This is a genomic window from Streptomyces sp. NPDC005962 (assembly GCF_040629205.1).
GTDB lineage: Bacteria > Actinomycetota > Actinomycetes > Streptomycetales > Streptomycetaceae > Streptomyces.
The window spans coordinates 57672-114949 of sequence record NZ_JBEXVE010000021.1; the positions used below are offsets into that span (position 1 = coordinate 57672).

49 protein-coding genes and 1 pseudogene (2 of these 50 cut by a window edge) are annotated in these 57278 nt (G+C 71.4%); 17 read left to right on the forward strand and 33 right to left on the reverse strand.

From position 1 onward, the window contains the following. Positions 1-927, forward strand: partial view of an extracellular solute-binding protein gene (locus tag ABZ370_RS29355; protein ID WP_358626537.1) — the 3' portion only. 363 nt of this gene lie to the left of the window's left edge; the window shows 927 of its 1290 coding nt (coding positions 364-1290); its start codon lies beyond the left edge, outside the window; it ends in the stop codon at positions 925-927. A gap of 18 nt (positions 928-945) precedes the next feature. Here the strand turns inward: ABZ370_RS29355 and ABZ370_RS29360 are convergent, their stop codons facing one another. Further along, positions 946-3252 carry an MMPL family transporter gene (locus ABZ370_RS29360; RefSeq protein ID WP_358626539.1) on the reverse strand — a complete coding sequence of 769 codons (2307 nt, stop codon included), beginning with the start codon at positions 3250-3252 and terminating at the stop codon, positions 946-948. Between the two features lie 361 nt (positions 3253-3613). Between ABZ370_RS29360 and ABZ370_RS29365 the strand changes: the two genes are divergently transcribed. Together ABZ370_RS29365 and ABZ370_RS29370 are read left to right on the forward strand one after the other, a co-directional pair. Beyond that, the gene (locus ABZ370_RS29365; RefSeq protein ID WP_358626541.1) at positions 3614-4831 is read left to right on the forward strand and encodes a S8 family peptidase; all 1218 of its coding nucleotides are present in this window, start codon (positions 3614-3616) and stop codon (positions 4829-4831) included. Positions 4832-4964: 133 nt separating this feature from the next. After that, on the forward strand, positions 4965-5288 hold the full coding sequence (locus tag ABZ370_RS29370; RefSeq protein ID WP_358626543.1) for a cupin domain-containing protein: 324 nt from the start codon (positions 4965-4967) through the stop codon (positions 5286-5288). 17 nt (positions 5289-5305) lie between these two features. On the opposite strand, the gene ABZ370_RS29375 is transcribed toward ABZ370_RS29370, so the two are convergent. Continuing rightward, a complete protein-coding gene (locus tag ABZ370_RS29375; protein ID WP_358626700.1) occupies positions 5306-5893 on the reverse strand; it encodes a Uma2 family endonuclease in 588 nt (195 codons plus the stop codon). Positions 5894-6223: 330 nt separating this feature from the next. Continuing rightward, entirely contained in the window at positions 6224-7171 is a 948-nt protein-coding gene (locus tag ABZ370_RS29380) for an amidohydrolase family protein (protein ID WP_358626545.1), read from the reverse strand. 57 nt (positions 7172-7228) lie between these two features. Between ABZ370_RS29380 and ABZ370_RS29385 the strand changes: the two genes are divergently transcribed. Then, on the forward strand, positions 7229-7726 hold the full coding sequence (locus tag ABZ370_RS29385; protein ID WP_358626547.1) for a MarR family transcriptional regulator: 498 nt from the start codon (positions 7229-7231) through the stop codon (positions 7724-7726). A 57-nt stretch (positions 7727-7783) separates the two neighbouring features. Here ABZ370_RS29385 and ABZ370_RS29390 read toward each other — a convergent pair. The 3 genes and pseudogenes from ABZ370_RS29390 to ABZ370_RS29400 all read right to left on the reverse strand — a co-directional run. Further along, positions 7784-7930: pseudogene (locus ABZ370_RS29390) on the reverse strand (sirohydrochlorin chelatase); the annotation flags it as partial. A gap of 114 nt (positions 7931-8044) precedes the next feature. Beyond that, positions 8045-8248 (reverse strand): DUF397 domain-containing protein, encoded by a 204-nt coding sequence (locus ABZ370_RS29395; RefSeq protein WP_358626702.1) that lies wholly within the window; start codon positions 8246-8248, stop codon positions 8045-8047. Between the two features lie 11 nt (positions 8249-8259). Continuing rightward, positions 8260-9111: a helix-turn-helix transcriptional regulator gene (locus tag ABZ370_RS29400; RefSeq protein WP_358626549.1), complete on the reverse strand. Its 852-nt coding sequence runs from the start codon at positions 9109-9111 to the stop codon at positions 8260-8262. Between the two features lie 229 nt (positions 9112-9340). Here ABZ370_RS29400 and ABZ370_RS29405 point away from each other — a divergent pair, with 229 nt between their 5' ends. Continuing rightward, positions 9341-9667, forward strand: coding sequence for a hypothetical protein (locus tag ABZ370_RS29405; RefSeq protein WP_358626551.1), 327 nt, complete (start codon positions 9341-9343; stop codon positions 9665-9667). Positions 9668-9966: 299 nt separating this feature from the next. Here the strand turns inward: ABZ370_RS29405 and ABZ370_RS29410 are convergent, their stop codons facing one another. From ABZ370_RS29410 to ABZ370_RS29470, 13 genes are all read right to left on the reverse strand, one after another. Next, positions 9967-10908 carry a hypothetical protein gene (locus ABZ370_RS29410; RefSeq protein ID WP_358626704.1) on the reverse strand — a complete coding sequence of 314 codons (942 nt, stop codon included), beginning with the start codon at positions 10906-10908 and terminating at the stop codon, positions 9967-9969. A 186-nt stretch (positions 10909-11094) separates the two neighbouring features. After that, a complete protein-coding gene (locus ABZ370_RS29415) occupies positions 11095-11613 on the reverse strand; it encodes a transposase family protein (RefSeq protein WP_358626706.1) in 519 nt (172 codons plus the stop codon). Positions 11614-11724: 111 nt separating this feature from the next. Then, positions 11725-12477 carry a sirohydrochlorin chelatase gene (locus tag ABZ370_RS29420; RefSeq protein ID WP_358626553.1) on the reverse strand — a complete coding sequence of 251 codons (753 nt, stop codon included), beginning with the start codon at positions 12475-12477 and terminating at the stop codon, positions 11725-11727. Positions 12478-12488: 11 nt separating this feature from the next. Beyond that, positions 12489-13412 carry an ABC transporter permease gene (locus tag ABZ370_RS29425; RefSeq protein ID WP_358626555.1) on the reverse strand — a complete coding sequence of 308 codons (924 nt, stop codon included), beginning with the start codon at positions 13410-13412 and terminating at the stop codon, positions 12489-12491. Beyond that, the gene (locus ABZ370_RS29430; protein WP_358626557.1) at positions 13399-14193 is read right to left on the reverse strand and encodes an ABC transporter ATP-binding protein; all 795 of its coding nucleotides are present in this window, start codon (positions 14191-14193) and stop codon (positions 13399-13401) included. Before ABZ370_RS29430 ends, ABZ370_RS29425 begins: the two co-directional genes overlap by 14 nt. 57 nt (positions 14194-14250) lie before the next feature. After that, positions 14251-15387, reverse strand: a complete 1137-nt coding sequence (locus ABZ370_RS29435) for an aliphatic sulfonate ABC transporter substrate-binding protein (protein WP_358626559.1) — start codon at positions 15385-15387, stop codon at positions 14251-14253. A gap of 209 nt (positions 15388-15596) precedes the next feature. Beyond that, on the reverse strand, positions 15597-16970 hold the full coding sequence (locus tag ABZ370_RS29440; RefSeq protein WP_358626561.1) for a GTP-binding protein: 1374 nt from the start codon (positions 16968-16970) through the stop codon (positions 15597-15599). A 2-nt stretch (positions 16971-16972) separates the two neighbouring features. Beyond that, entirely contained in the window at positions 16973-17923 is a 951-nt protein-coding gene (cysD, locus tag ABZ370_RS29445; protein WP_358626563.1) for a sulfate adenylyltransferase subunit CysD, read from the reverse strand. After that, positions 17920-18492 carry an adenylyl-sulfate kinase gene (gene cysC / locus ABZ370_RS29450; RefSeq protein ID WP_358626565.1) on the reverse strand — a complete coding sequence of 191 codons (573 nt, stop codon included), beginning with the start codon at positions 18490-18492 and terminating at the stop codon, positions 17920-17922. The genes cysD and cysC overlap by 4 nt, the downstream gene beginning before the upstream one ends. Further along, positions 18492-19193, reverse strand: coding sequence for a phosphoadenylyl-sulfate reductase (locus ABZ370_RS29455; RefSeq protein WP_358626567.1), 702 nt, complete (start codon positions 19191-19193; stop codon positions 18492-18494). The genes cysC and ABZ370_RS29455 overlap by 1 nt, the downstream gene beginning before the upstream one ends. Beyond that, complete coding sequence (locus tag ABZ370_RS29460) at positions 19190-19390, reverse strand: hypothetical protein (RefSeq protein WP_358626569.1); 201 nt, start codon at positions 19388-19390, stop codon at positions 19190-19192. Before ABZ370_RS29460 ends, ABZ370_RS29455 begins: the two co-directional genes overlap by 4 nt. Continuing rightward, entirely contained in the window at positions 19387-21081 is a 1695-nt protein-coding gene (locus ABZ370_RS29465; protein ID WP_358626571.1) for a nitrite/sulfite reductase, read from the reverse strand. The genes ABZ370_RS29460 and ABZ370_RS29465 overlap by 4 nt, the downstream gene beginning before the upstream one ends. 395 nt (positions 21082-21476) lie before the next feature. Beyond that, complete coding sequence (locus ABZ370_RS29470; protein ID WP_358626573.1) at positions 21477-22010, reverse strand: GNAT family N-acetyltransferase; 534 nt, start codon at positions 22008-22010, stop codon at positions 21477-21479. Between the two features lie 298 nt (positions 22011-22308). On the opposite strand from ABZ370_RS29470, the gene ABZ370_RS29475 reads away from it, so the two are divergent. Both ABZ370_RS29475 and ABZ370_RS29480 read left to right on the forward strand, forming a co-directional pair. Next, positions 22309-23562 (forward strand): YihY/virulence factor BrkB family protein, encoded by a 1254-nt coding sequence (locus ABZ370_RS29475; protein ID WP_358626575.1) that lies wholly within the window; start codon positions 22309-22311, stop codon positions 23560-23562. 43 nt (positions 23563-23605) lie between these two features. Continuing rightward, positions 23606-24310: a class I SAM-dependent methyltransferase gene (locus ABZ370_RS29480; RefSeq protein WP_358626577.1), complete on the forward strand. Its 705-nt coding sequence runs from the start codon at positions 23606-23608 to the stop codon at positions 24308-24310. 272 nt (positions 24311-24582) lie between these two features. On the opposite strand, the gene ABZ370_RS29485 is transcribed toward ABZ370_RS29480, so the two are convergent. Next, positions 24583-27759 (reverse strand): tetratricopeptide repeat protein, encoded by a 3177-nt coding sequence (locus ABZ370_RS29485; protein ID WP_358626579.1) that lies wholly within the window; start codon positions 27757-27759, stop codon positions 24583-24585. Between the two features lie 362 nt (positions 27760-28121). On the opposite strand from ABZ370_RS29485, the gene ABZ370_RS29490 reads away from it, so the two are divergent. Continuing rightward, entirely contained in the window at positions 28122-29420 is a 1299-nt protein-coding gene (locus tag ABZ370_RS29490; RefSeq protein ID WP_358626581.1) for a hypothetical protein, read from the forward strand. Positions 29421-29946: 526 nt separating this feature from the next. Here the strand turns inward: ABZ370_RS29490 and ABZ370_RS29495 are convergent. Together ABZ370_RS29495 and ABZ370_RS29500 are read right to left on the reverse strand one after the other, a co-directional pair. Further along, positions 29947-32037, reverse strand: coding sequence for a tetratricopeptide repeat protein (locus ABZ370_RS29495; protein WP_358626583.1), 2091 nt, complete (start codon positions 32035-32037; stop codon positions 29947-29949). A 474-nt stretch (positions 32038-32511) separates the two neighbouring features. Next, complete coding sequence (locus tag ABZ370_RS29500) at positions 32512-32976, reverse strand: MarR family transcriptional regulator (RefSeq protein ID WP_358626585.1); 465 nt, start codon at positions 32974-32976, stop codon at positions 32512-32514. A 333-nt stretch (positions 32977-33309) separates the two neighbouring features. On the opposite strand from ABZ370_RS29500, the gene rsgA reads away from it, so the two are divergent. After that, the gene (rsgA, locus tag ABZ370_RS29505; protein WP_358626587.1) at positions 33310-34401 is read left to right on the forward strand and encodes a ribosome small subunit-dependent GTPase A; all 1092 of its coding nucleotides are present in this window, start codon (positions 33310-33312) and stop codon (positions 34399-34401) included. Positions 34402-34482: 81 nt separating this feature from the next. Here rsgA and alaS read toward each other — a convergent pair whose 3' ends face one another. The 6 genes from alaS to ABZ370_RS29535 form a co-directional block, all read right to left on the reverse strand. Next, a complete protein-coding gene (alaS, locus tag ABZ370_RS29510) occupies positions 34483-37143 on the reverse strand; it encodes an alanine--tRNA ligase (protein WP_358626589.1) in 2661 nt (886 codons plus the stop codon). A 238-nt stretch (positions 37144-37381) separates the two neighbouring features. Continuing rightward, positions 37382-38047, reverse strand: coding sequence for an HAD hydrolase-like protein (locus ABZ370_RS29515; RefSeq protein ID WP_358626591.1), 666 nt, complete (start codon positions 38045-38047; stop codon positions 37382-37384). An 8-nt stretch (positions 38048-38055) separates the two neighbouring features. Next, complete coding sequence (locus tag ABZ370_RS29520; RefSeq protein WP_358626593.1) at positions 38056-38598, reverse strand: phosphoribosyltransferase family protein; 543 nt, start codon at positions 38596-38598, stop codon at positions 38056-38058. Further along, the gene (locus ABZ370_RS29525) at positions 38595-39209 is read right to left on the reverse strand and encodes an LOG family protein (protein ID WP_358626595.1); all 615 of its coding nucleotides are present in this window, start codon (positions 39207-39209) and stop codon (positions 38595-38597) included. The genes ABZ370_RS29520 and ABZ370_RS29525 overlap by 4 nt, the downstream gene beginning before the upstream one ends. Then, positions 39206-40102, reverse strand: a complete 897-nt coding sequence (locus ABZ370_RS29530; protein ID WP_358626597.1) for a hypothetical protein — start codon at positions 40100-40102, stop codon at positions 39206-39208. The genes ABZ370_RS29525 and ABZ370_RS29530 overlap by 4 nt, the downstream gene beginning before the upstream one ends. A 58-nt stretch (positions 40103-40160) precedes the next feature. Further along, a complete protein-coding gene (locus tag ABZ370_RS29535) occupies positions 40161-40997 on the reverse strand; it encodes an aspartyl/asparaginyl beta-hydroxylase domain-containing protein (RefSeq protein WP_358626599.1) in 837 nt (278 codons plus the stop codon). A gap of 601 nt (positions 40998-41598) precedes the next feature. Between ABZ370_RS29535 and ABZ370_RS29540 the strand changes: the two genes are divergently transcribed. From ABZ370_RS29540 to ABZ370_RS29560, 5 genes are all read left to right on the forward strand, one after another. Beyond that, positions 41599-42933 (forward strand): tetratricopeptide repeat protein, encoded by a 1335-nt coding sequence (locus tag ABZ370_RS29540; protein WP_358626601.1) that lies wholly within the window; start codon positions 41599-41601, stop codon positions 42931-42933. Further along, positions 42930-43292 carry an ASCH domain-containing protein gene (locus tag ABZ370_RS29545; protein WP_358626603.1) on the forward strand — a complete coding sequence of 121 codons (363 nt, stop codon included), beginning with the start codon at positions 42930-42932 and terminating at the stop codon, positions 43290-43292. The genes ABZ370_RS29540 and ABZ370_RS29545 overlap by 4 nt, the downstream gene beginning before the upstream one ends. 222 nt (positions 43293-43514) lie before the next feature. Further along, positions 43515-44954: an NAD(P)/FAD-dependent oxidoreductase gene (locus tag ABZ370_RS29550; protein WP_358626605.1), complete on the forward strand. Its 1440-nt coding sequence runs from the start codon at positions 43515-43517 to the stop codon at positions 44952-44954. 244 nt (positions 44955-45198) lie between these two features. Then, positions 45199-46590: a protein phosphatase 2C domain-containing protein gene (locus ABZ370_RS29555; protein WP_358626607.1), complete on the forward strand. Its 1392-nt coding sequence runs from the start codon at positions 45199-45201 to the stop codon at positions 46588-46590. A 107-nt stretch (positions 46591-46697) separates the two neighbouring features. Continuing rightward, positions 46698-48440: a pyruvate dehydrogenase gene (locus tag ABZ370_RS29560; protein WP_358626609.1), complete on the forward strand. Its 1743-nt coding sequence runs from the start codon at positions 46698-46700 to the stop codon at positions 48438-48440. Positions 48441-48453: 13 nt separating this feature from the next. Here the strand turns inward: ABZ370_RS29560 and ABZ370_RS29565 are convergent, their stop codons facing one another. From ABZ370_RS29565 to ABZ370_RS29575, 3 genes are all read right to left on the reverse strand, one after another. Then, positions 48454-49560: an alpha/beta hydrolase gene (locus ABZ370_RS29565; RefSeq protein ID WP_358626611.1), complete on the reverse strand. Its 1107-nt coding sequence runs from the start codon at positions 49558-49560 to the stop codon at positions 48454-48456. A gap of 96 nt (positions 49561-49656) precedes the next feature. Beyond that, on the reverse strand, positions 49657-50409 hold the full coding sequence (locus tag ABZ370_RS29570) for an ABC transporter permease (RefSeq protein WP_358626613.1): 753 nt from the start codon (positions 50407-50409) through the stop codon (positions 49657-49659). A gap of 67 nt (positions 50410-50476) precedes the next feature. Continuing rightward, the gene (locus ABZ370_RS29575) at positions 50477-51274 is read right to left on the reverse strand and encodes an ATP-binding cassette domain-containing protein (protein WP_358626615.1); all 798 of its coding nucleotides are present in this window, start codon (positions 51272-51274) and stop codon (positions 50477-50479) included. 74 nt (positions 51275-51348) lie between these two features. Between ABZ370_RS29575 and ABZ370_RS29580 the strand changes: the two genes are divergently transcribed. Both ABZ370_RS29580 and ABZ370_RS29585 read left to right on the forward strand, forming a co-directional pair. Then, complete coding sequence (locus ABZ370_RS29580; protein ID WP_358626617.1) at positions 51349-52008, forward strand: TetR/AcrR family transcriptional regulator; 660 nt, start codon at positions 51349-51351, stop codon at positions 52006-52008. After that, a complete protein-coding gene (locus tag ABZ370_RS29585; protein ID WP_358626619.1) occupies positions 51996-52304 on the forward strand; it encodes a DUF6204 family protein in 309 nt (102 codons plus the stop codon). Before ABZ370_RS29580 ends, ABZ370_RS29585 begins: the two co-directional genes overlap by 13 nt. 72 nt (positions 52305-52376) lie before the next feature. Here ABZ370_RS29585 and ABZ370_RS29590 read toward each other — a convergent pair whose 3' ends face one another. Then, complete coding sequence (locus ABZ370_RS29590; protein WP_358626621.1) at positions 52377-55544, reverse strand: glycoside hydrolase family 38 C-terminal domain-containing protein; 3168 nt, start codon at positions 55542-55544, stop codon at positions 52377-52379. A 215-nt stretch (positions 55545-55759) separates the two neighbouring features. Here ABZ370_RS29590 and ABZ370_RS29595 point away from each other — a divergent pair, with 215 nt between their 5' ends. Beyond that, entirely contained in the window at positions 55760-56185 is a 426-nt protein-coding gene (locus ABZ370_RS29595; RefSeq protein ID WP_358626623.1) for an ATP-binding protein, read from the forward strand. A gap of 48 nt (positions 56186-56233) precedes the next feature. Here ABZ370_RS29595 and ABZ370_RS29600 read toward each other — a convergent pair whose 3' ends face one another. Next, positions 56234-57278, reverse strand: partial view of a DUF2637 domain-containing protein gene (locus tag ABZ370_RS29600; RefSeq protein WP_358626625.1) — the 3' portion only. It continues 167 nt past the right edge of the window; 1045 of the gene's 1212 nt are visible here — the last part of the coding sequence; its start codon lies off the right edge, out of view; it ends in the stop codon at positions 56234-56236.

Consider the following 57278-nt stretch of genomic DNA (forward strand, 5'->3'; position numbering starts at 1 on the left):
AAGGACGCCATCCCGGCCCACAGCTGGGCGACCACCACCTTCGGCGACGGCGACGGCGGCGGCGTTTACGGGGTGCCGTTCCTCCAGGAGCCGCGCGTCATCATCGCCAACCGGACGCTGCTGGAGCGTGCCCGGGTGCGTATCCCGAGCGTGCGCGCCCCCTGGAGCTGGGCGGAGTTCGAGGACGCGGCGCGGGCGCTCACCCGGGGCGGGACGTACGGGGTCGCCTGGCCGCTCAAGGACCCCGTCGCCGCGACGCTCGGCCTCGCCCTCTCCACCGGCGGCCGGGTCTTCCACCGGGGCGCCGACGGCAAGGTCACCGTCCGCTTCGACGCCGCCGACCGGCGCGTCCCGCGCGCCATCGCCCGTACGGCGGCCAAGTCCACGCTCGGCATGGGCGGTTCGGACACCCTCCCCGGCTTCTTCGGCGGCAAGTACGCCATGCTGCCGCTCGGGTTCTCGTACCGTCAGCAGCTCGTCCAGCAGGCCCCCGAGGGCTTCGCCTGGACGGTGCTGCCCGCGCCCGCCGGGCCCGGCGGCGACCAGCGCCAGGGCGTCAGCCCGCAGACCCTGTCCATCGCCCAGGACAGCCCGTACAAGCGGGAGGCCGCCCGCTTCCTCGACTTCTTCCTGCGCCCGCGCAACATGGTGCGGCTCGCACGGGGCGACTGGATGCTGCCCACGGGCACCGGGGCGCTGCGCGACCGGGCGCTGCACACCGCCGAGCACGGCTGGGCGACCGGCACCGCACTGGCCGCCCAACTGCGCCCGGCCCCCGCCCTGTCGGTGCGCGGCTATCCGGAATGGAAGGACAAGGTGGCCACCCCGGCGTTCCAGGAGTACTACAGCGGAGCCATCGGAATGGACGGACTGAGAGAACGGCTGATCGAGGATGGCGGGCTGGTGCTCGCCCGATACCAGCGCTGAGGAGCGCGACCCGGGGTGTCAGACCCGGGCGTGCCGGGGGCGGTCGTCCAGGTCCGGGTCGTCCAGGTCCGGAGCGTCCAGGCCCGGGGCGGGGAGTGTGCCCGCGGGGACGGGCGGCGGGGTGGGGGCCGTCTCGTCGTGGGTCAGGTCGGGCAGCCACCGCAGCCACGTCGGCAGGTACCAGTTCCGCTCGCCCAGCAGCGACATCACGGCGGGCAGCAGCACTCCGCGGATCACGGTGGCGTCGATGAGGACGGCGGCCGCGAGGCCTACGCCCATCTGCTTCATGGACTGCATCGACAGCGTTCCGAAGATGCCGAACACCGCGACCATGATGACGGCGGCGCTGGTGACCACGCCCGCCGTGGTGACCACACCGTGCACCACCGCGTCCTGGGTGGTGCGCCCGGCCAGCCGCGCCTCGCGGATGCGGGAGACCACGAACACGTGGTAGTCCATGCTCAGCCCGAACAGGATCACGAAGAGGAACAGCGGCAGCCACGACACGATCGCGCCGACGCCCTCCGCCCCGACCAGCCCCGCGCCCCAGCCGTGCTGGAAGACGGCGGTGAGGATGCCGTACGCGGCGCCCACCGACAGCAGGTTGAGCGCGATGGAGGTGACGGCGACCGTCAGCGAACGGAACGACATCAGCATCAGCAGGAACGCGAACACGACGACGAACGCGAAGACCGGCGCGATCGCCGAGCCGAGCTTGTCGTTGAAGTCCTTGTTGGCGGCGACGGAGCCACCGATCGGCGCGTCGACGCCGTCCACCGTGCCGAGCGTCGCCGGGCGCACCTCGTCCCGCAGGATGTTCAGGCTCTTCTCGGCCTTGTCCTCGTCCGAGCCGCCGGTCAGCGGGACCGACACGATCGCCAGGTTCTGCTTCTCGTGGAAGGCCACCGTGACCGGGCCCGTGGAGGCGCCCTTCGCGACGGCCTCCGTACGGAAGCGGGCGATGGCGTCCCGTACCGGCGCTGCGTCGATGTCCTTCGCCTTGACCACGACCTGGGCCGGGTCCGGTCCGCCGGGGAACGCCTGGTCCATGTGCTCGTAGGCCTGGACGATCGGCATGGAGTCGCTGAACTCCTGGTCCAGCGTCAGGTTCGCGGTGTTCATGCTGACCGCCGGTGCGGCGATGGCGATCAGCGCGCCGCCGGCCAGCGCGAGCGACAGCTTCGGCCTGCGCAGCACCCGGCCGAGAACCGCGCGCCACACCCGGCTCTCGCCGTTGCCCTTCCGCTTGGCGCGGGACACGAACGGTACCCGGCCCTTCTCGACCCGCTCGCCGAGCAGCGACAGCAGCGCGGGCAGCACCGTCACCGAGCCGACCATCGCCACGGCCACCACCATCAGGGTGGCAAGACCCATCGCCTGGAACTCGGTGAGGCCGGTGAAGAGCATGCCCGACATCGCCACGATGACCGTGACACCGGAGACCAGGATGGCCCGGCCGGAGGTCGCCGCCGCGATGCGCAGCGCGGTGTCCGCGTCCCGGCCCGCCGCCCGCTCCTCGCGCTCCCGGCGCAGGTAGAACAGGCAGTAGTCGACGCCGACGGCCAGGCCCACCAGCAGCATCACCGAGTTGGCGGTGTCGTTCATGGGCATCCAGTGGCTGACCACCGCCACCAGACCGGTGGTGGCCAGGAACGCGGTCATCGCGAGCGCCACCGGCAGCAGCGCGGCCACCAGCGCGCCGAAGGCGATCAGCAGGATGCCGAGGGCCACCGGCACCGCCGAGTACTCGGCCTGCGCGAAGTCGGAGCCGAACGCGTCGTTGAACGCCTTGTCCCCGCTCGCGTCGCCGAACTCCTCGATCCGCAGGGCCTGGTGGCCCTGGCGCGCCTTCTCCACCGCGTCCAGCACGGGCTGGATCCGGTCCGGGGCGGACTCCGCGTCGCCGCGCAGGTCGAACCGCACCAGCGCGGACCGCCGGTCGGCCGAGATCGCCTTCGTCCCGTACGGGGACTTCACCGCGGTGGCCTCGCCAGTGCCGCGCACCGCGGCGAGCACCCCGTCGACCGCGCTCCGGAACGCGGGGTCGTCCGCGGTCACTCCGTCGTCCTTCGCCTGGATCAGGACGGTTTCCCCGGCCGGTTCGACAATGCCCGCATCGTCGAGAATCTTCACGACACGCCCGGACTCGCCGGGAAGCTCCTCACTGTCCGTCGAATCGACCCGGCCCGTCATCGACCCCACGGCCAGCGCGAGGACGACCAGCAGCAGCCAGCCCCCGACGGCGGTCCAGCGGTGCCGGGCGCTCCAGCCGCCCGCGCGGGCGGCCAGCCCCCGCGGCCTGTCCAGTCCTGCTGTGTCCCCCACGACGTCCCCTTTTCCCAAGGTGGCGACCCCCTGCCGCCATCCCTCGACGACGCTAGGGCGCGGGTACACCCGGGCCCATCCTGCTGACCGCCGATACGGGGGACGGGGCTCTCCACCCCGAGGAGGGGGGCCAGCCCTACCCCACCGCTCCAAGGCCCTTACACGTAAAGGGACTTGTCATGATCGTCCCGCGATGAAGTTGCATATGTCACACATCGATCAGGATCTTGAATTGCCCGGTTCCATCCGTCAGGGTTTCGTTTCAGCCCGGAGTGACTGACCACGCTCCGGCGCTATCGCACCGTGTGTGCGAGCACCGTGTGCGAAATCCCCCCACATCTCGCACGAGGAGTACCTCGTCATGGCAGTACACAAGCAGCGCAACGCGCGTCGACTCACCCTGGCGATAGCCGCGGCGGGTGCCATCACCGCCGGTGCTTTCGTGGCCGTCCCGGCCGGCGCCGCCACCGCGCCCGCCGAAGGCACCGTCTACGGCACCCAGTCCAAGAACGCCGTCGACGGCAGCTACATCGTCATGCTCAAGGGCGGAAAGTCCGTCAAGGCCGCCGAAGAGGGCAAGGACCTGGCCGAGACCTACGGCGGCAAGCTGAGCCGCAGCTACGACTCGGCCATCAACGGCTTCTCCGCCACCAGCCTCAACGAGACCGAGGCCAAGCGGCTGGCCGCCGACCCGTCGGTGGCCAAGGTCGTCCAGAACCACCGCTACTCCATCAAGACCACCCAGGCGGACCCGCCGTCCTGGGGCCTGGACCGGATCGACCAGGACGACACCAAGGGCGACAAGAAGTACACCTACCCCGACAGCGCGGGTGAGGGTGTCACCGCGTACGTCATCGACACCGGTGTCCGCGCCTCGCACAAGGACTTCGACGGCCGCGTCACCTCCGGCTTCGACGCCATCGACAACGACGACGACGCCGACGACGGCAACGGCCACGGCACCCACGTGGCGGGCACCATCGCCGGTACCGAGCACGGCGTGGCCAAGAAGGCCAAGGTCGTGGCCGTCAGAGTCCTGGACGACCAGGGCTCGGGCACGACCGAGCAGGTCGTCTCCGGCATCGACTGGGTCACCAAGAACCACAAGGGCCCCTCGGTCGCCAACATGAGCCTCGGCGGCACCCCCGACGAGGCCCTGGACGCGGCCGTGCAGAAGGCCATCGACTCCGGTGTCACCTTCGGCGTCGCGGCGGGCAACGAGTCCGCCGACGCGAGCGAGAGCTCACCCGCCCGGGTCGAGGACGCGATCACCGTCGCGTCCAGCACCGACGCCGACGAGCAGTCCGACTTCTCCAACTTCGGCAAGGTCGTCGACCTCTACGCCCCCGGCTCGGACATCACCTCCGACTGGAACACCGGCGACGACGCCACCAACACCATCTCCGGTACGTCGATGGCCACCCCGCACGTCGTGGGCGCCGCCGCCGTCTACCTGAGCGGCCACCAGGACGCCAAACCGGCCGACGTGGCGAAGGCGCTCACCGACGGCGCCACCGCCGACAAGATCTCCAACCCGAGCGAAGGCACCCCGAACAAGCTCCTGAAGGTCGTCGAGTAACTCAACCCAGACGCACCTGAAACCGGCCGCCGCCTCCACCCCACTGGACGCGGCGGCCGGTCGCGCAGCGGGGTACCGGGAGCAACTGGCTGACACCTTGGGCCCGTTGCCCCGCCGTGCCAGCCTGAGCGGCATGAACATCACCAGCGGATACGCATGGGCGGCGGTCGAGGACGCGCCGGTGAAGGAACTCTTCCCGGGCATCCGGCTGCGCCCGCTGTGGACCGGTGAGAACGGTGCGAAGGCGCACGTCCTGGAAATGGACCCGGGCAGCGCCTGGGAGGGCCTGGACGTCCACGAACCCGGCCCCGAGGAGGTCTTCGTCGTCTCCGGCACCTTCAACGACGGCCACCGCGACTACCCCGCGGGCACCTTCCTCCACGCCCCGGCGGGCTCCTCGCACATCCCGCAGACCACCACCGGCTGCACGCTCTTCGTCTTCTATCCCGAGGGCTGAAGGCCGAGGTCGCCGACTCAGTCGGCCAGGCTGCCGAGCAGCGCGGCAACGTCCAGGTCGACGGTGAATTCATCGGCGACCTGGACCGACTCCTTGCCGGTGACCGTGGCGACTTCGCGGTAGGTGTCGGCCTCCAGCTCATGCACGACCACACGCACCTCGGGCTCCAGCTCCACCCGCCAGAAAGCGGGCACCTTGGCCTGGGCGTAAAGCGTCGGATTGAGGATGCGGTCGGTGGACTGGTTGAACGGAGACCCGATCTCCACCAGCAGCAGCACCGCCTCCAGCGGCACGGCCAGGGTGCCACGGGGGACGGCGGAGCTGTCGGCAACGGCGATGTCCGGGATGAACAACCGGGAATCGCCCGTTACGTTCACCGCCCCGGCGGAGAGAAACGGGGCACCTGACCGGTCCATGGTGGCGTTGATCTGCCTGTGCAGTTCCGAAGACACGATCTGATGGTCCCAGCCGGGAGTGGGGGACATCATGAGGACGCCGTCCACAAGTTCAAAGCGGACGCGTGCCGGGTGCTCCGGGAGCGCGAGGACGTCCTCGACCGTCCAGGGGCCCTCGTGATCGTCGATGCGCATCTCGGGGACGCTCATGCTCGCCACCACCGCCTCCTCGTGTTTCTCGGCTTCACCATGGCACGCAGCTCGGACAACCGTGGGGCCCGCTGTCCGAGGCGGCTGACCCGCCGTCGCGGACCCGGAGGACATCCGGCTGCTGGAGACGGTCGACCGCTCGTACCTGGACGGCGTCCATCTGGAACATGTCCTGCACAGCGCGAGCCCGACCGGACGGAGCCCGGCCGATGTCGCGTCGCGGCTGACAGCCCTGGGCTACCGGCTGCCCGACGAGGTGGACTATCCGGAGGTCCGCGGCGCCCTGAACCGGTGATGCCGGTGGCCACGGCTGCTGTGCCCGCGCGGTGGTCAGCGGGCGAGGCGGGGGAAGAGGGCTTCGGCGCCGGCGTGGTTGATCGCCTCGGCTTGGCCGGGGGTGAAGTCGGGGTAGGTCTCCAGGAAGTGGTTGTAGTAGCTGCCGGCGTTCTGCGGGGCGAAGGGCCAGTCGCTGCCGTAGAGGACGTGGCCGGGCTCGGCGAAGGCGAGCAGTGAGGGCAGGGCGCTGGGGCTGGCGGACAGGGCGGTGTCGAAGTAGAACCGCTTGAGGTCGCGGAGGATGTCCTCGGCCTTGCGGTCGGTGTCGACCACGGTCGAGGTCAGGCCGGAGAACCGGTAGGCGGCGTAGGGCAGGAAGCCGCCGCCGTGCGACAGGATGACCTTCACCTTCGGGTACCGGCTCATGACACCGCCCAGCACCATGTCCAGGGCGGTGCGGGTGGTGTCGAAGATGTAGTCGGCCAGCGGGGCCGGGGTTCCGGGGAGCAGTGCCATCGGGGGCTGTGCCGGGTGGATGAACACGATCGCCTCGCGCCGGTCCAACTCGGCCCAGAGCGGCTCGAAGTCCGGGTCGCCGAGGTAGCGGCCCTGGGCGTTGGACATGAGCACCACACCATCGGCACCCAGGGTGTCCAGTGCGTAGGCGGTCTCCTCCAGCGCGCCGTCCACGTCCGGCAGCGGGACGGAGGCGAAGGAGCCGATCCGGTCGGGGTGGTCCCTGACCATCTCCGCTCCGTACTCGTTGACGGCACGGGCCAGAGCGCGGGCCCCGGCCGCGTCGTTGTCGAGGCGGACACCGGGCGCGGTGACGGAGAGGATGCCGGTGGCGATGCCCTGCTCGTCCATCATCGTGATCGCGTCCGCCGCGCTCCAGGCCGGGATGGCCCAGCCGCCGGAGTCCAGGCCCCGGGATTCCAGGGCCTGCGCCCAGACCGGCGGAACGATGTGCTGGTGGACGTCGATGCGTGCCGGGAAACTCACTTCTCTGCCCTCCTAAAAGTTAGCGTGCTAACAAACTTATTTAGTAAGCTAACGGTCATGGATGAAGGAAGCAATGGCCTACTGAACAAGGGCACCGGGCCGGACGCACCCGCTGCATCGGAAGCCGGAGTGGAAGAGCTGGCGCAGGCCGCGGACGCGCTCTTCTACGCGATGCGCCGTGCCCGCTCGGCGGCCGGTCAGGCCAGCTCCGGGCTGACCCTCGCCCAGCTGGCCCTCCTCGACCCGCTGGCGGCGGCGGGAGAGCTCCCGGTCGGGCGGCTGGCCGCCGCGGCCGACGTCAGCGTCCCCACCGCCACCCGGATGCTCCAACAACTGGAGAGCAAGGGCAGCGTGACCCGACGGCGCTCGGCGACCGACGAGCGTCGGGTCCTGGTCGGCCTCACCGATGAGGGCGCCCACCAGCTCGCCGCTGTACGCACGCGGCTGCGTGAACGCCAGGCCCGTATCCTCACCCGGTTCCTGCCCGCCGAACGCACGCAGCTTGCCCGCCAGTTGCACCGCCTGGCCGGAGCTATCGCCGCCCTGGACACCTGAGCAGTACCTGGCCCGAAGGCGCTGCCGGGGCAGCGCCGGCCGACGAGAAGCGGCAGCGGGGCGGACGGCGTACGGGGCCACAGTCACTCGGGCGACGCCGTCGGCGCGCAGTTCGCGGGCGGCGTCCTCGGTGCGGGGGAGAGAGGCCGAGGCGAACGCGGGTCGCGCGGCGCACCATCCAGTCCGGCAGACGTCGCGTCTCAGATGACCGCTCTGGGCCACCGGCTGCCCGCCGAGGTGGACTACCGGAGGTCCGCGGCGCCCTGAACCGGTGATGCCGGACGCCCTCCCGCGCCCGATAGGCACCGGCCCTCGCGGCTAGCGTGAGAGGTGGTCGAGCGCGCCTGCCTTGACAGCACGTACGAAGGTTCCGAGTCGGTCCGGGGTGGTGGTGAGGATGTCGCCGGGGTTGTCGCTCTCCCGAAGCCGTATCTCACCGTCCGCTGCGGCAAGTTCAACGCAGTCGTTGGTCTCGCCATGCCCGGAGAACGATGACTTCCGCCAGGTCATCGGTTTTTCCATGATCTCGCCCTTCACAATTGCCGCATGATGGTGTGGATGAAGTCCTGAGACTTTTTCGCCGACAGGGCGAACGTCAGGGCCTTGTCGAGAAGTGCGCGATACCGCGCGAGCTGTGACTCCGCATCCAGCAGGATAGGGCCGTGCGGCACATCGATGTGTACGGTGTCCAGCCTCGGTACAGGGCCGTTTGCGTACAGCACGGGGGTCCCGGCGCCGCCGAACCCTGTTACGTCGAACGGGACCACCCGGACGGTGACACCCGGTCGTTCGCCTTGTTCCAGGATGAAGCCGAGCTGTTGGCGTGCGACGTCCCGGTCGGCGACGAGTGTCCGCAGAGCGGCTTCATGAACGACTGCTTCATACGCGGGAGGCGATTCGCCGTCGAGCACCTCCTGTCGTCGCATACGGAACGCGACCAGTGCCTCCAACTGGAGTGGAGACGGCTGGGGAACCCCGTAAGCCATGAGGGCGCGCGTGTAGCTTTCGACCTGTAGGAGCCCAGGGATGTAGACACCCTGGAAGGTGCGCAAACGGGGAGATCGATACTCCAGTTCGGCGAGATCCAGGGCTCCGTGTGCGAGGGTTCCCCGGTGCTCTTCCCACCACCCCTTGTCACGTTCCGTGGCCATGGCGACCAACTCGTCGGTCAGCGCGCCGTCGAGGCAGACGTAATGAGTCGCCATCCCGCGCAGCCGTTCCTCGCTGACGCCCGTCCGTCCCGCTTCAACGTGGCTCATCTGGGCCGAGGTCGTGCCGACCCGCTCGGCCGCTTCTCGGGCGGTCAAGCCCGCTGCCTCACGCATCTTGCGAAGTTCGGTTCCCAGTCGCTCCTGGCGTGCCGTGGGCTGACTCCTCACCGCCATGTACCCGTCGCCTCCGCCCTCTCGTAACCCGACAGGTGTTCGCTGTGTAGCTCTGTCGGCCCCCAATATCCGCCACAAAGTTGTGGCTGCCACAATTTTGTGGCGTACTTTGTGTGACGCACTCATCACACAGTGGTGAGCGGCAGTCGAAGCCTACTGCCTCCTCCACGCCCCTGCCTTCGGCACTGGCGTGGTCGAAAGGCGGTTCCGACACCTCGCGGAGGCCCACATGGAGACACCGGACACCACAGCACTCTTCGACAAGGAACTCTGCGACCTCGTCCTCACCGTCGCGCCCAGAGTCTTCGCCGTCGTCCAGGAACGCGAGGTGCGACCCGGGCTGAAAGACGGGTGCGTCGCGGCGTGGGGAATGGCGTTCGACGAGGGCCCCGTCCACGTGACCACAGCCGACGGCACCGGACAGATGGTCCTCAACTCGCCGGAGCGGGCTCTTCGATGGTTCACGCACGGTGGTGGTGAGGACGGCGTGACGGCAAGGCTGGTGTGGCTCAGTCGGTCCGGGAGCGCCGCGCTCGCCCATGCCGAGGCCGTTTGAGGCCCCAGGCGGAACGGGGCGCGCTGCCCCGCTCATGATCCATGTCGGACTGCCTGCATCGATAGCCTGCGCGCTCCCACGAAAGGCCGCGCGCCCGCTCTCACGCGAGACCGAACCACTGGGCCTCCGCCAACTTGAAGTCGCAGGTCAAAGGGCTGGTGTGACGGTCGTTCGGGGTGCTCATGCTGGTCAGGGGCGGCAGTCTGTGCAGTAGATCATCCGTCAGCCCGCACCCCGGCCTGACGGATAATCGGGGGCTGTAGAGCGGGGTGCTGCCAGGGGCTGGAGATCTTGGTACATCAGCTGCGTTGGTATCTGGCGGCCATCGTGTGGAATACCTTCTTCGGTTCCCAGCGCCTCTCGTCGAGCATCCGGACGACGCCGTAGGAGCCAAGGTCTTGCTCCCCGGGCCTGCTGTAACCGGCGAAGGTGAACCAGAGCGCGGTGTCCACGCCTTCTTCCTCGAAGATGTCCAGCAATTCGGTGAGGTAGCGCGCCTGCTCGTCTTCGTCCGGGACTGCGCCGTGCGGCACCTGCCAGGCCATGCCGCCACGTTCTCCCGCGCCCTGGTACGCACAGGTTCCGTACTCGGTCACCGCGACGGGCTTGCCGTGGGCGAGGTGCTCACGCAGCTCGTCCCGGAAGCTCTCGGCGTTGTAGGCGGCCCGGTAGGCATCGATGCCGACGAGGTCGAACGCACCCCAGTCGACGAACTCCCAGGGAGCCGAGGCGTAGGTGACCCGCCCGCCGAAGTGCGTACGGACGGTCGCGACGATCTGGGAGAGAAAGTCGTTGAGTCGTTCTTGCACCGGTCCGAGGGAGGACCACCACTCCATGTCGGCGGAAGCCATGGTCCGCATTCGGTCGCCGTAGGTGTCGCCCGGGAGGAAACCGCCGCAGAACGCGCTGATCTCGCAGCCAGCGACGAACACCACTTCGGCGCCAGCCTCTCGTACGGCTTCGGCCCGAGCGGCGCAGTCGGCGAAGAACGGGAGCAACTGGTCGCGGGGAAGGTCAACGGGAAAGGGGGCGAACCAGACCTCAAGGCCCGCGTCTGCAGCGTGTCGGGCAGCGATGCTCAACCGTTCTGGCTCTCGTCCGGAGATACGAACGGCGTCACATTGGAGATCCCTGGAGATCACCGCCATGTCGTGCCGGACCGTCTCAGGGGTGAAGCTCTTGCGGGAGAGTTCTTCCCCTGGGAGGAACCCTGTGTCGTAGTTGATGCCCCGTGCGCGCACGTCCATGTCCCTTCACGTGACCGTTGCCGTGTTCCAGCAAGTCAAAGCCGCGCCCGGGGCTCTTGGCCAGAGGGCGGAACGGCTACCGAAGATGGTGCCGCATCCGGAAGAAGCAGGAGCGGGCCGGGCAGACGATCACTCTGGCGCTCCCTGCGCACAATAGCCCGGAGCTCCATGCGGTGTTGCTCAGCGGTTGACTTCGAGGTTCGTCAAGACGAGCAGAGCGCGCAGGAGCTGAGTGGCGCGGGCGGGATCGGTGCGGAGCTTGGCGAGGACGCGCCGGTTCTTCAGGTGGGCGAAGCCACGCTCGACCGGTGCGCGCCCGATGGCGGGGACGCGGTTGGCGTCCTTCTCGCCGGGGGTGAGTTTGCGGGCGCGGGTGGCGGTGAAGCCGGTGACGATCACGGGGTCGCGGACATCGTTGTCCAGGCCGCGAAAGCCCAGGTCCGCCAGCGCCCCGAGGCCGGCGGCGCGCAGGTGGGCCAGGATGTGGTCATGGCGGGCAGCGGTGTTGTCGTGGGTGCGGCCGGGCCGGGCGGCGGATATCCAGATCAGCCGACCACGCTCGTCGGTCAGGGCGAGGAAGTGGAGGCCGTGGCTTCGGTGTTTGCCGGAGTAGTTGCGCCGGTCGGCTCTTCCGGTGCGGCGCTGGGTGCGGATGAGGGTGCCGTCGATCAGGACGACCTCCCCGCCCTGCCGGGCGATCTACTGCTCAGACTGCCGCCCACGACCAGCGTGAGACTCCCAGTAGACCGTCACACCAGCCCCTTGACCTGCGGCTCCAAGGTGGCGGAGGCCCGCTGACGGGGAGCGGTGTCAGGCGGTCAGCAGGGCCCGCCGGGCCGCCCGGGACTCGTCGTAGCGGGTCAGCAGGAGGCGGGCCAGTTCGGGGGCCGGGCCGAGGACGTCGGCCAGGGTGTCCGCGCCCGCCGCTTCGGCGCCGTGGGCGATGCGGTCGGGGAGGCGGCCGGGGGCGATGACGTACGGGGCCACGGCCACCCGTTCGACGCCCTCGGCGCGCAGCGCGCGGACCGCGTCCTCGGTGCGGGGGAGGGAAGCGGAGGCGAACGCGGGTCGCACGGCGCACCAGCCGGTGTGCCGCCACTCCCGCGCGATTTCAGCGATCACCGCGATCGCCTCCGGGTCGGTGGAGCCCGCCGAGGCCAGGACGATGCCGGTCCGGTGCCGGTCGGCGGGGCGCAGCCCGGCCTCGTACAGGCGGTGTTCCAGGGCCTGGACGAGGAGCGGGGAGGGACCCAGGACATCGGCCCGGCGGACGGTCAGGCGGGGGTGGTGGGCCGTGGCCTCGCGCAGGACCGCCGGGATGTCGGTCTTCGCGTGGAAGGCGCGGGTCAGCAGGAGGGGGAGGGCGATCACCTCGTCCGCCCCCTCCGCGGCGAGCCGGTCCAGGACCTGGCCCACCCGTGGTGCGTTGAACTCCAGGAAGGAGGGTTCGACGCGCAGCCCCGGCCGCAGCGACCGCACACGCGCGCACAGCGCGTCGACGGTCGCCGCGTGGCGGGGGTCGCGGCTGCCGTGGGCGACGATGAGGAGGGTCGGGGCAGACATGACGGTTCCGTTCAGCGCGCGTTCGCCAGCAGGCCCCGGCTGCGCAGCACCCGCCGCTCGATCGGCGAGAAGATCAGCAGTTCGATGCCGATGCCGACGATGAGGATGAGCAGGATGGCGGCGAGCACGAGGGACATGTCCTGGTCGACGCGGGCCTGGTCGAGGAGCTGGCCGAGACCGGTGCCCAGGTCGGGGGAGGTGGCGATGAGCTCGGCGGCCATCAGGGAGCGCCAGGAGAACGCCCAGCCCTGCTTGAGCCCCGAGATGTAGCCGGGCAGCGCGGCCGGGAGCAGGATGTGCCGGATGCCCGCGACGCCGGTCGCGCCGATCGTACGGCCCGCCCGGAGGTACAGCGGCGGGATGCGGTCGACGCCGGAGACCAGGCCGTTGGCGATCGAGGGGACCGCGCCGAGCAGCACCACCGCGTAGATGGTGGAGTCGGTCAGCCCGAACCAGATGATCGCGGCCGGCACCCAGGCGACCGACGGAAGCGACTGAAGCCCGGACAGGATCGGCCCGATGGCCGCCCGTACGAACCGCACCCGCGCCACCAGCAGGCCGAGCGGCGTCCCGATGACCAGCGAGGCGGCGAAGCCGAGCGCGCCACGCGAGATGCTGTGCCACACGTAGCCCAGGAGCGTGCCGTCCAGCCACTTCTCCTGGAGCGAGTGGCCGACGTCGGCCGGGCTGGGCAGCTGGTAGTGCGGCTTCAGCTCCAGGACGTAGGCAGCCTGCCACAGCGCCAGCACGATCGCGATGGCGACGACCGGCGGCAGCACCTTGTCGAGCAGCACCCGGCCGACCGGCACCCGGTCCTTGGTCCGGGTCTCCAGGGCGTCCAGGCCCGCTTCGAGCCCCGCCAGCTGGTCGGGGGCCGGTTCGGCGTCGGCCGGGGTCTTTACGGAGGCGTTCTGCTGAGCCTCAGTGCTGGCCATGTCGGCGGATCTCCCCACGGAGCTGTTCGGTGATTTCGACGGACAGGTCGGCGACGGCCGCGTCCTCGATCCGGCGCGGCTGCGGCATCTCGACGTCCCACTCGCGGGCGATGCGGCCGGGCCGGGAGGACATCAGGACCACGCGCTGGGCGAGCCGCACCGCCTCGCGCACGTTGTGCGTGACGAAGAGGACGGACACATTCGTCTCGGCCCAGATGCGGGTCAGCTCGTGGTGCAGCACGTCGCGGGTGATGGCGTCGAGCGCGGCGAACGGCTCGTCCATCAGCAGCAGCTTGCTGTCCTGCGCCAGCGCGCGGGCCATCGCGACCCGCTGCCGCATGCCGCCGGACAGCTCGTGCACCCGCTTGCCGTGCGCGCCCTTGAGCCGTACGAGCTCCAGGAGCCGTTCGGCCTCGTCGCGCCGCTCGGCGCGCGGCACCCCGCGCATGCGCAGCGCGAGTTCGATGTTCTTGCCCGCGGTGAGCCACGGGAAGAGCGCGTGCTCCTGGAACATCAGGGCGGGGCGCCCGCCCGGGACGTCGATGCTGCCGCCGGTCGGCTTGTCGAGACCGGCGACGAGGTTGAGGAGTGTGGACTTGCCACACCCCGAGGCCCCCAGGAGGCAGACGAACTCTCCTGGTGCGACATCGAGCGTGATGTCGTCCAGCACCAGCTGCTGCGCGCCGGGGCGGCCGAACGACTTCGACACGTGGTCGAAGCGGGCGGCATGGGTACCCGTGCCATTCTTCTCGACGGGCTTCTGGGTGAGCGTAGCGGTCATGGCCGTCACCTCCTGAGGACTGCGTTTGCTGACGGGGTCATCCAAGGCACCGGGGCCCTACTTGCTGCCGAGCCCGGCCGAGTCGACCACCGGCTCGCCCTGGGCCTTGAGCACCTTGTTGAGCAGCGTGAGGTCGTAGATGCCCTTGAGGCGGGGGTTCTCCAGCAGACCTGCCTTGACCGCGTGCTGCGCCTCGTCCTGGAGCGTCGAGGCCAGCGGGTCGTTGGTGACGTCGATGTTCTTGAACGCCGGGTCGAGCACCTTGGCGGGCAGATCGCTGCCGCTGATCTGCTTCAGCGAGGCGTTGATGTCCTGGGCGGCCTTGTCCGGGTGGGACTTGATCCAGGCGTTGGTCTTCACCGAGCCGCGCAGCACGGCCTCGACGACCTTCGGGTGCTCCTTGAGGAACTTCTGGGAGACGATCATGTTCGTGATGACGAACTTGCCGTCCTTCCACAGCTTCTTCTCGTCCAGCAGCACCTTGCCGCCCTCGGAGACGATCTTGGACGCGGTCGGCTCGGGCACCCACGCGCCGTCGATACCACCGGTCTTGAAGGTGGTCGGGATCTCCTTGTTGTCCTGCCGGAGCACGGACACGTCGCCCTTGCCGGTCTGCGGGTCGACCTTGTAGCCCTTCTCCGCAAGGTAGTTGAGGAGGGCCACGTCCTGCGTGTTGCCCTTCTGCGGCGTGGCGATGGTCTTGCCCTTGAGGTCCTTCACGGACTTGATCTTGTCCGGGTTGACCACGAGCGAGACGCCACCGGAGGTCGAACCCGAGATGATCTTGAGGTTCTGGCCGCCGGACTTGGTGTAGCCGTTGATGGCGGGGGAGGGGCCGATCCAGCCGATGTCGATGGACTTCGCGTTGAGCGCCTCGATCTCGGAGGGGCCCGCGTTGAAGATGAACGGCTTGACCTTCGTGCCGCCCAGCTCCTTCTGGATCAGACCTTCCTGGCGGTCGACCATCGGGGTGGCGTGGGTGACGTTGGCGAAGTAGCCGACCTTCACATCGTCGAGACCGTCGAGCTTCTTGCCCTTCGCCGCCACCTTCGGTGCGTCGTCGGTCTTCTTCGAGCCGTAGCCGCAGGCGCCGAGCGAGCCGATCAGCAGCGGGAGGACGGCCGAGGCGGCCAGCAGGCGGGTGTTACGGCGGCGGCGCGAGGGCGCTATGACGCCGGAAGTGGCAGACGACACGGGAGGTGTTCCTCTCGGAGGGCCGGGCGGCCCGATGTCATGGGACGCCCGGCAGTTCAGACGATCTTCGTAGGGGGTGGGACGGCAGAGCGGCGAGGACGCGCGTCAGCGCACACATCGCCCGACTCCGCCCTGGCCACTGCCCAGGGCGCCGCTGCCCACGCGGCCGCCCTCTTTCGCGAACGTCGAGAACACCTCACCGGCCATCGTCAGAAGTCCCAGCCCTCGTCGTCGCCCGTGGCCTCGCCGTCGGGCTCCGGCGCCTGCTCGGCGAACGAGTGGCCCGCCATGCCCGCGGTCAGCGTCGTGCCGTCCGCCGGGTCGATCAGCAGGAAGGACCCGGTGCGGCGCGACGCCACGTACGCGTCCAGCGCCAGCGGCTCCGATGTGCGCAGCACGACCCGGCCGATGTCGTTGGCGGCCAGCTCGCCCGGCGCCGGGTGGTGGGAGAGATCGGCGAGCGTGAGCCGGGACGGGATGTCCTTGACGATCGCCTTCACCGTCCGGGTGGTGTGCTTGAGCAGCACCCGGTCCCCGACCCGCAGCGGCCGGTCGTGCAGATGGCAGGCGGTCGCGTGGACATCCTGGGTGGGGGCGGGCGCGTGCGCGCTCGGGGCGAGCACGTCACCGCGCGAGATGTCGAGGTCGTCGGCGAGCCGGACCGTCACCGACTGCGGCGCCCAGGCCAGCTCGGCGGCCTGGCCCAGCACGTTGATCCCGGTGACCGTGCTCGTGCGGCCGGACGGCAGCACCGTCACCTCGTCCCCGACCCGCAGCACACCGGAGGCCACCTGGCCCGCGTAGCCGCGGTAGTCGGGGTGCTCGGCGCTCTGCGGACGGATCACGTACTGCACCGGGAAGCGCGCCGGGTCCTGCGACGGGTCGGTGCCCACCGGGACCGTCTCCAGGTGTTCCAGCACGGTCGGGCCGCCGTACCAGTCCATGTTCGCGGACGCCTTCACCACGTTGTCCCCGGCCAGCGCCGAGATCGGGATCGCGGTGATCTCGGGGACGCCCAGCGAGGCCGCGTACGTCGTGAACTCCTCGGCTATCGCGGCGAACACCGGCTCCGCGTAGTCCACCAGGTCCATCTTGTTGACGGCCAGGACGACATGCGGGACGCGCAGCAGGGCGGCGACCGCGGCGTGCCGCCGGGTCTGCTCCACCACACCGTTGCGCGCGTCCACCAGCACGACCGCGAGCTCCGCGGTGGAGGCGCCGGTGACCATGTTGCGGGTGTACTGCACATGGCCCGGGGTGTCGGCGAGGATGAACCGCCGCCGCGGGGTGGCGAAGTAGCGGTACGCGACATCGATGGTGATGCCCTGCTCGCGCTCCGCCCGCAGCCCGTCGGTCAGCAGCGCCAGGTCCGGCGCCTCCTGGCCACGGCTGCGGGACGCGTGCTCGACCGCCTCCAGCTGGTCGGCCAGGACCGACTTCGAGTCGTGCAGCAGCCGCCCGACCAGGGTCGACTTGCCGTCGTCCACCGAACCGGCGGTGGCGAAGCGCAGCTGGGAGGAGGCCGCGGACTGCTCCACCGCGGTCACCACGGCCTGTTCCTCGGCACTGAGATTGCTCGTCATGGCTAGAAGTACCCCTCGCGCTTCCGGTCCTCCATCGCGGCCTCCGACAGCTTGTCGTCGGCGCGCGTCGCGCCCCGCTCGGTCAGCCGGGAGGCGGCGATCTCGTCGATGACCTGCTCGATCGTGACCGCGTCCGACTCCACGGCACCGGTGCAGGACATGTCGCCCACGGTGCGGTAGCGCACCTGGCGCAGCTCCACCGTCTCGTCGTCCTTCGGACCGCCCCACTCACCGGGGGCCAGCCACATACCGGCGCGCTGGAACACCTCGCGCTCATGCGCGTAGTAGATCTGCGGAAGGTCGATCTTCTCGCGTTCGATGTACTGCCACACGTCCAGCTCGGTCCAGTTGGACAGCGGGAACACGCGGACGTGCTCACCGGCGGAGTGCCGGCCGTTGTACAGCTGCCACAGCTCGGGGCGCTGACGGCGCGGGTCCCAGCCGCCGAACTCGTCCCGCAGCGAGAACACCCGCTCCTTGGCGCGCGCCTTCTCCTCGTCCCGGCGGCCGCCGCCGAAGACCGCGTCGAAACGGCCCTTCTCGATGGCGTCCAGCAGCGGCACGGTCTGCAGCGGGTTGCGGGTGCCGTCCGGGCGCTCCCGCAGCCGCCCGTCGTCGATGAACTCCTGCACCGACGCCACGTGGAGGCGCAGCCCGTGCTCGGCGACGGTGCGGTCGCGGTACTCGATGACCTCCGGGAAGTTGTGCCCGGTGTCCACGTGCAGCAGCGAGAACGGCACCGACGCGGGCTGAAAAGCCTTCAGCGCCACGTGCAGCATGACGATGGAGTCCTTGCCGCCGGAGAACAGGATCACCGGCCGCTCGAACTCGCCCGCCACCTCGCGGAAGATGTGCACCGCCTCGGATTCCAGTGCGTCCAGATGCGAGAGCGCGTAGAGGTCGCCCTCGTCCGGACCGGTCCCCGCCCCGTTGATGGGAGTCACGGTCGTCATGCCAGTCCCCTCTCGTTCAGAAGCGCCCGAAGTGCCGCCGCCGACTCCTGCACGCCCTGCTCATGGGTCTCGATGCGCAGATCCGGGTCGGCCGGGGTCTCGTACGGGTCGTCCACCCCGGTCAGCCCCTTGATCTCGCCCGCCGCCTGCTTCGCGTACAGCCCCTTGACGTCGCGCTCGGAGCACACCTCGACCGGCGTGGCGACGTGCACCTCCAGATACGCGGTGCCCTCGCTCTGGTGGCGCTTGCGCACCGCCTCACGGCTGTCCGCGAACGGCGCGATCACCGGCACCAGCACCTTGACCCCGTTGGAGGCCAGCAGCTCGGCCACGAAGCCGATCCGCTGCACATTGGTGTGCCGGTCCTCGCGGGAGAAGCCCAGCCCGGCGGAGAGGAACTCGCGAATCTCGTCGCCGTCCAGCACCTCCACCCGGTGGCCCTCGCCGCTCAGCCGCTCCGCGAGCGCGTACGCGATCGTCGTCTTTCCGGCGCTCGGCAGACCGGTCAGCCACACGGTGGCCCCGGTGTGTATCGGCGCGCTCATCTCGTTCTCCTGGTCGACAGCCATCAGCCGTGCAGTCCGCATTCCGTCTTGTTGCTCCCCGCCCAGCGGCCCGACCGGGCGTCCTCGCCCTCCAGCACCCGACGGGTGCAGGGCGCGCAGCCGACGGAAGGATATCCGTCCATGAGCAGGGGGTTGGTCAGTACACCCTGTTCGGCGACGTACGTGTCCACGTCAGCCTGAGTCCAGCGCGCGATGGGCGCGATCTTCACCTTCTGCCGCCGGTCGTCCCAGCTCACCACCGGTGTGCCGGCGCGGGTCGGGGACTCGTCGCGGCGCAGCCCGGTGGCCCACGCGTCGTACGCCTTCAGCCCCTCCTCCAGCGGCCGCACCTTGCGCAGGGCGCAGCACAGGTCGGGGTCGCGGTCGTGCAGCTTCGGCCCGTGCTCGGCGTCCTGCTCGGCCACCGTCTGGCGCGGGGTGAGACTGATGACGTTGACGTCCATCACGGCCGCCACCGCGTCACGGGTGCCGATGGTCTCCGGGAAGTGGTAGCCGGTGTCGAGGAACACCACATCGACACCGGGGAACACACGGGAGGCGAGATGGGCCACCACCGCGTCCTCCATCGAGGAGGTGACGCAGAACCGCGGCCCGAACGTGTCGGCCGCCCAGCGCAGGATGTCGAGCGCCGGGGCGTCCTCAAGATCGCGGCCCGCCTGTGTGGCGAGCGCTTCGAGGTCGGTGTGCTGCTGAAGCTGGGTCATTTCGCTGTACCCCCTTCTTCGGCTGGATCGCGCCGCAGGCCCTTGGCCAACAGCCCGAGGAACGCCAGTCGGAACGCCCGATTGCAGGACGCGCATTCCCAGGCCGCCCCTTGCCCGCGGGGCCCCTCCTCCTCGGAGGGCCGCAGGTCCTCGTCCCCGCAATAGGGGCAGTAGAACGGCGCCGCGCGCTCGCTCATTTGAGGGCATCCTCACTGGCCCGGCCCGCCCAGGTGGCGAACCGCTCGCCGTCCTCGCGCTCCTCCTCGAAGTGGCGCAGCACACGCTCGATGTAGTCCGGGAGTTCCGCGGCGGTGACCTTCAGGCCGCGCACCTTGCGGCCGAAGCCCGGGTCCAGGCCGAGCGCGCCGCCCAGGTGCACCTGGTAGCCCTCGACCTGCTCGCCGTTGTCGTCCATGACCAGCTGGCCCTTGAGACCGATGTCCGCGACCTGGATGCGGGCGCAGGCGTTCGGGCAGCCGTTGAGGTTGATGGTGAGCGGCTCGTCGAACTCGGGCAGACGGCGCTCCAGCTCGTCGATGAGCCAGGAGCCGCGCGCCTTGGTCTCGACGATCGCGAGCTTGCAGAACTCGATGCCGGTGCAGGCCATCGTGCCGCGCCGGAACGTGGACGGCTTGACCTGGAGGTCCAGCGCCTTCAGCCCGGAGACCAGCGACTCGACCTGGTCCTCCGCCACATCGAGCACGATCATCTTCTGCTCGACGGTGGTGGTCAGCCGCCCGGAGCCATGGGCCTCGGCCAGGTCGGCGATCTTGGTGAGGGTCTTGCCGTCCACCCGGCCGACGCGCGGGGCGAAGCCGACGTAGAAGCGGCCGTCCTGCTGGCGGTGGACCCCGATGTGGTCGCGCCACTGCTGGACGGGCTCCGCGGGCGGCGGGCCGTCGGACAGCGGGCGCTTGAGGTACTCGTCCTCCAGCACCTGGCGGAACTTCTCCGGGCCCCAGTCGGCGACCAGGAACTTCAGCCGGGCGCGGGTGCGCAGCCGCCGGTAGCCGTAGTCGCGGAAGATCGAGATGACGCCCGCCCAGACCTCCGGGACGTCCTCCAGCGGCACCCAGGCGCCGAGCCGGACGCCGATCTTGGGGTTGGTGGACAGCCCGCCGCCGACCCACAGGTCGAAGCCGGGGCCGTGCTCGGGGTGGTTTACGCCGACGAACGCGACGTCGTTGATCTCGTGCACGACGTCGAGCACCGGGGAGCCGGAGACCGCGGTCTTGAACTTGCGCGGCAGGTTGGAGAACTCCTTGCTGCCGATGTAGCGCCGGTGGATCTCGTCGATGGCGGAGGTGCCGTCGATGATCTCGTCCTCGGCGATCCCGGCGACCGGGGAGCCGACGATCACGCGGGGGGTGTCGCCGCAGGCCTCGGTGGTGGACAGGCCGACGGCTTCCAGCCGCTTCCAGATCTCGGGGACGTCCTCGATCCGAATCCAGTGGTACTGGACGTTCTGCCGGTCGGTGATGTCGGCCGTGCCGCGCGCGAACTCCTCCGAGATCTCGCCGACGACCCGCAGCTGCTCGGTGGTCAGCCGGCCGCCGTCGATCCGGACGCGCATCATGAAGTGCTCGTCGTCCAGCTCCTCCGGCTCCAGGATGGCGGTCTTGCCGCCGTCGATCCCGGGCTTGCGCTGGGTGTACAGACCCCACCAGCGCATCCGGCCGCGCAGGTCCGCACCGTCGATGGAGTCGAAGCCACGGTGGGCGTAGATCGTCTCAATGCGTGTCCGCACATTGAGACCGTCGTCGTCCTTCTTGGTCTGCTCGTTGCCGTTGAGCGGGGTGAAGTGACCCGCGGCCCACTGGCCTTCGCCGCGATGGCGTCCGGCCTTACGGCGGGGCGTGGCTGCTGCGCGTTCCGGTGTGGCGGGCATGGCGGTGTGTGTCCTTCTGAGCGGCTCGGTGCGGCGGATGGTCTCGCGCGCACGCTCTGACCTGCGCAGGGGCGCAGGCGGGCACGGCGCTGCGGCGGGTACCGGTGCGGGTGGACTACGACGGGGAGGTGTCGAGGCGTGCGCGCTCGCCCACGTCATCGGGGGCGGCGGGAGGTGCGGGAGGCTGTCCGGGGGCCGGTAAGGGCCCTGCTGAGTGCGTCAGCTCGCCGGACAAATCGCGCTGGACATGCGGCCGAGGTCGACGTGGCGTCGACTCACCAAGGCAATTCCAGCGCGAGACATGAGGGAAGCGTGGCACGGCCATCTTCGGCGAGTCCACCTTTGTCCAGTATTCGGACGTCTCTGTCTCGTTCTGTGGGACGGTGTGGGGTTGGTCACCCTTCTGCCTCGGTCTTGACGTCGAAGACCCGGAATCCCCGGCCGCGGTAGTTGTCGAGCGCGTACGGCCCGTCCTTGCTGCACGTGTGCACCCACACCCGCTTGGTCGGCGGCCTGCCGGGCCAGCGGTCGGCCAGATCCCAGGCGCGGCGGGTACCCCAGGTCAGCAGGTGCCCGCCGATGCGGCGGCCGCGGAAGGCGGGCAGCAGCCCGAAGTACGTGATCTCCACGACGCCCGCGTCCTGCGGGTCCAGCTCGATGTACCCGGCCGGGGTGCCGCGCTCGTACGCGACCCACGTCTCCGACCCTGGCCGGTCCAGGAACTCCAGCCACCGCTCGTGCGACCACTCCAGCCGGTCGGTCCAGGCGTTGTCCGAGCCGACCGCCGTGTAGAGGAAGCGGCTGAACGCCGGGCTCGGCACCTCGGCGCGGACGATCCGCACCCCCGCCCCAGCCCCGGGCTCCCGCGCCGGACCGAGGTCCGCGGCCGAGGTCTGCTCCAGGGACCAGGTGGTCACGTCGATGGTCATGGGGAAAGCCAACCATGGATTCCGCCGTGACAGGTAGAACGGCCCGGGTGCGGGCCTCGGCGTGGGTCTGGGCTCGGTCGCTGCGCGGCGCGACGTGCAACGCGACGCAACCTTTGCCGCCCCGCGCACCGGGCGCGGACAGTGTCCGCAGCGGGCGGAGGGCGGTGCCGAGTCGGCGCGGCGTCCCCTCCGCCGACGCTTCCTCCGACGCTTTCGCCGTCGCTCCGCCGACGCGTTCCGGCCGTCTGCGCCGGTGGACCGTGTCGGGCGAGGCGGAGGCGCCGGATACGGTTGGGACGTGCAGCCAGCAGAAGACATCCCGAAGCCGTCCGGGCGGCTGAACAAGGCCCGTGCCATGTACCGCAACGTGTCCAAGCGCAGGATGGCCTGGCTGCTTCTCAAGGACACCGTCAACTCCTGCATGGAGTACCGGGTCACCGGGCTGGCCGCCGAGGCCGCCTTCTTCACCCTGCTGTCGCTGCCGCCGCTGCTGCTCGGCCTCATCGGGCTGCTCGGCTACTTCGACGCGTGGACCGCCACCGACACCGTGGCCACCATCCGGCAGAACATCCTCGACGCCTCGGGCACCGTGCTCTCCGACAAGGGCGTCAAGGAGATCGCCCGGCCGCTCCTGGACGACGTCATAGAGGGCGGCCGCCCCGACGTGATCTCGCTCGGCTTCGGCATCGCGCTGTGGTCCGGCTCCCGCGCGGTGAACGTGTTCGTGGACACCATCACCATCATGTACGGGCTGGAGGGCCGCCGCGGGATCGTCCGGACCCGGCTGCTCGCCTTCAACCTCTACCTGGTGGCCCTCGTCATCGGGGCGGTCGCGCTGCCGCTGATGGTCATCGGCCCGGAGACCCTCGTGGACCTCGTGCCGTCCAGTGCCACCCTCGTCCGGTTCCTGTACTGGCCCACCGTGATCCTGCTGTCCGTCGCCTTCCTCACCACGCTCTACCACGTGTCGGTGCCGGTGCGCTCGGTGTGGCGGGAGGACATCCCGGGGGCGCTCGTGGCGCTCACCATGTGGGTGGTCGGCAGCTTCCTGCTGCGGATCTACCTCATCCACACGGTGGAGGGTCCGACGATCTACGGATCGCTGGCTGCGCCCGTCGCCGTCCTGCTGTGGATCGGCGTGTCCGCCTTCGCGGTGCTCGTCGGCGCGGCCGTCAACGCCGCGATCGACCGGGTGTGGCCCTCGGTGGCCACCGCCGCAGGCCGCGCCCAGCGGGCGGCCTGGACCCGGGAACAGGCCGCTCGGGAGCGCGCCAGGGACCAGCGCACGGCCGACGACGGAGCGGCCGAGATCAGCCCCCCGTCGGAGTTCCCCGAGCGCTGGGCCCAGTTCCTGCCCCATGCGGACATACGGAGTCGGCTGCACGCCAAACGCGACCGTCACGCGGCTCCCGAGCCCGGCGCGGAGCGCGAGCCGAAGCGGACCGAGGCCCCCGAGCCCGAGCGCCCCGAGCCCGAGCACCCCGAGGTCAGGCACCCCGAGGTGAACGCCGCCGAGGACGGCGCCACACGGGACGGCGCGCCCCCGGCGTAAAACGCGTCGCGCCGCGTCCTGGTGGTCGTCGATACTGCGGCGCATGGGGAACTTCTCGGACTTCGATACGCGCGGGTACCGGATGGTGGACGTCGCCACGGGCTACGGGCAGTGGGTCGGCACGTACGAGCAGACCGTCGAGGACGTGATGGACCTCGCCCTCCTCGACGAACTCACCGACCCCCGCTGGTCCTCCGTCCGCCGCGTCGCCGACCTCGGCTGCGGCACCGGCCGGACCGCCGCCTGGCTGCGGGGGAGCGGGGTGGCCGCCACGATCGACGGTGTCGACCTCACCCCGGAAATGCTCGACCGCGCCCGCGGGCGCGGCGTCCACGACAGCCTTACCGAGGGCGACGTCCGCGCCACCGGGCTGGAGGCGGGCGCGTACGACCTGGTCATCGCCTCGCTCATCGACGAACACCTGCCCGAGATGGGCCCGTTCTACGACGAGGCGTGGCGGCTCGCCGAGCCCGGCGCGGCCTGTGTCGTGGTGGCCTTCCACCCGCACTTCATCATGACCACGGGCATGCCGACCCACTTCACCAGCGACACCGGTGAGTCGGTCGCCATCAGCACCCATGTCCATTTGCTCAGCGAACACATCGCGGCGGGGCTGGGCGCGGGCTGGACACTCGCCGAGATGCGGGAGGGTGTGGTGGACGACCGGTGGCTGGCCGTGAAGCCGAAGTGGGAGCGCTTCCGCCACCACCCGGTGTCCGTCGCCATGGTCTGGCGTAAGAAAATCTGACGGGGCATATGCAAACACGTTTCTTCGCTGCTGCGATTGGGTGTATACCTTTGCCACCGCCTTGGCGATCATCAAGGTGACTACCCATCAACTTCTTTCTCCCCTAGGGGCGTTGTGAGCAGTTGCGCAAGGAACGTCGTCATGGCCACCGTGGCCGTACTCGTGCTGAGCCTGACGGCGGTCGTCGGATCGGATCAGTGGATGTGGATGATGCGTCAGGTGGCGGCCTGACAGACGACCCGCACCATCCGCCCCGGGCGCTTGACGTTACGTCAGGCGCCCGGTGGCGTCAGTGGCCCGTCGAGAAGACACCGCAGCCGCTCCGCCTCCACCCCCGCTCCCAGACGCTCGTACAGGGCCACCGCCTGCGCCCCATGGTGGTGTGCGCTCTCCCGGTCGGCGGCGGACAGCGCCGTACGGGCCAGCCCCGCGAGGGCGTGGGCGCAGCCGAGCGGGAAACCGATGCCCTGGGCCAGGTCCAGCGCCTGCCGGTAGATCTCGGTGGCGGTGGCGAGGCGGCCCGAGCGGTGGTGTGCGTCGGCCGTGCCGATGAGCGCGCGCTGCCGCTCGTACGCGTTGTCGATGCTGCGGGCGGCCCGCTCCGCCCGGGCGAAGTGGCGCAGCGCCTCGTCCGTGTCGCCGCTTTCGGCGTATGCGGTCCCCATGCTGATCAGCACGTTCGCCTCGCCGAGGGTGTCCCCGCCCGCCCGGTGGCTCTCGAGGGCGCGCCGGAAACACCTCAGCGCCCGGTCGGTGTTCCCGGTGGCCTGGTGGACGGCGCCGAGGTTGGTGTCGAGGATGGCCAGCTCCTGACGGCCGCCGAACTGCCGGACCAGGGCGAGGGAGCGTTCGTAGTGGGCGCGGGCGTCCTCGTAGCGGCCCCGCAGGCAGTCGAGCTCGCCGAGGTTGTTGAGGGCCTTGGCCTGCCCACGGAGGTTGCCGAGCGCTTCGTGGACGCCGAGCATGGCCCGTACCCGCTCCAGCGCTTCGCCGTACCGGCCCGCGATGTGCAGCGCCGCGCCCTGGATGTTGAGGCAGTCCGCCTCCCCGCCGCGGTCGCCGACCTGCCGGTAGCGTCCGATGGCCCGGTCCAGCACCCGCAGGGCCGTGTCACCGTGGCCCGCGGCGAGATGGGCGCGCCCGGACTGGAGGAGGGCGTCGGCGCAGCCGTGCGGATCGCGGAGGCCACGGAAGAGGATCAGGGCCTCGGTGGCGCAGCGCTGGGACTCGTCGTGGCGCTTCTGGGCCAGCACCTCCGCGCGTTCCACGAGTGTTCTGGCGAGGGCGGGCCGGTCGCCGCGGCCGCGCAGGACGGTCAGCGCGGCGCCGTACAGCTCGGCCGCGATGTCCCAGGTTCCCCAGGTCTTCAGCGCGCCCGCCAGGACATGCGGGAAGAGGGCCGCGTACGACGGGGACCGGCCGGGCGCGCTGCGGGCCGCGGCCAGCAGGTTGGCGCGTTCCAGGGTGAGCCACACCGACGCCTCGTCGGCGTCGGCGAACTCGGGCGCGTACGGGGAGTCCTGCGGCGGCCCGGGCGGCGGTGGCCGCCGCTGCGGATGGACGAGGCGGTCGGCGCGGTGCGCGGCGGTGAGGTGGTAGCCGAGCAGCCGCTCGACGGCCTCGTGGCGGGCGGGTTCGGGCTCCTCCCGGGCACAGATCTGGAGGCCGAACGCGCGGCCGAGGTCATGGAACCGGTAGCGGTCGTGTACGGGTTCCTCCAGCAGATGGCTGTCCAGCAGCTCTTCGACCACCCGCCGCAGCCGCGCGGGGGCCGATCCGGCGAGCGCGGTGGCGGCGCGGAGGGTGATGTCGGGGCCGGTGTGCAGGGCGAGCCTGCGGAACAAGCGCTGTGCGGGGGCGCTGAGTTCGGCGTACGAGAGCTGGAAGGCCGACGCCACCGCGGGGTCGAACTCCTCCAGCGGGTCGGCGGCCTCCGCCAGCCGGTCGAGGAGGTGGCGCAGATCCCAGGTGTCCCGGTGCCGGAAGCGGCTGGCCAGCAGCTGGACGGCCAGGGGGTGGCAGCCGCACGCGGCCACCACCTGCCGCAGCGCTTCGGCGTCGGACGCGGAGGACTCTGCGGATTCGGAGGACGCGGCGGGCGAGGGCGCCAGCCGGGCGGGGCCCGCGATCCGGGTGAAGAGCGCGATGGCCTCCGCTTCGGAGAGGACGTCCAGATGGAGCGAGGCGGCGCCGTTCAGCCCGACCAGCCGGTTGCGGCTGGTGACGATCGCACGGCAGCCGGAGGAGCCCGGCAGCAGCGAGCCGACCTGGGCGGCGTCCCGGGCGTTGTCGAGGATGACGAGCACCCGGTGGCGGGCGGTCCAGGCCCGCCACCGAGCGGTGCGTTCGTCGAGCGAGTCGGGGAGTGGTCCGGGCGCGCCGGACGCCTGTAACAGGGCCGCGAGGGCTTCGGAAGGGTCGCAGGGCTGCTGTCCGCCGTAGGCGTGGAGGTCCACGTAGAACTGCCCGGACGGATACGCGCCGCACAGCCCGTTCGCGGCGCGGATGGCGAGCGCGGTCTTGCCGACGCCGGGCATGCCGTGGATGACGGTGAGGGGCAGCCCGCCGCCGTCCCCCTCGTCCCCGGTGTGCCCCTCGTCCCCGGCGGCCGTGGTGGCGGCACAGGCGGCCAGCAGGATGCGGAGTTCGCTCGTCCGCCCGGTGAACTCCCGGACGTCGCGCGGAAGGGTGTTGCGGGGCTCGCGCACCACTGGGGACACCGCGTGGGATGCCATCGGGGGCGCTGCCGGACGGTCGGTGTCCATCAGCGCACGGTCCTGATCGAGGATGCGCTGATGCAGTTCGCGCAGTTCCGCCCCGGGTTCCATGCCTTGCTCTTCCCGCAGCAGCTGCCGGGTGTTCCGGTAGACGGTGAGCGCCTCGTCGTCCCGTCCGCAGCGGTAGAGCGCCAGCATCAGGGAGGCGATCACCTTCTGCGCGTACGGGTTCTGCGCGGCCAGCTCGCCCAGCTCGCCGATGAGATCCGCGTGCAGCCCCAACTCCAGCTGCATCCTGATCCGTTGCTCCCGCACCCGCCGGTGGTCCTCGACCAGCCGGGTGCGGGCCGCCGCCGCCCAGGCCCCGGTGAACTCCGTCAGCGGCTCACCCCGCCACAGCTCCTCGGCGGCCCGCAGCAGCCCCACGGCCCGTTCCCGCTCGCCGCGTGAGCCCGCCGCGCCCGCCTCGTCGCGCAGTCGCTGGAAGCACAGCAGATCGATGTCCTCCGGGGCGACCCGCAGCCGGTACAGCCGCGGCGACGGCCGCTCGACCCCGGCCCGGTCCCCGACCGCCTGGCCGAGCCGTCCGCGTATCCGGGACAGATAGCTCTGCAGCGTGTCCAGGCCGGTCGGCGGCGGCTCACCGTCCCAGACCCGTTCCATCAGCGTGTCCGCGGCGACCGGCTCGCCACGGGCGTGGACCAGCACGGCGAGCACACAGCGCTCTTTCACCGAACCGAGCGTGTGGCGCCGCTCGTGATGCCATAGTTCGAGGGGTCCCAGAGCAAGCAGTTTCACCGTTGGCCCCCGATGGGTGTGCTTTCTCCCCGCCGTTTCCGGCGGCCCGCGCACGTTCGTACGGCACTCGATTCACGTTGCGGCGAAGCCGGGGGTGGCGGACAGAGGCGCACGGGTGCGCGGCGGGCGCACGTCCTCACCGCTGTGATCAGGTCGTTCGCCGCCGCAGGGCCGATGCAGGATTTCTGCAACCTCCGCATCCAGTCGTCGGGGCACCCCCTCCTCCGGCGGCCGACCGGGTCGCCGGACGGAATCGGGCGTCTGGCCCGAGGGAAAGACCGGGGGAAGTCGAACCGATGAGCGTGACCATGCTGGAAGCCCATCCGCGCCATGTGCCGGTGCGTCCGGACGTCGAGTACTGGGCGACCCGGGAGATCCGCCGCAAGGTCCTGGCCGTGGTGCACACGGTGACCGCCGGACAGCGGCTGCTGGAAGCCATCCGGCTGCTGGAGGGCGACGCGCGGGTACAGGTGTTCTTCACCGCGGCGCCCGATGTGTTCAGCAACGGCGTCGCCGCGTTTCTGGAGGGGCTGCGGGGGCTGGTGCTGCCCTGGAGCCAGGCGGTGCAGACGCCGTTCGACCTCGCGCTGGCCGCGGGCCACGGCAGCCTGCACGAACTCCACGCGCCCGTCATCGTGCTGCCGCACGGCGCCGGACACAACAAGATCGTGCCCGGGCGGCGGCGGGGACGCGCGGTGGCGGCGCGGCGCAGCGTCTACGGACTCAGCAGGCAGCGGCTGGTCCGGGACGGGGCCGTGGTGCCCGAGTCCATCGTCCTGGCGCACCAGGAGGAGCTGGCCCGGCTGGGCCGGGAGTGCCCCGAGGCGCTGCCGGTCGCGGAGGTGGTCGGCGACCCGTGCTTCGACCGCATCGCCGCGAGCCTGCCCGCCCGCGCCCTGTACCGGGAGGCGCTGGGCGCCCGGCCCGGGCAGCGGCTCGTCCTCGCCTGCTCCACCTGGGGGCCCAACTCCCTGCTGGGGCACAGCCTCGAGGTGCTGGAGCGGCTGGTGGCGGAGCTGCCGAGGGAGGAGTTCCGGGTCGCGACGCTGCTGCATCCGCACGTGTGGAACGGACACGGCGAGTGGCAGGTCCGCGCCTGGCTCGCCCGGCTGGGCCGCTCCGGGCTCACCGTGCTCAGCCACTACGCCGACTGGGTCGGGGCGCTCGTCGCGGCGGACTACATCGTCGGCGACCACGGCTCGGTCACGCTCTACGGCGCGATGACCGGGGTGCCCGTACTGATGGCCACCCTGCCCGACGCCGATGTCGACCCCGGGTCGCCGCTGGCCGAACTGGGCTCGTTCGCGCCCCGGCTGCACGGGGACCGTCCGCTGCGCGAGCAGTTCAAGCGCAGCTCGGCGACGTACCGCGCGCAGCGCCACCAGCGGGTGGCGGCGCGGATCACCTCGGAACCGGGCCGGTTCGCCCGCAAGATGCGCGCGCTGCTCTACCGCAAGCTGCGGCTGCGGGCCCCCGCCGGGCGGCCGACCACCGAGCCCGCGCGGCTGCCGTTCACGGTGCGGTACGACGAGCCGGGCAGCGTGGTCCCGGGCAACGTCGTACCGGGCGGCATGCCGCCGGGGGCCGTGTCATGACGCCGGTGACTCTGGCGTCTCCGGTGACCTCGGTGGCTCCGGTGACCGCCGTGGTGACCGAACCCGCGTGGGGGGTGCCGACGGGGCGCGTCCAGGTGACGCTGCTGCGGCCGGGGTGCGACGCGCGGGCCTCCCGGGCTCGGGCCTCCCGGCCTTGGGCCTCCCGGACGGTGGACGAGCACCTGCGCGTCGTGCTCCCCACACCGGTGCCGGTGCTCTCCTCCCTGGCGGATGTGCTGCTGGCCGAGGAGGCCGCGGCCGGGACTGAGGCCTCGTCCGGGGCCGACCCGCATCGGCAGACCGCCGCGCTGGCCGCCCGTCACCCCGGTGCCCTGGTGGTGGCGGTGCACCGGGGAGACGACCTCTGGATGCGGCTGGGACCCGACGGGCTCGCGCTGACGCTGCGCGCGCGGCCCCCGGCGGCCGGGCCGCCCTGGGCGGTGTGGGCCTCGGTGGCCCACACCTGGCTGGTGGCCGGGCTCCCCGCCGCGGACCTGGGGGCGGCGCGGATGCGGCTGGTGTGGCGTCAGCCCGCCGTGTCGGCGGTGCCGCCGGTGTCTGCCGTGCCGTCCATGTCCGCTGTGCCTGCCGGAGGTCTCGCGTCCGGGTCCGGTAGACGTCCGAGCCGGGTGCGTACGGCCTCGGCGTGGGCCGACTTCGAACGGCCCACCGCCGAGTAGAGGTTCAGCGCCTCCCGGTAACGCTCCCGGGCCAGGTCCGTCCGGCCACGCCGCTCGGCGAGCGTGGCCAGGCTCTCCACGGCGCGCGCCGTCTCGTAGTGCGCGGCCATGCCGCGCAGGGTGGCGAGCGCCGTGGACAGCCACTGCTCCGCGAGGTCGTGCCGGTCCAGGCCGAGGTGGGCGCGGCCGAGCAGGGTGGCCGCGCGGGCGGCGTTGTACGTGTCGCCCGCCGCGTTCAGCGTGGTGTGCGCGGCGTCGGCGTCCGTTACCGCCTGCTCCCACAGCCCGCGCTCCAGGGCGATGTCGGCGAGGTTGAGCCGGGCCAGTCCACCGGCCCGCCGGTCGCCGACCGATGGCAACTCCGCGGCGGCCCGGGTGAACAGCTCGGCCGCCCGGTCCAGGCGGCCCAACCGCTGATGGGCCAGGCCCTGGTAGTTGAGCGTACGGGCGTGGCCGAGCGCGTTGCCGCTGTCGTGGAACGTCCGGGCCGCGCGCTCGAACATCTCCAGGGCGCGCTCGTGGTCGCCCATCCCCAGCTCGCCCATCCCGCCGGAGGTCAGCATCCGGCACTCCGCGACCGCGTCCCGCAGCTCCTCCGCCGCCAGCAGCCCCTCGCGGTGGGCGGCCCGCCAGTCCTCGTAGAACTTCCGGCGCAGGAACAGCGGCCACAGGGCGTCGGCGAGCTGCCAGGCGACGGTCGGGAAACCGGCGGGGCGGGCGACGCGGATCACCGCCATCAGATTGGGCAGCTCGCTCTCCAGCCAGCCCAGCGCCGAGTCGGTGTCCTCGCCGAGCTCCTCCGGTACGGGTGCGTCGCCCTCGCAGTCCTCGCCGTAGTTCCGTTTCAGTGTCCGATGCTGAGGATCGACAATCTCCTCGGCGCGGGTGGCGGTGGCGAGGTAGTGGTCGGCGATGCGGCGCAGTGCCGACGCGCGCGCTTCCGCGGTCTCGTCCGCCTCCGCCTTCTCGGCGGCGTGCAGCCGTACGAGGTCGTGGAAGCGGTAGCGCTCGTCCCCGGCGTCGATGAGCAGATTCGCGTCGTACAGCAGGTCCAGCGGCCCGGCCGCGTCCCCGTCGCCCAGCGCCGCCTCCGCCACCGTGCTCCCGAACTCCGGGCCCGGATGCAGGCTCAAGCGCCGGTACAGCCGGGCGGCGTTGGGCGACAGCCCCTGGTACGACAGGTCCAGAGCGGCCCGTACGTTGTGATCGCCTTCGATGGCCAACGCCTCCAGTCTGCCGCGCTCCTCGGTCAGGGCGCGCACCATCGTCGTGATGTGCCGTCGCGGCCGCGCCGCGAGCCGGGCCCCGGCCACCCGCACCGCGAGCGGCAGCCCGGCGCACAGCTCGACCAGCGCCCGCGCCTCGGCGGGCTGCGCGGCGACGCGGTCGTCGGCGAGCGTGACCTCCAGCAACTCGACGGCCGCCTCCGTGGCCAGCGGGTCGAGGTACACCGCGTAACACCCGTCGACCGTCAGCCCCGGCATCCGCCAACGGCTGGTCACGGCCGTCACGTTCCGGCCGCCCGGCAGCAGCGGCCGGACCTGCGCGGCGGTCGCGGCGTCGTCGAGCAGCACGACCAGCCGCCGGTCCGCGGTCAGCGACCGGTACAGCGCCACCCGCTCGGCGGGCGCCGTGGGTATCTGCCCGGTCTCCACCCCCAGCGCCCGCAGAAACCGCCCCACGACCTCCTCGGGCGTCACGGGCCCGGCCGCGGATTGGGCGCCGAGGTGGGCGTAGAGCTGCCCGTCCGGAAACCGCTCGCGCAGCCCGTGCAGCCACGCGAGCGCCACCGCCGTCTTCCCGACCCCGCCGAGCCCGCTGACCGCGGCCAGCGTCCCGTACCCCGCCGCGGCCGCCCGCTCCCGATGCCCCTCCAGCGCCCCCAGCTCCGCCGTCCGGTCGGTGATCCGCACCAACGGCGGCAGCTGCCACGGCACATGGGCCCCCGGCCCCTCACCGGCAGCCTCGGCCCGGATATGGATCCCCCCGTAAACCGTCCCCGCCTGCACGGCCCCGCCGTACACCGTCCCGCTCAACTCGTTGTGGTCACCACGCGGTTGCCCCTGCACCCGTCCCCCTCCGAACGCATGAGTGCCACGACCCCTGGAGAACATCTTTTCCCTCACCCGAACTGATATGCGCTATCCGGGCGTGAGGTGACTCTCTCCGTTGTCGGTCACTTCCCGTGACGAGGTTACGTGCCGCAATCTGCCTGTGTCATATGCCTACTTGGTATTCGAAAAAAGCGTGCCGTGTTCGTTCGAAACGTCGAAGGAATATCGAAGGAATGTCGCGAGAGTCGGTAGCGGTTCCGGTGTCGGTCCGGTGGCGGCCATTCTCGGCGCTCGCGGTCGCGGCGCCCTCGACCCGATCGATGCCCCCCGCACTGCCACGTCAAGCGCGCCCGGGCTTCAGTCGAGGTCCTTGAGATGGGCCGAGAGGTCGTCGACCATGCGGCCGAGCAGGCGGCCGAGTTCCTGGCGGTCCTCGGCGGGCCAGTGGGCGAGGGCGCCGGTGAACCAGCCGAGGACCGTGCGCATGTAGCGGTCGGCGGTCGACTCGCCCTCCGGGGTGAGGTCGATCAGCCGGGCGCGCTGGTCGTCGGGGTCGGCGATGCGGTGGACCAGGCCGCGCTGTTCGAGACCCTGGATCTGGCGGGTGGCGTGGGGGCCCGCGACCTGCATGCGGTCGGCGATCTCGCCGATGCGCAGGGGCTTACCGGCCGTCTTGAGGATGCCGAGCACGGCCATCGCCGGTCGCTCCAGCGTGACTCCGGCGGCCGCGGCGGCCTGCTCGTACATACGGCCACGGTTCAGCACATTGCTGAGCTGGGTCAGCCGGGGGAGCAGCTCCGCGAGCAGGTCGTCGTCATGCATGCTGTTGATTACCTCACCTGGGTACCTGGTCGGCGTGGGTCGTACGGCTATGAGGAAGCTATCGAAGTGGACGGCCCCGCCCTCCGGCGCCGGTGGCATGGGCCCCGGCCGCGTACGCGGAAAATCGGTGGAGCCGCGGACCGGAGTAGGGGTACGTTCTCCCCGTTCGCGTCGAGAGCGAGGGAAACGGGAGGTGTGACCGATGGCTGTCTCTGTGATGGGCGCTGCCCGCAACCAGAAGTACATCCACTTCACCTCCGTGGTCTCCGGCTGACATTCGCGCACTTTCCGTAGCGCGCCGGGGCCCGCCCTTCGAAGGGTTTTCCCTTGAGCTTGAGCAATGCTTTTTCCGACGCCTATGGCTGGGACGACAGCCGGGAGGCCGAATTCGGCCCGTACGCCCGGCAGGGGCTGATCCCCGGGCGTGTGGTGCGGGTCGACCGCGGTCAGTGTGACGTCGTCACCCAGGTCGGCACCGTACGCGCCGACACGGAGTTCGTTGTTCCCCGTGACCCGATGAAGGTCGTGTGCACCGGCGACTGGGCCGCGGTGGACCCCGCGGAAGCGGGCGAGCCGCGCTACGTACGGGCGCTGCTGCCACGGCGTACGGAGGTGGTGCGGTCGACCTCCTCCAAGCGCTCCGACGGCCAGGTGCTGGCCGCGAACGTCGACCACGCCGTCATCGCCGTCTCCCTCGCCGCCGAGCTGGACCTCGGGCGGGTGGAGCGGTTCGTGGCGCTCGCCTGGGAGAGCGGGGCGCAGCCGGTCGTGGTGCTCACCAAGGCGGATCTGGTGACCGACCCGAACACTCTGGCGCATCTCGTCGCCGACGCCGAGGCCGCCGCGCCCGGGGTTCAGGTGCTGGCCGTGAGCGCCACGACCGGGCAGGGCGTGGACGTACTCGGCGCACTGCTCGCGGCCGGGACCTCCGTCCTCCTCGGCCAGTCGGGCGCGGGCAAGTCGACCCTGGCCAACGCCCTGGTGGGGGAGGACGTCCAGGACGTACACGCCATCCGGGACAGCGACGGCAAGGGGCGGCACACCACGACCACCCGCAACCTGCTGCCGCTCCCCACGGGCGGCGCCCTCATCGACACCCCCGGGCTGCGCGGGGTCGGGATGTGGGACGCGGAGGGCGGGGTGTCGCAGGCGTTCGCCGAGATCGAGGCGTACGCCGAGGACTGCCGCTTCCAGGACTGCGCGCACGAGACCGAGCCGGGGTGCGCGGTGCTCGCCGCGGTCGACGACGGTTCGCTGCCGCCCCGGCGGCTGGACAGCTACCGCAAGCTGCTGCGCGAGAACGCCTACCTCGCGGCCCGCACCGACGCCCGGCTGCGGTCCGAGATGCGGCGCGAGTGGAAACAGCGGCAGGCGCTGGGCCGCCACATGGTCGAGCGCAAGCGCGGCCCGCAGCACAAGCCGTAACGCCGCACGGCGCCTGTGGGGTGGGGTCTTCCGGGCCAGTACGGCCCGGAAGGCCCTGCCCCAGTCGGCAGGCTGCTCGGCCTACTGGCCGCCGAGGAGGGCGGTGGCGTCCTCGGCCGCGGCCGCGAGGGCCTGGTCAAGGTGTTCGGGACGGCGCCCGCCCGCGCTGGCGAGGGCGCCGGTACCGCCGCCTCCGCCGCCGACTGTCGTGGCGGCGCGGGTGATGACCCGGGCCGCATGGACGCCGCGGTCGAGCAGGTGTGGGGAGACGGCTGCGACGAGCAGGGCCTTGCCTGAGTGTTCCAGGGCCAGGACCACGACCGCGGGGCCGGCGGGCAGGCGGGCCAGAGTCTCGGAGGCCAGCTGCCGCAGCTCGTCGGGAGTGGCGCCGGTGACCTTATGCGCGACGAGTCGTCCGCTGCCGAGCTGACGGGCTGTGTCGGCGATCCGGGCGGCCTGGGCGCGCAGTCCAGCGGCCCGCATCCGCGCCAGTTCGGCCTGCGTGGTCGCGAGGGCCTCCAGGCGCTTGCGCAAGGCGTCGGGGGCTTGGGTGGGGCCGGTGCCGAGCAGTGAGGCGAGTTCGTCCAGCAGCCGCCGTTCGGTGTCGAGCCGGCGGAGGGCGCCGTGGCCGGTGAGGGCCTCGACGCGGCGGAGGTTGGAGCCGATCGAGGACTCGGACAGCAGACGGAAGGCGCCGACCTGGGAGCCGTGGGCGACGTGAGTGCCGCCGCAGAGCTCGCGCGAGAAGTCGCCGATATCGACGATGCGGACCCGCTCTCCGTACTTCTCCCCGAACAGCGCGATGGCTCCGGCGGCCTCGGCCTCCGCGCGGTCGGCGTGCCAGGCTCGCACTTCCGGGTCGTCGAGGACGTGGCCGTTGACGGCTGCCTCGATCTGGCCCAGCTGGTCGGGGGTGAGGGCAGCGAAGTGCGCGAAGTCGAAGCGGAGCCGGTCGGGCTCGACGAGGGAGCCCTGCTGGCGGGCGTGATCGCCCAGGGTGGCCATCACGACGGCGTGCAGGATATGGGTGGCCGAATGCGAACGCATCAGACCTGATCGGCGCTTGGCATCCACGGACGCCTCACCCACGAACGTGGATCGGATCTCGCCCTCGACCACGCGTCCGGTGTGAACGCGCAGTCCTTCCAGGCCCCACTTGGTGTCGGTGATCTCGGCCAGGGCGCCGTCCTCGGTGCGGAAGGTGCCGGTGTCCCCGACCTGCCCGCCGGCCTCCGCGTAGAAAGGTGAGCGGTTGAAGAACAGCTCGACGTTATCGCCCTCACCGGCCGAGTCGACCCACTTGCCGCCCTTGAGTAGGCCGAGCACGGTGACCTCGGCCGAGAGTCGTTCGTAACCGAGGAACGGCGCGTCGGCGCCGGTTTCGGCAAGCACCGAGCGATAGGTGTCCATCTTCTTGAGGGCCTCGGCGGTCTTGGCTTTGCCGCCGACCTTCGCTCGCTTCTTCTGCTCGTCCAGCAGTGTGGCGAACCGGTCCTCATCGACAGTCAGTCCGGCATCGCGGGCGGCCTCGACGGTCAGCTCAAGGGGGAAGCCGTAGGTGTCGGCGAGCTCGAACGCGGTCTCGCCGGGCAGGGCGGCCGAGCCGCCAACCTGGGTGCGGCTGATGGCCGCGTCCAGCAGTCGGGTGCCCTGGGCCAGGGTGCGGGTGAAGGATTCCTCTTCGGCGGTGACGATCTGGTCGATCAGCGTGGCCTGAGCGGTCAGCTCCGGCCAGACGCTGCTGAGGTTGCCGATCGCGCTGGCAGTCGCGGCGGGCAGAACGGGCCCGTCGATACCGAGCAGCCGCGCGTGCCGGATCGCGCGGCGCATCAGACGTCGTAGGACGTAGCCGCGGCCGTCCTTGGCGGGCAGGACGCCGTCGGCGATCAGGAAGGCGATGGAGCGAGCGTGCTCGGTGACGACCTGAAAGGACACCTTCTCCTCGCCCTCGCTGGGGCAGGCCCGCCCGGCAAGGCCCTGGACCGTGCGGAAGACGGGCAGCAGCAGGTCGGTGGTGCAGACGTTCTGGGCGCCCTGGAGGATCGCCGCGAGCCGGTCCAGGCCGAGGCCGGTGTCGACACCCTTGCGGGCGAGCTCGCCGAGGATGGGGAAGTTGCCCTTCTTATCGCCCTCACCGCGCTGGAACTGCATGAAGACCAGGTTCCAGATCTCGACGTAGCGTTCCCCGTCGATGGCGGGGCCGCCCTCTTTGCCGAAGGCGGGGCCGCGGTCGTAGCTGACCTCCGAACAGGGCCCGCAGGGGCCTGGGACGCCCATGGACCAGTAGTTGTCCTCCATGCCGAGACGTTGGATGCGGGAGGCTGGAACGCCGATGCGGCGCCAGATGTGCTCGGCCTCGTTGTCGTCCTCGAAGACAGTGATCCAGAGCTTGTTCTTCTCCAGCCCGTAGCCCTCCGTGAGGAGTTCCCAGGCGAAGGCGATGGCGTCTTCCTTGAAGTAGCTGCCGAAGGAGAAGTTGCCCATCATCTCGAAGAACGTCGCGTGTCGGTTGGTGCGGCCGACGTTGTCGATGTCCGAGGTGCGGGCGCACTTCTGGATGCTGGTGGCGCGAGGAAACGGCGGGGCGATCTCGCCCAGGAAGTAGGGCTTGAACTGGTTCATTCCGGCGTTCGCCAGCAGCAGGGTCGGGTCGTCCGGAACCAGTGGACTGGACGGGACCGGCTGATGGCCGCGAGAGACGAAGAAGTCGGTGAACGTCTGACGGATCTGCGTCGAGCGCATGGCGGCATGGCCTCACGGAAGAGTCATGGAAGGTGGTGGGGAGATCACACGCCGAGCCGGGCCGAGAACAGGGACTGAGAGGGTTCTCAGTTCTCCAGCTCGACGCGGATAGCTCGCGCCCCCATGGGCCGCACCTTGACTCCAGATCCGTTGACACACCGGTGGCGCAGCAGGCCACCAGAACTCCTGTCCTGGTCTGCTGCACCACCGACTGTAGCGGGCCTGGCGTCAAGATCGCTCAGCGTGTGCGCGCCGATACTGGGAGCGCGGTCGGCGGGCAGGGCGCGTAGTCCAGCAGGCCGGGCCCGATCACAGCCGCATCGTTCAGGACTGCTGCGGCCCCGGCCGCCGTGAGGGCGGCGGCTCCGGCATAGCCCCATCCGGCCCCGAGCGGGGTGATGCCGGCCGCGCGGGCGGCGGCCATGTCGCCGGTGGTGTCGCCGAGGAACACCGTCCCGGACGGGGTGGCGCCGAGCTTGCCCAGGGCGAGCAGGAGCCCGTCCGGGGCCGGTTTCGGTTCAGCGTCTTCGCGGCAGACGGTGGCGTCCAACAGCGCGAGGACGGCCGGAGACAGCAACCAGGACAGCCGGGTGCGGGTCTGCAGGGTGACCAAGCCCGTTGCGATCCCGGCGTCTTTCATTGCCATCAGCCCTTCCAGCGCCCCGGGAAACAGAGCGGTGCCCGCAGCGGTGGCCAGGGCCGCATCCCACCAGATCTCGCAGAGCTCGTCGGGCTCGGTGACACCGAGCCCGGTCAGAACCTCGACCCGCGGGGTCGTCAGAGCGTTCGGAGGCAGGTCCTCGACGGTGACCCGGCGACCCATGGCAGCGGTCGCGATACCGGCGAGGGTTGCCAGCATCGCCTCCCGGCTGTCCAGAAGAACGCCGTCCAGGTCGAACAGCACCGCCCCCGTCACGACGCCGCCCCGATGGCGGGGAGGTCGGCCTCCGTCAGCAGTGGGTGCAGGGTGACACCGTGCTGGTGTAGCAGCAGCCGTCCGCCCAGCGGCCTCTCCAGCACGCAGAGTGCGTCGGTGACCGGGGCGCCGGTGATCCGCAGTATCCGGGTCATGGCCAGCAGCTGCCCGCCGGAGCGGACAACGTCGTCGACTAGGACGACCCGCCGTCCCTCGACGCTGGTGCCCTCGATCTGCCGCTGGGAACCGTAGCGCTTGGGCAGCCGCCGCAGGAACGCGGCCGGCAGCCCGGTGGCCGCGGACAGGGCGATGGCCAGAGGGACGCCGCCCAGCTCGATCCCCGCCAGGACATCGGCGTCCTCGGGGACCAGAGCGGTCATGGCGTCGGCGACGTCGTGCAGCAGTTGCGGGTCGGCGGCCAGCCGGTACTCGTCGAAGTACGAGTCCAGCGCCTGCCCGTCGGCCAGGGTGAACGCATCGCGGATGCAGGCTGTCTCGGCGATCCGGGCGGCCAGGGCCCTCGCAGTGGTGACGGTCATGTGTCGGCCTCCGTCTGGCTGGTGAGGTGGTGGAGCCGGTCGGCGAACGCCGCCGCCGACGCGATCGGGCTGAGGAAGCCCAGGGGGCGGGTGGGCGTCTCGAACAGCCACCTCTCCCGCCGCAGGAAGGCCAGCAACCCGAGCGCGGTGGGGCCAGTGATCCAGACGGGGACGGGGCGGATGTTGCCCGCGTAGTAGAGGGCGGCGGTCAGCTCGTGCAGCGTGCCGACCCCGCCGCCCATCGCGACCACCAGGTCCGCCGCGTCCAGGTAGTGGTTGAGGCGGGCGCCAAGGTCGGGCAGGTGGACCTCGGCGGTGATGTGCGGGTTGAAGGCGCCCCACTCCGCGTGCTTGTCGGCCAGTGTCACCGCGGTGACCGGACCACCCTTGGCCGCGGCCCCGCGGGCGGCGGATTCCATCAGCCCGTTGTAGCCGCCGTGCACCAGGGTGAATCCGGCCCCGGCCAGGGCCATGCCGACTTCCTCCGCGAGCTGTTCCTCATCCGGAGAGGCGGGGACGACCCCGCCGAAGAACACCGCCGTCATCTGCCGGCCCCGGGCCCCGTCCTGGCCGGCGGCCGGGACGGGGAGACGGCGGTCCCGGGAGGTCACACCAGCTCCAGGTAGGTGCGGTAGGCGGTGATCGCGTCCGCAAGGCCGTCCAGGGCGTTCGGGCAAGCCCGCGCGGTGAGCACGAGGACCCGGTCCAGGGCGCCGTTGACATCGGCGGCCTCGGGGACGGCCGGGGAGGTGACCGCCGCGTCCAGATCGGCCAGGCAGGCCCGGCCGATCGGGGTGAGCGCGAGCTCTTCCCGCAGCTGATACCAGCCCCAGAACCGTGAGGCCGGAGCGAGGGCGGTCTTGATCAGGTCCTTCGTCGCGGTGTGCAGCTTGTGCCACTCGGCGTAGGCGACGAACCGCTGCCCGCGCTGGACGCGCTTGTGCAGCAGCACCGCCAGCACCAGGTGCTCGATCAACAGTTCGGTGCAGGACCTCGGCCGGGCCGTCAGCTCGGCGACGCAGGCCTTGGCCTGTCCGATCTGGGCGGTGGTGATCTCGGCCGGGGGCCGGTCCAGCAGCACCTTGCCACCGATCTGTCGCCGCAGAGCGCTGATCCGGGAGGCGGGTGCGAGGTAGATGTCGACCTGCTGGAGCTTGCCCTCGTGCTGGACGAGGAAGACGAACCCGATGCCGCCCAGGTCCGCGACGATGGTGTCGCGCCAGCCGGGCAGCAGCGCCCCGCCGGTGACCGTCATCAGGTCGTCCAGCGCGGAGGTGAAGGCGGGCAGGTCCCGGTCGTGGACGCCGACGACGAAGTCCACGTCCGAGAGGCGGTCGGCGGTGCCGGAGGCGAGGGAGCCACGAACCAGCAGGTGGGTAACCGCCGCGGAGGTGGCCAGCAGCCCGGCGATGCGGGTCAACAACGGCAGCTGAGTGGGCCGGTTGGCCTCGGTGAGTTCGGCCAGGTGCAGTTCGGCCGGAGGCAGGGACGGAGCAGTGGTCATGAGGAATGTCCTTCCGGGCCGGTGATGGCACGGACGAGGGTGGGAGGTGCGGGCGGCTTCACGAGACGACGGCGAGGAGCTTGACCTTGGCAGCCGTCCAGCGCTCGTTCATCTCGCTGTCGCCGAGCGCGGTGTGCAGGCCGGCGATCAGGTCGTAGGCGGTGCCCTCGGGGAGGGCGAAGGAGTAGAACAGCCGCAGCAGCAACTGTTCGGCGGCGTCGGCGTAGCCGAGGTCGGCCAGGCGCCGGGCCGCGGCGAGACGGTCGGCCAACTCCGCCTCCGACGCGGTCGGCAGCCGCTCTGCGGACGACGGCTCCTCCGCCTGCCGGGCAAGGCGGGTGTAGGCGTCGTCCGCGTAGACGTCCGCGATCAGGTGAATCCGGTCCGGGCCGAGCAGGTTGCAGACCCCGTGCGTGTAGGTCGGGGTGAGCCGCCAGATCCGCCCGGCGCCCATGTGGACCTTGGTGCCGCCGGTGACCAGGAACGCGGAGGAGTTGGTGTGCAGCGGAATGTGCAGCCGGTGCCGCTCGACCCGGTCGAGTTCGTCGTAGTCGCGGTGCTCCCAGAGGAATGCGTTCGCCTCCAGCCGGGCGAGCCGTACCCACATGTAGCTCAGGCCCAGCTCCGCCAGCAGGCCGGCGGTGGCGGGCATGTGCTGGAGCAGTGCGGTGGGCCTGGCGGCGCCGTCGGCGATCCTCACGTCGGCGGCGTCACCGGAGGCGTTCATCAGAGAAGTGGTCCACCAGCCGCCGGACTGGAACTCGCCGTACTCGGCCTTCCAGGGTGCCGGGGCGGTCAGGGCTTCGTGCCGCATACGCTCGACCAACTGCCCGTCCAGCCTCTCCAACTGGACGATCTGCCCGGACAAGGCAGCAGTCGGCTGTGCTTCTTCCATGATGACCCTCTCGATCTCCTGCCCAGGACCAAGACCCGAGCCATGCGGAAATGGGTGGAAGGCTCCGCGTCCGGCCGGATGCCCCGGACCGCACCGCCAGGGGAGCCGTGGATACCGGGGGCCGTCGGCTGGACGCGGCGCCGACACCAGAGTGATCCGTCCGCGTTGCCGCAGGTAGTGAGAGGTGCCCACCCCGCCTGGGCGGTGCGGCCGCCCGCAGTGGGCGGTCGATCCGCCCACTTGCGACAGGTTTGACCGCGTGCCTGGGCAGGCAGGAGGTCGTTGGTCAGCACCAGCGGCGCAACCCGGCGCCGCCGCGTGCGCGCGGGGAGGCAGGCCGGTGCCAAGCCAGGCAAGGCAGCGAGCGAGAACAGTCCACGACATCACCTGCGGCAAGTCCCTGCGCGAGCGCGCCCTGGGGCAAGCCGGTTCTCCCGACCCCGTCCCGGCGATTCTGGTCGCGAAAATCGCCGCAGAGATCGAGGCTCACTGTCGTCATCGCCGCCTCAAATGTCGCCGCCTGGCGAGGGGGTGGACCGTCGCCCAGGCCGTCGCTGCCGCCCACCAGACGGTCGAAGACGAGCGCCTGACCAAAGTGGGGATGTCCGAGCGCTCCTGGAAGGACTGGGAGGCCGGCGTCCTGCCCAGCCCCGACTACCAGGACCTGCTGTGCCGCCTGTTCGCCACCAACCCCGTCGAGTTGGGCTTTGCCCGCGACTACTCACCTGTCCCGGCGGCGGACGAGACCGCTCCGCCTTGGAACGGGGACAGCCCGGATGGAACACTTCCCGCAGGGAAGGCAGCCCGAGCTGGTGAGGGCTCGCGGACCTTCACGGAGGTGGAGGCAACGAAGCGTCGCGACGCGGTGAAACTCGCCGGACTGGCCATGGCGTCCCCGGCTGCCGCGGCACAGATCCTTGAGCGGGCCGCCGCCGAGGCCATGGAGTTCACCCAGCAAGCCGAGGCGTCCTCCCTGGGCTCCGGAACCCTGGATCACCTCGATCTGGCGGTCGGCGAGTTCAACCACGCGTACTCGCTCAAACCGCCCAGGGTCGTCTTCGACGCGGTGATGGACTACCGGCGCAAGGTCGATGCCTTGCTCAAGAGCCGTCACACCCACCGCCAGGAACGTGAACTGCTGGCGTTCGCCGGGTGGCTGTCGGAGCTCTTGGCCTGGCTCTCCCATGACCTTGGGGACGCCCGTACCGGTCTGGCGTTCGCCACTGACGCGTTCGTCCACGGCCGACAGGCCGGACACGGTGAGCTGTGCGCGTGGGCGATGGACGCCGCCGCCTCCATCAACCTGTACGAACACCGGCCCGGCAAGGCCCGCGACGCGGCTCTCAAGGGCCTCATCGAGGCCCCGCCCACCCATCCGCTGACCGTGCGGCTGCATGCCCAGGCTGCCCGCGCCGCCGCTGCCGACGGTGATGCGGACGGCTTCACCACCGCCTTCCGGAGTGCCGAGGACGCTTATCGCCTGCTGCCGCCCCGCTCGCCCCGCTGCTTCGGCGTGGACGTGCTGCCGCTGGCCGATTACGCGCTCACCTCGTATCCGGCGACCTCGTTCATCTGGCTCGGCCAGGCCGAGCAAGCCCGTCAGCATGCGGAGCACGCGCTCGCGGCCTATGCATCGGCGCCCGAAGCCTCCCGCTCACCGAGCCGGGAGGCCATCGCCCGGATCGATCTGGCCCTCGCCCATGCCCAGCTCGGCGACCCCGACGACGCCGTCGCGCTGGGCCATCAGGCTCTCGACTCCGCTCGTGTCGTGGACTCCGTCCGTCACCGGGCCGGTGACCTCACCGCGTTTCTCGCCCGTCGCTATCCCCGCCAGGCAGCCGTGGAGGGTCTTCGCGAACGACTGGCCGCCGCCGGAGCGGCCGCCCGGCCCTGCCCGAAACCTCCGGAGCATGAACCAGAAGGAGGCATAGCGTGACCGGCGCCCAGCAGCCTGCCGAGCACTCCCTCAATATCCGCAAGCCGTACTTCGACCTGATCGCCAGCGGTGCGAAAACCATCGAGGTCCGTGTCGGCTATCCCAAAATCCGTAAGATCAACGCGGCGGACACCCTCCGGATCATCTGCGGGGACGAGTCCCTGAACACCCGCGTCACCGCGGTGAGGGAGTACGAGTCCTTCACCGCGATGCTGGCCGCCGAGGACCCGGCCGCGATCGGCGAACCGGGCATGAGCCACGACGAGCTCGTCGCCGCGATCCGCGACATCTACCCTCCCGAGAAGGAAGCCCTCGGCGTCTTCGCCCTCCACCTCGCCCTCACCCAGGCGGGCGCCTGACGGTACTCATCGGGTCGCACCGAACCGGATCACCCGGCTTGGCGGACCCCGGCCCCCTCTCCTCCGGCTGCGGCCGGGGACCGCGGGGCGGCCCGGAGCGGGCGGGGGCCGGTTCGGGTGGCCGTCGGTGGGGACTCGACGGGAGGATGGGGGAAGCGTCATCCCACGGTCGGGCACACCGTCGGCGGTCGGCAACCGGCTGTCGGCAGAGAGCGGGTCGCGATGAATTCCGGTACGGATGAGTACGACGTCGTCGTCCTGGGCGCGGGCCCGGTCGGGGAGAACCTGGCCGACCGGACCCGCGCGGCCGGGCTCTCCACGGCGATCGTGGAGAGCGAGCTGGTCGGCGGCGAGTGCTCGTACTGGGCCTGCGTACCCAGCAAGGCGTTGCTGCGCCCGGTCATCGCGCGCGCCGAGGTGCGCCGTGCGCCCGGGGCGCGGCAGGCGGGTGCCGCGCCGCTGGACGTGGCCGCCGTCTTCGCCCACCGCGACGCGTACGTGTCGAACTGGAAGGACGACGGCCAGGTCGGCTGGCTCGACTCGACGGGAATCGACCTGGTCCGCGGCCACGGGCGGCTCGTCGAGCCGCGCCGTATCGCGGTCACCCAGCCGGACGGGGAGGAGCGCTTCCTCGCCGCCCGGCACGCCGTGGCCGTCTGCACCGGCAGCCGGGCCGCGCTGCCGGATCTGCCCGGCCTCGCGGAGGCCCGCCCCTGGACCAGCCGGGAGGCGACCAGCTCGTCCACGGTGCCGCGGCGGCTGGCCGTGGTGGGCGGCGGGGTGGTCGCCGTCGAGATGGCCACCGCGTGGAACGCCCTCGGCTCCGAGGTGACCATGCTGATCCGCGGCTCGGGCCTGCTGGAGCGCATGGAGGCGTTCGCGGGCGAGCTGGTGGCGGAGTCGCTCGCCGAGGCGGGGGTGAAGATCCGTACGGGGACGTCCGTGACGGCCGTACGACGCGACGGCGCGGGCGGCGCGGTGACGCTCACTCTGGACGGTGGGGAGACCGTCGAGGCCGACGAGGTGCTGTTCGCCACCGGACGCGCCCCCCGCACCGACGGCCTCGGCCTGGAGACGGTCGGGCTCACGCCCGGCGGCTGGCTGGACGTGGACGACACCTGCCGGGTGCGGGACGTGCCGGGCGGCTGGCTGTACGCCGCGGGCGACGTCAACCACCGGGCGCTCCTCACCCACCAGGGCAAGTACCAGGCGCGGATCGCGGGCGCGGTCATCGGCGCCCGCGCCCAGGGCGTACCGCTGCTGGAGACCGACCGCTGGGGCGCCCACGCGGCGACAGCCGACCACGGGGCCGTGCCGCAGGTCGTCTTCACCGACCCGGAGGTCGGCGCGGTCGGCCTGACCGCCGAACAGGCCGAGGCCGAGGGCCGCAGCATCCGGGTCGTCGACTACGACATCGGCCAGCTCACCGGCGCAGCCCTGTACGCGGACGGCTACCGCGGACGCGCCCGCATGATCGTCGACCTGGACCGGGGACATCTGATCGGCGTGACGTTCGTGGGCCCGGGCGTGGGGGAGCTGGTGCACTCCGCGACCGTGGCGGTGGCCGGTGAGGTGCCGATCGAACGGCTGTGGCATGCGGTGCCGTCGTTCCCCACGGTGAGCGAGGTCTGGCTGCGGCTGCTGGAGGCGTACCGGGGTTAGGGAGGGGCGTCCGCACAGTCCGCACAGTGGGGCCTACTCGGACGACTCCGACAACGCGGCGAGCGTGCGCGCCAGGCGTCGCGGGCTCGGTGGGACTTGCTGGAAGTCCGCTAGAGGGGGTCTGGAGGCGGTGCCGCTCGGGGGACTGTCCAGGGCGGCGCCGGAGCGGTGGGAGACGTCCGCGCGAGGCCCCCGGGGCCATCGCGTGGTGTTCCCGTGAAGCTCCCCTGTGGACAATATGGGGATGAGCCAGCAGGGGGACGACCGACGCCGTCACGAAAACGACTGGTGGGGCGAGTTGTACGACCCTGCCCGGGCCGACACCGGGCCCGCCGCCGTGGCGGACTCGGTGGACGACCGCTTCGACTCCGCGTCCCGCACGCTCGGCCGCGGGCGGCCGGGGAGCGGGGATCAGATGCCCGCCGCGGGGGCTCCTTGGGGCCCGGCGGAGGGCGAGCCGGGCGGTGCCGCGCCGGGTCCGGACGGCGTCGCGGGAGGTGGCCCGCAGGGGTGGCGACCTCCCGAGGGCGGCGACGGCCCCGGCGCGGCACCGCCCCCATCCGCCCCCGCGCCCCGGCGGCCCTGGCACGCGGCCGCGTCCGGGTTCGTCGGCGACGGGCCGCCCGTCTACGAGTCCGAGCCGACCACGCTGCCCGTCGCCGATCCGGAAGAGCTGGGCGACCTGGTGCCCGACACCGTGCTCGACGGCGCCCGCTACGGGACGTTCACCCTGCGGGCCGTATCGCTGCGCGGCGACGCTGCGCGTTCCCGGGGCGAGCCCCGGCGGGACGCGCTGCTCACGGCCCGGTTCGGGACCGGGGACGGCGCACTGGTCCTGGTGGCCGTGGCGAGCGGGACCCACACCCCGGCGAGCGCGCCGGACGCCGCCCGCGAGCTGTGCGACTGGATCGGGACGGCCGTCGGCCGCAGCCACGCGCGGCTCGCGGAGGACATCCGCGCCGCCCGGCGCGGAGCGCTCAAGTCCGGGCTGCACCGGCTCACCGACCGCGGCTACGGACGGCTGCGCTCCCGCGCGACCGAACTCGGCCTCGACCCGACCGCGTACACCGCCCCGGTGCGCTGTCTGCTGCTCTCCGCCCACCCGGACTGCCGGGTGCGGGTGTTCTTCGGGGTCGGCGACGGCGGGCTGTTCCGGCTGCGCGACGGCGCCTGGCAGGACCTGGAGCCGGACGCGCGGGAGGGCGACACCGTCGGCGGGCCGGTGCTCGCCTTCGGCGACGGGCGCCCGTCCGCGCCCGAACTGCCCGCCGACTGGGAAGCCGCCCGGCGCGATCCCCAGGACGGCATCCCGCACGACGGCATCCCGCACGACGGCATCCCGCACGACGGCATCCCGCACGACGGCATCCCGCACGACGGCACCCCCGGCGCCGCCCCACCCTCCGCCGACCCCTTCCGCTTCCGGGCCTCCGTCGCCCGACCGGGTGACACCCTGCTGCTGTGCGGCACGGGCCTCGCCGAGCCGCTGCGCGCCGCGCCCGCGCTCGCCGCCCACTGGGCGGAACGCTGGGCGGGGGCCGAGCCGCCGGGCCTCGCGGGCTTCCTCGCCGACGCCCAGGTGGGGGTGAAGGGGTACGCCGACGACCGTACGGCGGCGGCCGTCTGGGAGGCGTGAGCGTCCCGTCCGTGGGTTGATGGGTTGATGGTCCGTAAGGGAACAAGGGAACACAGCAACCCGGGGCCACAGGGACGTCAGCGACGACATGGACGGAAGGCGCCGCGATGGGCAAGCAGACCGTGGCCGAGCAATTCGTGGACATCCTGGCCCGCGCCGGGGTGCGGCGGCTGTACGGGGTGGTCGGCGACAGCCTCAACCCCGTCGTGGACGCGATCCGCCGCAACTCCGCCGTCGACTGGATTCAGGTGCGGCACGAGGAGAGCGCCGCGTTCGCCGCGGGCGCCGAGGCCCAGCTCACCGGCAAGCTCGCCGCCTGCGCGGGCTCCTGCGGCCCCGGCAATCTGCACCTGATCAACGGGCTGTACGACGCCCACCGCTCCATGGCCCCGGTCCTCGCCCTCGCCTCACACATCCCCAGCAGCGAAATCGGCACCGGCTACTTCCAGGAAACCCACCCCGACCAGCTGTTCCGCGAGTGCAGCCACTACAGCGAGCTGATCTCCAGCCCCCAGCAGATGCCGCGCGTGCTGCAGACCGCGATCCAGCACGCGGTCGGCCGCCGCGGCGTCAGCGTCGTCTCGCTCCCCGGCGACATCGCGGCCCGCCCGGCGCCCGAGCGCGCCGAGGAGCACGCGCTGGTGACCTCACGCCCCACCGTGCGCCCCGGCGACGACGAGATCGACGCCCTCGCGCGCATGGTGGACGAGGCAGGCCGGGTGACGCTCTTCTGCGGCAGCGGCACCGCCGGAGCACACGCCGAGGTGATGGCCTTCGCCGAACGGGTGAAAGCCCCGGTGGGACACGCGCTGCGCGGCAAGGAGCACATCCAGTACGACAACCCGTACGACGTCGGCATGAGCGGACTGCTCGGCTACGGCGCGGCCTACGAGGCCACCAACGAATGCGATCTGCTGATCCTGCTCGGCACCGACTTCCCCTACAACGCCTTCCTCCCCGACGACGTCCGCACCGTCCAGGTCGACGTCCGCCCCGAGCACCTGGGCCGCCGCTCCAAGCTCGACCTGGCCGTCTGGGGCGACGTCCGCGAGACGCTGCGCTGCCTGACCCCGAAGGTGCGCCCCAAGACCGACCGCCGGTTCCTGGACCGGATGCTGAAGAAGCACGCGGAGGCCCTGGAGGGCGTGGTCAAGGCGTACACCCGCAAGGTGGAGAAGCACATTCCGGTCCACCCGGAGTACGTGGCCTCGATCCTGGACGAGGAGGCCGCCGAAGACGCCGTCTTCACCGTCGACACCGGCATGTGCAACGTCTGGGCGGCCCGCTATCTGACCCCCAACGGCCGCCGCCGGGTGATCGGTTCGTTCACCCACGGCTCGATGGCCAACGCACTCCCGCAGGCGATCGGCGCACAGTTCCTCGACCGCCGCCGCCAGGTCATCTCGATGTCCGGCGACGGCGGCTTCACGATGCTGATGGGCGACTTCCTCACCCTCGTCCAGTACGACCTGCCGGTGAAGGTCATCCTCTTCAACAACTCCTCCCTCGGCATGGTCGAGCTGGAGATGCTGGTCTCGGGCCTGCCCGCGTACGGCACCGGCAACCACAACCCCAACTTCGCCCAACTCGCCCGCGCCGCCGGGGCGTACGCCGAACGCGTCGAGAAGCCCAAGCACCTGCGCTCCGCGCTGCGCACCGCCCTGCACCACAAGGGCCCCGCGCTGGTCGACATCGTCACCGACCCCAACGCGCTGTCCATCCCGCCGAAGATCAGGGCGGAGATGGTGACGGGCTTCGCGCTGTCGGCGAGCAAGATGGTGCTGGACGGCGGCGTCGGCAGGATGGTCCAGATGGCCCGCTCCAACCTCCGCAACGTCCCCCGCCCCTGACCCTTACACCTGATCAGCCGGACTTCTGCCAGGCGCAGCTGCCGAGCGTGGCACGCCCCTTCTCCACCAGCGGATCGGCGACCCTGGCCGGTGGCATCGAGCTGTGTCCCCGGTAGCAGACGACGGTGCGGTCCGGGTACCCGGCCAGGTCGACGAGGATCTGATCCCAGTGCCGGTACTGCACGTCATGCCCCGAGTCGGCATAGCTGCGTACGACCGGGTCGCCGGGCAGATGGTCCTTCCAGGTCCCGACCATGCTCGGCGGCACGGTCGTGTCCTTCTTCCCGCTGTAGACGATGACGGGCGCCTTCAGCTTCGACAGATCCGGGCCCGGCCGCCCGCAGTACAGCTTCTGCTCGTGCACCTGCGGCGCGGGATCGGCCTTCTGCCCGCGCTGGTTGTAGGTGCGGGCGCCGTCCTCGTACGCGGTGTCGGCGAACCCGGGCACCCGCTTGGTCGGGCTGTCCTCCGGAAGCGCCCACCAGATACGCGGATCGGCGATCTGCTTCTCCAGGGACTTGCCCAGCTCCTCGTCGGACATCGAGCAGTACGACGGCTTGGCCCCGTACGGTGGCAAGGCGGCGGCCAGGTGCAGCGACTGAATACGGTCCGGTGCCCGGGAAGCCAGCTCAGCGGCGTAGGGACCGCCGCCCGAGATGGCGATCACACTGACCTTGCGCACCCCGATGCGGTCCAGTACCTGAAGCGCGTCTTCCACGAAGTCGGCCTTCCCCAGGCCCCTGTCGAACTGCGTATCCCCGAAGCCGTTGCGCTCGACGGATATCAGCCGCAGCCCGAGCGACTCCCGCGTGCTGCGCAGGAAGTCCGTCATATGTGCCGCCCGCGCGCTGGTCCCCGTGCCCCCGATGTAGAGCACCGGCTTCCCGTCCCGAGGCCCCTCGTCGATGTAGTGCGCGGTGCGCCCCGAATCCAGCTTCATCGCCCGCACCTCGGGCCCGAGCGAATCGAACTCGTCCTGGATGCGAACCTGATGAACGTCGGTGGCGCGGGGCTCACGCGGCGACGTGGCGGTGGCGCTGCCACTTACGGCCCCGGAACCGGTGAGCAGGAGGGTCGCGGCGGCGGTGGCGACGATACCGGTGACGAGCGATCTGGGCACGTATCTCTCCTGGCCGTATGCGGTTAGTTGAACGCCTGCCTACCCCGCCTGATCGATTCTGACGCGTGGTGAGCCGCCGGGCCGCGCGCCGTGGCCTCAGCGTTCCGCGCGGCGGAAGAGGCGGGCTCCGGCGGTGAGGCACAGGGCGGCCAGGGCCAGGGTGACGGCGGCGCCGAGGGCGAGCGTGCCGTCCGCGTAGTGGCCCAGGTAGGCCTGGCGTACGGCGTCGACCGTGTAGCGGAACGGCACGGCGCGCGAGGCGCCGTCCAGCCAGCCGGGGGCCAGGGACATCGGCAGCAGCAGCCCGGACAGCAGCATCAGCGGCATGCCCGCCGTGTTGGCGATGGCGGCGAACTCGGGCGTGGTCCTCACGTGCATGGCCAGCCCGTACGAGAGGGCGGCCAGTGCCGTCGAGAGGACGGCCACGAACAGCAGGCCGAGCAGGATGCCGGGGAGCGGCGCCCGCAGCCCGAAGGCCAGCCCGAGGAGGACGAGCAGCACCGACTGGGCGACCAGCTGGACGACGTCGCGCAGCACCCGGCCGAGCAGCAGGGCCAGGGGGCTCACCGGGGTGACCCGCATGCGGTCGATCACGCCGAGGTTGCGGTCCATCAGGAGGCCGAGTCCCACGTACGAGCCGCCGAGCAGGGCGAGCTGGACGAGCACCCCGGGGACCAGGGTCTGCCAGGACGAACCGCTCACGCCCAGGCTGAGTTTGGTCAGCAGCGGTCCGAAGAGCGCCAGGAAGAGCAGCGGTTGGAGCATGCCGAAGAAGAGATTGGTCTTGGAGCGGAGGGTGGCCCGCAGATAGCGGCCGAAGACGACTCCGGTGTCGGCGAGCAGGGTCATGGCGGTGCCTCAAGGTGTCGAAGGGGCGAGGAGGTGAAGGGGTGAAGGGGCGGATGGTTCAGATGGTTCAGATGGCGAGGGGTTCATCGGCCGTGGCGGACCGGCCGGTGATGGCCAGGAAGGCCTCCTGAAGGCTGGCGGTGGGGTTGCCCGCATGGCGGGCCTTGAGGTCGGCGGGGGTGCCCTCGGCGACGATCACCCCGGCGTCCACGACCACGATCCGGTCGGCGAGCGCGTCGGCCTCGTCCAGATAGTGCGTGGTGAGGAAGACCGTGGTGCCGTGCTCGGCGCGGATGCGCCGGACCAGGTCCCACAGTTCGGCGCGGCTGCCGGGGTCGAGCCCGGTGGTCGGTTCGTCGAGGAAGACCACCTCGGGCCGGTTGATCAGGCCGAGCGCGATCTCCACCCGGCGGCGCTGACCGCCGGAGAGCGCGCCGGTGGGGCGGTCCAGCAGGGCCGTGAGGCCGAGATCCCGGGCGAGTTCCTCGGCGCGCTCGCGCGCCTCGGCTTTGGGCAGCCGGTGCAGCCGCCCCTGGGTGACCAGTTCCTCGCGTACGGCGCAGGCGGGGTCCAGGCCGCCGGACTGGGCCACGTAGCCGATCCTGCGGCGTACCCCCGCGGAGTCGCCGCGCAGATCGTGCCCGGCGACCGTGGCCTCGCCGCCGCTGGGCGGCAGCAGCGTGGTGAGCATGCGCAGGGTCGTGGTCTTGCCCGCCCCGTTGGGGCCGAGGAAGCCGAGGATTTCGCCGCGGTCGACGGTCAGGTCGATGCCGCGGACGGCGTGTACGGGGCCCGCCGGGAGCGGATACGTCCGGGTGAGGCCCCGGGTGCGGATGGCCGGTGAGCGGAGGGGTGGTGTGGGCATGTCGGCGATAAAAGCACAGTGGATTGCAAAAGTGCAATCGACTTCAACTTTGCAGTGCGGTTAGACTTCAGGGCATGGCAGAAGGGCTTCGGGAGCGCAAGAAGCGGGAGACGCGGCAGCGCATCAACCGGGTCGCGATCGAACTGTTCGTGGAGCGGGGCTTCGACCGCGTCACGATCGCCGAGGTCGCGGCCGCGGCGGAGGTGTCGGTCAACACCCTTTACAACTACTTCGAGGCGAAGGAGGACCTGGTGCTGCCGCCGGATCAGGCGTCCTCGCGGCGGCTCGCCGACCTCGTACGGGACCGCGGCCCCGGGGAGTCGGCGGCCGACGCGGTGCTGGCGCGGCTGCGGGACGAGGTGGGGCGGCGGGACCGCTCGCTCGGGCTGACCGAGGGCTTCGGGCGGGTCTTCGCGATGATGCGCGCCGCGCCTACGCTCATCGCCCGGCTGGAGGATCTCGGCCGGGAGATGACCGACGCGCTGGCCGCCGTGCTGGCCGAGGAGACCGGCGCCGCGCCGGACGATCCGCTGCCGCGGGTGGTGGCCACGCAGCTCGGGGCGTTCCACGCGCTGGTGTTCGCCGAGATCGGCAGGCGGACCGAGGCGGGGGAGGGGCCCGACGCGATCGCCGCGGCGGTGAACGGTCTGCTGGACGCGTTCCAGAGGGTGCTGGGCGAGCCGCTGGCCACCTATGCCGTACGGGGGAAGGGGGCGCAGGCGTGTTCCGGGTGACGATCCGTGGTGTGTTCGAGGGGTTGGACGGGGAGGCCCGGACCGCGCTGCTGGAAGGAGCCGACGCCTTCCGGACCGCCTTCACCGAGGAGGGCACGTTCACCTACGGCCGTGGGCTCTCGGCGTTCACCTTCCGCTGCCAGGTGCCCGCGGAGGCGGACGGCGACGGTGAGGCGGAGGCGACCGAGCGGGCCATGGCGGCGCTGGTGGCGCACGGCTATCCGCACCGGGTCCTGCGGGTCGGGGTGACGGATATGCGCCACATCAAGATCCGTCGCAAGGGGCGCGGCAGGTGAGGGGGAGATGAGCGGGCCGCCCGGCGCCGCGCGGGGGCGGCACCGGGCGGTCGACATGTCTGCGAGGGATGGTTACGCGGGCACCGGCCGCAGCCGCAGGGTGACGATCTGATGCGGCCGCAGGGCCAGGCTCAGCCCGGCCGGGCCGGTGGCGGCCGGGTGGAGCGGGCGCTCCAGCAGATCGGTGACGTCCGCGGACAGGACCGGGAAACCGGCGATGAGCGTGCCCGCCGCGCGGCCGCCGTGCGACTCGTACAGCCGCACCACCACATCCCCGCTGCGGTCCTCGGCGAGCTTGACCGACTCCACCGTGATCGCCGGGTTGTCCACGGAGAGCAGCGGCGCGGGACCGGCCGGGCCCGCGGGCAGGGTGCGCAGCGGCAGGTTCAGCGCCAGGCCCCCGGCGACCGCGTCGCCGACGCTCGCGCCGGGCAGCAGCGCGTAGCGGAAGCGGTGGGTGCCGAGGTCCGTTTCGGGGTCGGGGCTGTGCGGGGCGCGCAGCAGCGTCAGCCGTACGGTCGTGCCGAGCACGTCATCCTCACCCTCACCCTCGCCGTCGTCGGTGGAGTGCGTCGTACGGGTCACGTCGTGGCCGTACGTCGAGTCGTTGAGCAGCGCGGCCCCGTACCCTGGCTCGGCGACCCGCAGCCAGCGGTGGGCGCAGATCTCGAAACGGGCCGCGTCCCAGCTGGTGTTGGTGTGCGTGGCGCGCTCCACATGCCCGAACTGGATCTCCGCCGTGGACTCCCGGGCGTGGACGTCCAGCGGGAACGCCGCCTTGAGGACCTTCTCCGACTCCTGCCAGTCCACCTCCGTCGCGATGTCGAGGCGGCCACTGCCCGCCGCCAGGGTCAGTTCCTCGACGACGCGCGAGGCGCCGAAGGCACGGACGACGCGGACGGTCGCGCGCAGCGGACCGGACTCGGTCAGCTCGACCGACTCGGCCGCGGTGAGGTCGGTGTGGCTGCGGCGGTAGTGGCGGTCGATGTCCCAGGCGTCCCAGTGGTTGGGGTGGTCGGGGTGGAGCTGGAGGAGGTTGCCGCGCGCGCCCGGGGCCAGCACCTCGCGGCCCGCCGTCAGATCGAGGACGGAGGTGAGCAGCCCGTCGCCGTCGATGGTGACCCGCAGCAGATCGTTGTCGAGGACGATGGCGTGACCGTCGCTCAGCGAGGTCACCGGCGGCGCGTTCCACACCGTACCGGCGACGGCCGCCGTGCCCAGCGCGGCCACCCGGACCCCGGCCGCCGCGCGCCCGTCGCCCAGCGGCTGCACCGGGGTGTCGGTGGGCAGGGCCGCCGCCGTCTCCGCGTCCAGGACGGCGACCTCCTCGCGCTCGTACGGCGAGGCGTTGAGCACCGCCGGGGCGCCGGGGCCACCAGGACCGGCGGTGCCCAGGGCCCCCGCCGCGTCCGCGACGATCCGCTCCAGCTCGGTGCGCACCCGCGCGTACGTCTCGCGCGCCTCGCGGTGCACCCAGGCGATCGAGGAGCCCGGCAGGATGTCATGGAACTGGTGCAGCAGCACCGTCTTCCAGATCCGGTCCAGGTCGTCGTACGGATAGGCGTACCCGGGCACGCGGAGCGCGGCGGCCGTGGCCCACAGCTCGGCCTCCCGCAGCAGGTGTTCGCTGCGCCGGTTGCCCTGCTTGGTCGCCGCCTGGGTGGTGTACGTGGCCCGGTGCAGCTCCAGGTACATCTCGCCCGACCACACCGGCGCCTTGGCCCCGTACTCCCGCTCCGCCTCGGCGAAGAACACCGACGGCTTGTGGATCTCGACGCGCGGCGAGCCCTCCAGGGAGCCCAGCCGCCGCGCCTTCTCCAGCATCTCGCGGGTGGGGCCGCCCCCGCCGTCGCCCCAGCCGAAGGGGACGAGGGAGCGGGTCGCGAGGCCCTTGTCGGCGAAGTTCTTCTCCGCGTGGGCGAGTTCGGCCGCGCTGAACTGGGCGTTGTAGGTGTCCACCGGCGGGAAGTGGGTGAAGACGCGGGTGCCGTCGATGCCCTCCCACCAGAAGGTGTGGTGCGGCATCTTGTTGGACTGGTTCCAGGACAGCTTCTGGGTGAGGAACCACTTCACCCCGGCCAACTTGGCGAGCTGCGGGAACGCCGCGGTGTAGCCGAAGGAGTCCGGCAGCCAGATCTCCTCGGTGTCCACCCCCAGCTCCTCCAGGAAGAACCGCTTGCCGTGCACGATCTGCCGGGCCAGGGCCTCGCCGCCGGGCATGTTGGCGTCCGACTCGACCCACATAGAGCCGACCGGCGCCCAGGTGCCGTCCGCGACCGCCTTCTTGATCCGCTCCCAGATGTGCGGCTGGTGCTCCTTGACCCAGGCGTACTGCTGCGCCTGTGAGCACGCGAACACCAGTTCCGGGTAGTCCTCCGCGAGCGCGGTGACGTTGGCGAACGTACGGGACGCCTTGCGCACGGTCTCGCGCAGCGGCCACAGCCACGCCGAGTCGATGTGGGCGTGCCCGGCCGCCGAGACGCGGTGGGCGCTGGCGTGTGCGGGGCGCTTGAGCACCTCGGTCAGCTCGGCGCGCGCGGCGGCCGCGGTGGCGGGCACGTCGTGCAGGTCGAGCGCGTCGAGCGCGTTCTCCAGGGCGCGCAGGATCTCGTGGCGGCGCGGCCGGTCCGCGGGCAGTTCGTCCATCAGCTCGGACAGCACCTCGATGTCCAGGACCAGATGCCAGACGTTCTCGTCGAGCACGGCCACATCGGCGGACGCGAAGCGGTACAGCGGCCGGTCCCCGGCGGTGAGCACGTCGCCGAGCGGGGTGGGGGCGAAGCCGTCGCGCAGCACGGACGGATTGGCGGCCGCCTCCAGCAGCAGCCGTACGGGTTCGCCGCCGGCGGCCGGGGACGCGAGGGGGATGTGGCGGTTACGGGGGTGGATGCCCTTGAGCGGTACGCCGTGCGCGTCGTACACCAGCCCCTCGGCCTGGAACCCCGGACCATCGTCCGTGAAGCCGGGGTCGATGACGACCTCGACCCGACGCCCCGCCCACTCCTCCGGAACCGCGCCCTCCAGCCGGAACCACCACGTGGACCACGGCTCGCCCCACTCCGTACCGGCCTCGAACGGCTCGTACGTCCCGGCGAGCGCGTCGGCGACCGGGACCGGCTCATCGGGGGTACGCCAGGCGTACAGGGACAGCGGAACGCGCGCCGGGTACTGGGCGGGCCGGATGAACTGGTGCAACGCCCGCTCCAGGCGCCCCTCCACCAACAGTCGGTCGTCGTGCATCAACGCTCCTCGGGCTCGGCGCTCAGCGGATCACTCGGGAGGTGTCTTCCCCCGGTGTGTGGCACGGCAACAGGCGGGAATGCATTCCGTGAACATGTTCGAGGGGATTCGACAGCATGGGACGCTGGCCGCGCCGAGGGCGGCCGGGGCGGGGGAGGATGAAGCGTCAGCCTGTACGGCGGGGCCGGATGACCAACCGGCCGGACTCTGGGGCGGTGGCCATCGAAGGGGAGCGGGGCCGGGTCCTCAACAAGCGACTGAGGCATGACGACTACGCGGCGGTGGCGGACGTCCGCGCCGGGCTGCGCGAGATGCTGCGGCACTGGGGCGAGCCCGGCCGGGCCGATCTCGCCGAGCTGCTGACGAGCGAGCTGGTGACGAACGCGCTGGTGCACACCGACCGGGGCGCGCATGTCACGGCCAGGATGGGCGGCGGGATCGCCGGGCCGGTGAGGGGCCGATTACGGGTCGAGGTGCGGGACTTCGTGTCCCGTCACCCGACGCTGCGCGGCCACCCCCCGGAGGAGAGCACCTCCGGGAGGGGCCTGCTGCTGGTGCACACGCTCGCGGACGCGTGGGGCATACGGGCCCACGGCGTGGGCAAGGCGGTCTGGTTCGAGCTGGACGCGGACGGGGGCTGATGCCACCGGGCGCCCGTCATCGGCACATACGGCCGAACTCAGCTGAACTCAGCCGAACTGCCTCTCGATCTGCGCGAGCTTCTCCTCCAGGGAGTCCAGTCGCGGGATGGTCAGGGTGTCGTCCTCGGCGGTGAGGTCGACGGTGCGCGCCCTGTCCTTGTCGCCGTCCTTGCTGCCGTCCGTGTTCTTCGCCTTGTCCTGGTCGGCTTCGGTGATGGTGGAGTCACCGAAGCCGAAGCTGAAATCCAGGTCACGGCTCCAGTCCCGGCCGCGGTTCTCGCGGCGGTCGTCGCGGTGACCGGCCTCAGCCGCGTCCGCGGACTGCAAGGCGGGCCGAGCTGAGGGCGCTGACAGCTCGGCCGCTTCGGCTTTTCCCAGCGCGTTCTCCTCAAGGGAGGACTCCGCGGTGAGCTGCGGCGGCTGTGCCGCGGCGGCGAGGTCCACCTGGCGGCCACCACTCCGGCCCCATGCGCGGTGCTGCCGGTTGAGCGCCCGTATCCGGGCCTTGTCCAGCTTCTCCTGGCCCCGGCGGCGGTTGCGGTTCTGCTCCTTCTCGCGCCGGTCCTCGCGGACCTCCTCGACCGCCTCGTCCAGCGTCCGTACGTTCTCCAGCAGCATCAGCGACCAGGCGCCGAAGGTCTCGCGGGGCGCGCGCAGCCAGCGGACGATACGGATCTGCGGCAGCGGGCGGGGCACCAGGCCCTGCTCGCGCAGCGCGGCCCGGCGGGTCTGCTTGAGCGCCCGGTCGAAGAGGACCGCGGCCGACAGCGACATGCCCGCGAAGAACTGCGGCGCACCGTCGTGGCCCATGCCGCGCGGCGCGTGCACCCAGTTGAACCAGGCGGAGGCGCCCGCGAACAGCCACACCAGCAGCCGCGAGCCGAGCGCCGCGTCACCGTGGCTGGCCTCGCGCACCGCCAGCACCGAGCAGAACATCGCGGCGCCGTCCAGCCCGAACGGGACCAGGTACTCCCAGCCGCCCGAGAGATTCAGGTTCTGCTGCCCGAAGCCCACGAGGCCGTGGAAGGAGAGCGCGGCCGCGACCGCGGCACAGCAGAACAGCAGGACGTACGAGGCCGTCGCGTAGACGGCC

Coding starts and splice junctions, on each gene's coding strand:
- ABZ370_RS29365 (WP_358626541.1), top strand. CDS start 3,614: ATGGCAGTACACAAGCAGCGCAACGCGCGTCGACTCACCCTGGCGATA.
- ABZ370_RS29370 (WP_358626543.1), top strand. CDS start 4,965: ATGAACATCACCAGCGGATACGCATGGGCGGCGGTCGAGGACGCGCCG.
- ABZ370_RS29375 (WP_358626700.1), bottom strand. CDS start 5,893: ATGAGCGTCCCCGAGATGCGCATCGACGATCACGAGGGCCCCTGGACG.
- ABZ370_RS29385 (WP_358626547.1), top strand. CDS start 7,229: ATGGATGAAGGAAGCAATGGCCTACTGAACAAGGGCACCGGGCCGGAC.
- ABZ370_RS29395 (WP_358626702.1), bottom strand. CDS start 8,248: ATGGAAAAACCGATGACCTGGCGGAAGTCATCGTTCTCCGGGCATGGC.
- ABZ370_RS29400 (WP_358626549.1), bottom strand. CDS start 9,111: ATGGCGGTGAGGAGTCAGCCCACGGCACGCCAGGAGCGACTGGGAACC.
- ABZ370_RS29405 (WP_358626551.1), top strand. CDS start 9,341: ATGGAGACACCGGACACCACAGCACTCTTCGACAAGGAACTCTGCGAC.
- ABZ370_RS29420 (WP_358626553.1), bottom strand. CDS start 12,477: ATGTCTGCCCCGACCCTCCTCATCGTCGCCCACGGCAGCCGCGACCCC.
- ABZ370_RS29425 (WP_358626555.1), bottom strand. CDS start 13,412: ATGGCCAGCACTGAGGCTCAGCAGAACGCCTCCGTAAAGACCCCGGCC.
- ABZ370_RS29430 (WP_358626557.1), bottom strand. CDS start 14,193: ATGACCGCTACGCTCACCCAGAAGCCCGTCGAGAAGAATGGCACGGGT.
- ABZ370_RS29440 (WP_358626561.1), bottom strand. CDS start 16,970: ATGACGAGCAATCTCAGTGCCGAGGAACAGGCCGTGGTGACCGCGGTG.
- cysD (WP_358626563.1), bottom strand. CDS start 17,923: ATGACGACCGTGACTCCCATCAACGGGGCGGGGACCGGTCCGGACGAG.
- cysC (WP_358626565.1), bottom strand. CDS start 18,492: ATGGCTGTCGACCAGGAGAACGAGATGAGCGCGCCGATACACACCGGG.
- ABZ370_RS29455 (WP_358626567.1), bottom strand. CDS start 19,193: ATGACCCAGCTTCAGCAGCACACCGACCTCGAAGCGCTCGCCACACAG.
- ABZ370_RS29460 (WP_358626569.1), bottom strand. CDS start 19,390: ATGAGCGAGCGCGCGGCGCCGTTCTACTGCCCCTATTGCGGGGACGAG.
- ABZ370_RS29465 (WP_358626571.1), bottom strand. CDS start 21,081: ATGCCCGCCACACCGGAACGCGCAGCAGCCACGCCCCGCCGTAAGGCC.
- ABZ370_RS29470 (WP_358626573.1), bottom strand. CDS start 22,010: ATGACCATCGACGTGACCACCTGGTCCCTGGAGCAGACCTCGGCCGCG.
- ABZ370_RS29480 (WP_358626577.1), top strand. CDS start 23,606: ATGGGGAACTTCTCGGACTTCGATACGCGCGGGTACCGGATGGTGGAC.
- ABZ370_RS29490 (WP_358626581.1), top strand. CDS start 28,122: ATGAGCGTGACCATGCTGGAAGCCCATCCGCGCCATGTGCCGGTGCGT.
- ABZ370_RS29500 (WP_358626585.1), bottom strand. CDS start 32,976: ATGCATGACGACGACCTGCTCGCGGAGCTGCTCCCCCGGCTGACCCAG.
- alaS (WP_358626589.1), bottom strand. CDS start 37,143: ATGCGCTCGACGCAGATCCGTCAGACGTTCACCGACTTCTTCGTCTCT.
- ABZ370_RS29520 (WP_358626593.1), bottom strand. CDS start 38,598: ATGACCGTCACCACTGCGAGGGCCCTGGCCGCCCGGATCGCCGAGACA.
- ABZ370_RS29530 (WP_358626597.1), bottom strand. CDS start 40,102: ATGACCACTGCTCCGTCCCTGCCTCCGGCCGAACTGCACCTGGCCGAA.
- ABZ370_RS29535 (WP_358626599.1), bottom strand. CDS start 40,997: ATGGAAGAAGCACAGCCGACTGCTGCCTTGTCCGGGCAGATCGTCCAG.
- ABZ370_RS29540 (WP_358626601.1), top strand. CDS start 41,599: ATGTCCGAGCGCTCCTGGAAGGACTGGGAGGCCGGCGTCCTGCCCAGC.
- ABZ370_RS29550 (WP_358626605.1), top strand. CDS start 43,515: ATGAATTCCGGTACGGATGAGTACGACGTCGTCGTCCTGGGCGCGGGC.
- ABZ370_RS29555 (WP_358626607.1), top strand. CDS start 45,199: ATGAGCCAGCAGGGGGACGACCGACGCCGTCACGAAAACGACTGGTGG.
- ABZ370_RS29560 (WP_358626609.1), top strand. CDS start 46,698: ATGGGCAAGCAGACCGTGGCCGAGCAATTCGTGGACATCCTGGCCCGC.
- ABZ370_RS29570 (WP_358626613.1), bottom strand. CDS start 50,409: ATGACCCTGCTCGCCGACACCGGAGTCGTCTTCGGCCGCTATCTGCGG.
- ABZ370_RS29575 (WP_358626615.1), bottom strand. CDS start 51,274: ATGCCCACACCACCCCTCCGCTCACCGGCCATCCGCACCCGGGGCCTC.
- ABZ370_RS29580 (WP_358626617.1), top strand. CDS start 51,349: ATGGCAGAAGGGCTTCGGGAGCGCAAGAAGCGGGAGACGCGGCAGCGC.
- ABZ370_RS29590 (WP_358626621.1), bottom strand. CDS start 55,544: ATGCACGACGACCGACTGTTGGTGGAGGGGCGCCTGGAGCGGGCGTTG.